At 65.4% G+C, this 57,671-nt stretch carries 48 protein-coding genes and 1 pseudogene (2 of these 49 cut by a window edge); 11 read left to right on the top strand and 38 right to left on the bottom strand.

Annotated features, from left to right (window positions below):
- The 5 genes in view from C667_RS00680 to C667_RS26300 are tightly spaced (at most 29 nt apart) and all read right to left on the bottom strand, a layout consistent with a single transcriptional unit that may run on beyond the window.
- Positions 1-1,180, bottom strand: partial view of an SMC family protein gene (locus C667_RS00680; protein ID WP_004355075.1) — the 5' portion only. Its footprint begins 935 nt before the window's first position; only the first 1,180 of its 2,115 coding nucleotides appear in the window; it begins with the start codon at positions 1,178-1,180; its stop codon lies off the left edge, out of view.
- A 29-nt stretch (positions 1,181-1,209) separates the two neighbouring features.
- Positions 1,210-2,829, bottom strand: coding sequence for an IS66 family transposase (gene tnpC, locus C667_RS00675; protein ID WP_004355071.1), 1,620 nt, complete (start codon positions 2,827-2,829; stop codon positions 1,210-1,212).
- 29 nt (positions 2,830-2,858) lie between these two features.
- Complete coding sequence (gene tnpB / locus C667_RS00670) at positions 2,859-3,218, bottom strand: IS66 family insertion sequence element accessory protein TnpB (protein ID WP_004355068.1); 360 nt, start codon at positions 3,216-3,218, stop codon at positions 2,859-2,861.
- Positions 3,218-3,526 carry an IS66 family insertion sequence element accessory protein TnpA gene (gene tnpA, locus C667_RS00665; RefSeq protein ID WP_004355067.1) on the bottom strand — a complete coding sequence of 103 codons (309 nt, stop codon included), beginning with the start codon at positions 3,524-3,526 and terminating at the stop codon, positions 3,218-3,220. Before tnpA ends, tnpB begins: the two co-directional genes overlap by 1 nt.
- Positions 3,483-3,992: an AAA family ATPase gene (locus C667_RS26300; RefSeq protein WP_004355066.1), complete on the bottom strand. Its 510-nt coding sequence runs from the start codon at positions 3,990-3,992 to the stop codon at positions 3,483-3,485. Before C667_RS26300 ends, tnpA begins: the two co-directional genes overlap by 44 nt.
- A gap of 365 nt (positions 3,993-4,357) precedes the next feature.
- On the opposite strand from C667_RS26300, the gene C667_RS00655 reads away from it, so the two are divergent.
- The gene (locus tag C667_RS00655) at positions 4,358-4,831 is read left to right on the top strand and encodes a hypothetical protein (RefSeq protein ID WP_004355051.1); all 474 of its coding nucleotides are present in this window, start codon (positions 4,358-4,360) and stop codon (positions 4,829-4,831) included.
- Positions 4,832-4,905: 74 nt separating this feature from the next.
- Here the strand turns inward: C667_RS00655 and C667_RS26785 are convergent, their stop codons facing one another.
- On the bottom strand, positions 4,906-5,079 hold the full coding sequence (locus C667_RS26785) for a DUF6616 family protein (RefSeq protein WP_370701702.1): 174 nt from the start codon (positions 5,077-5,079) through the stop codon (positions 4,906-4,908).
- Between the two features lie 50 nt (positions 5,080-5,129).
- Between C667_RS26785 and C667_RS00650 the strand changes: the two genes are divergently transcribed.
- Entirely contained in the window at positions 5,130-6,167 is a 1,038-nt protein-coding gene (locus C667_RS00650; protein ID WP_004355049.1) for an IS630 family transposase, read from the top strand.
- A gap of 4 nt (positions 6,168-6,171) precedes the next feature.
- Here C667_RS00650 and C667_RS00645 read toward each other — a convergent pair whose 3' ends face one another.
- The 12 genes from C667_RS00645 to C667_RS00600 form a co-directional block, all read right to left on the bottom strand.
- Positions 6,172-6,360, bottom strand: a complete 189-nt coding sequence (locus C667_RS00645) for a DUF6616 family protein (RefSeq protein WP_004355048.1) — start codon at positions 6,358-6,360, stop codon at positions 6,172-6,174.
- 12 nt (positions 6,361-6,372) lie between these two features.
- Complete coding sequence (locus C667_RS24500; protein ID WP_245538399.1) at positions 6,373-7,068, bottom strand: DNA alkylation repair protein; 696 nt, start codon at positions 7,066-7,068, stop codon at positions 6,373-6,375.
- A 77-nt stretch (positions 7,069-7,145) separates the two neighbouring features.
- On the bottom strand, positions 7,146-7,652 hold the full coding sequence (locus C667_RS24495; RefSeq protein ID WP_083881235.1) for a MarR family winged helix-turn-helix transcriptional regulator: 507 nt from the start codon (positions 7,650-7,652) through the stop codon (positions 7,146-7,148).
- A gap of 55 nt (positions 7,653-7,707) precedes the next feature.
- A complete protein-coding gene (locus tag C667_RS00640; RefSeq protein WP_004355040.1) occupies positions 7,708-8,985 on the bottom strand; it encodes a metallophosphoesterase family protein in 1,278 nt (425 codons plus the stop codon).
- Positions 8,986-8,987: 2 nt separating this feature from the next.
- Positions 8,988-10,274: a recombination directionality factor gene (locus tag C667_RS00635; protein ID WP_004355039.1), complete on the bottom strand. Its 1,287-nt coding sequence runs from the start codon at positions 10,272-10,274 to the stop codon at positions 8,988-8,990.
- Between the two features lie 274 nt (positions 10,275-10,548).
- Positions 10,549-12,279 carry an ABC transporter ATP-binding protein gene (locus C667_RS00630; protein ID WP_245538398.1) on the bottom strand — a complete coding sequence of 577 codons (1,731 nt, stop codon included), beginning with the start codon at positions 12,277-12,279 and terminating at the stop codon, positions 10,549-10,551.
- Between the two features lie 92 nt (positions 12,280-12,371).
- Complete coding sequence (locus tag C667_RS00625; RefSeq protein WP_004355035.1) at positions 12,372-13,694, bottom strand: MFS transporter; 1,323 nt, start codon at positions 13,692-13,694, stop codon at positions 12,372-12,374.
- The gene (locus C667_RS00620; RefSeq protein ID WP_083881229.1) at positions 13,691-15,421 is read right to left on the bottom strand and encodes an ABC transporter ATP-binding protein; all 1,731 of its coding nucleotides are present in this window, start codon (positions 15,419-15,421) and stop codon (positions 13,691-13,693) included. Before C667_RS00620 ends, C667_RS00625 begins: the two co-directional genes overlap by 4 nt.
- A gap of 116 nt (positions 15,422-15,537) precedes the next feature.
- Positions 15,538-16,809, bottom strand: a complete 1,272-nt coding sequence (locus C667_RS00615) for an MFS transporter (RefSeq protein WP_004355017.1) — start codon at positions 16,807-16,809, stop codon at positions 15,538-15,540.
- Positions 16,806-17,807 (bottom strand): CDF family Co(II)/Ni(II) efflux transporter DmeF, encoded by a 1,002-nt coding sequence (gene dmeF, locus C667_RS00610; RefSeq protein ID WP_245538397.1) that lies wholly within the window; start codon positions 17,805-17,807, stop codon positions 16,806-16,808. The genes C667_RS00615 and dmeF overlap by 4 nt, the downstream gene beginning before the upstream one ends.
- Entirely contained in the window at positions 17,807-20,158 is a 2,352-nt protein-coding gene (locus C667_RS00605) for a TonB-dependent receptor (RefSeq protein ID WP_157302046.1), read from the bottom strand. Before C667_RS00605 ends, dmeF begins: the two co-directional genes overlap by 1 nt.
- A gap of 60 nt (positions 20,159-20,218) precedes the next feature.
- Positions 20,219-21,064: a class I SAM-dependent methyltransferase gene (locus tag C667_RS00600; RefSeq protein WP_051174590.1), complete on the bottom strand. Its 846-nt coding sequence runs from the start codon at positions 21,062-21,064 to the stop codon at positions 20,219-20,221.
- Positions 21,065-21,300: 236 nt separating this feature from the next.
- Between C667_RS00600 and C667_RS00595 the strand changes: the two genes are divergently transcribed.
- Entirely contained in the window at positions 21,301-22,230 is a 930-nt protein-coding gene (locus C667_RS00595; protein WP_157302044.1) for a helix-turn-helix transcriptional regulator, read from the top strand.
- A 19-nt stretch (positions 22,231-22,249) separates the two neighbouring features.
- On the opposite strand, the gene C667_RS00590 is transcribed toward C667_RS00595, so the two are convergent.
- The 4 genes from C667_RS00590 to C667_RS00580 all read right to left on the bottom strand — a co-directional run bounded on the left by C667_RS00590 (position 22,250) and on the right by C667_RS00580 (position 27,944).
- Positions 22,250-22,957: a hypothetical protein gene (locus C667_RS00590; protein WP_039920412.1), complete on the bottom strand. Its 708-nt coding sequence runs from the start codon at positions 22,955-22,957 to the stop codon at positions 22,250-22,252.
- Entirely contained in the window at positions 22,954-26,046 is a 3,093-nt protein-coding gene (locus tag C667_RS00585) for an HsdM family class I SAM-dependent methyltransferase (RefSeq protein ID WP_211207638.1), read from the bottom strand. The genes C667_RS00590 and C667_RS00585 overlap by 4 nt, the downstream gene beginning before the upstream one ends.
- Positions 26,047-26,127: 81 nt before the next feature.
- Entirely contained in the window at positions 26,128-26,613 is a 486-nt protein-coding gene (locus tag C667_RS24490; RefSeq protein WP_211207637.1) for a hypothetical protein, read from the bottom strand.
- Positions 26,614-26,738: 125 nt separating this feature from the next.
- Complete coding sequence (locus C667_RS00580) at positions 26,739-27,944, bottom strand: DUF1173 family protein (RefSeq protein ID WP_039920474.1); 1,206 nt, start codon at positions 27,942-27,944, stop codon at positions 26,739-26,741.
- 158 nt (positions 27,945-28,102) lie between these two features.
- Between C667_RS00580 and C667_RS00575 the strand changes: the two genes are divergently transcribed.
- Complete coding sequence (locus C667_RS00575; RefSeq protein WP_039920411.1) at positions 28,103-28,603, top strand: DUF3016 domain-containing protein; 501 nt, start codon at positions 28,103-28,105, stop codon at positions 28,601-28,603.
- A 76-nt stretch (positions 28,604-28,679) separates the two neighbouring features.
- On the opposite strand, the gene C667_RS24235 is transcribed toward C667_RS00575, so the two are convergent.
- Genes C667_RS24235 through C667_RS00555 form a run of 4 tightly spaced genes read right to left on the bottom strand, consistent with a single transcriptional unit; the run spans position 28,680 to position 34,201 of the window.
- The gene (locus tag C667_RS24235; RefSeq protein ID WP_157302042.1) at positions 28,680-29,780 is read right to left on the bottom strand and encodes a saccharopine dehydrogenase NADP-binding domain-containing protein; all 1,101 of its coding nucleotides are present in this window, start codon (positions 29,778-29,780) and stop codon (positions 28,680-28,682) included.
- Positions 29,777-31,057, bottom strand: coding sequence for an MFS transporter (locus C667_RS00565; protein ID WP_004355003.1), 1,281 nt, complete (start codon positions 31,055-31,057; stop codon positions 29,777-29,779). The genes C667_RS24235 and C667_RS00565 overlap by 4 nt, the downstream gene beginning before the upstream one ends.
- Positions 31,054-32,172, bottom strand: a complete 1,119-nt coding sequence (locus C667_RS00560; protein WP_004355000.1) for a methyltransferase — start codon at positions 32,170-32,172, stop codon at positions 31,054-31,056. Before C667_RS00560 ends, C667_RS00565 begins: the two co-directional genes overlap by 4 nt.
- 19 nt (positions 32,173-32,191) lie before the next feature.
- Positions 32,192-34,201 (bottom strand): TonB-dependent receptor, encoded by a 2,010-nt coding sequence (locus C667_RS00555; protein WP_039920409.1) that lies wholly within the window; start codon positions 34,199-34,201, stop codon positions 32,192-32,194.
- 93 nt (positions 34,202-34,294) lie between these two features.
- Here C667_RS00555 and C667_RS00550 point away from each other — a divergent pair, with 93 nt between their 5' ends.
- The gene (locus tag C667_RS00550; protein WP_157302040.1) at positions 34,295-35,224 is read left to right on the top strand and encodes a helix-turn-helix domain-containing protein; all 930 of its coding nucleotides are present in this window, start codon (positions 34,295-34,297) and stop codon (positions 35,222-35,224) included.
- 16 nt (positions 35,225-35,240) lie between these two features.
- On the opposite strand, the gene C667_RS00545 is transcribed toward C667_RS00550, so the two are convergent.
- Positions 35,241-35,672 carry a helix-turn-helix domain-containing protein gene (locus tag C667_RS00545; protein WP_004354992.1) on the bottom strand — a complete coding sequence of 144 codons (432 nt, stop codon included), beginning with the start codon at positions 35,670-35,672 and terminating at the stop codon, positions 35,241-35,243.
- A gap of 85 nt (positions 35,673-35,757) precedes the next feature.
- Here C667_RS00545 and C667_RS00540 point away from each other — a divergent pair, with 85 nt between their 5' ends.
- Complete coding sequence (locus C667_RS00540) at positions 35,758-36,621, top strand: class I SAM-dependent methyltransferase (RefSeq protein ID WP_004354989.1); 864 nt, start codon at positions 35,758-35,760, stop codon at positions 36,619-36,621.
- Positions 36,622-36,904: 283 nt separating this feature from the next.
- Here the strand turns inward: C667_RS00540 and C667_RS00535 are convergent, their stop codons facing one another.
- The 4 genes from C667_RS00535 to C667_RS00520 all read right to left on the bottom strand — a co-directional run bounded on the left by C667_RS00535 (position 36,905) and on the right by C667_RS00520 (position 40,712).
- On the bottom strand, positions 36,905-37,384 hold the full coding sequence (locus C667_RS00535; protein ID WP_004354987.1) for a pseudoazurin: 480 nt from the start codon (positions 37,382-37,384) through the stop codon (positions 36,905-36,907).
- A 40-nt stretch (positions 37,385-37,424) separates the two neighbouring features.
- Positions 37,425-37,871, bottom strand: a complete 447-nt coding sequence (gene fur / locus C667_RS00530; protein WP_004354986.1) for a ferric iron uptake transcriptional regulator — start codon at positions 37,869-37,871, stop codon at positions 37,425-37,427.
- A gap of 211 nt (positions 37,872-38,082) precedes the next feature.
- Positions 38,083-40,287: a carbohydrate binding family 9 domain-containing protein gene (locus C667_RS00525; protein ID WP_245538396.1), complete on the bottom strand. Its 2,205-nt coding sequence runs from the start codon at positions 40,285-40,287 to the stop codon at positions 38,083-38,085.
- 131 nt (positions 40,288-40,418) lie between these two features.
- Positions 40,419-40,712 carry a hypothetical protein gene (locus C667_RS00520; protein ID WP_004354978.1) on the bottom strand — a complete coding sequence of 98 codons (294 nt, stop codon included), beginning with the start codon at positions 40,710-40,712 and terminating at the stop codon, positions 40,419-40,421.
- Between the two features lie 230 nt (positions 40,713-40,942).
- Here C667_RS00520 and fhuF point away from each other — a divergent pair, with 230 nt between their 5' ends.
- Positions 40,943-41,752, top strand: coding sequence for a siderophore-iron reductase FhuF (gene fhuF / locus C667_RS00515; RefSeq protein ID WP_004354977.1), 810 nt, complete (start codon positions 40,943-40,945; stop codon positions 41,750-41,752).
- 57 nt (positions 41,753-41,809) lie between these two features.
- Here the strand turns inward: fhuF and C667_RS00510 are convergent, their stop codons facing one another.
- The 5 genes from C667_RS00510 to C667_RS00490 form a co-directional block, all read right to left on the bottom strand.
- Entirely contained in the window at positions 41,810-42,043 is a 234-nt protein-coding gene (locus C667_RS00510) for a helix-turn-helix domain-containing protein (RefSeq protein WP_004354973.1), read from the bottom strand.
- Between the two features lie 159 nt (positions 42,044-42,202).
- Positions 42,203-43,261, bottom strand: coding sequence for a histone deacetylase family protein (locus tag C667_RS00505; protein WP_004354969.1), 1,059 nt, complete (start codon positions 43,259-43,261; stop codon positions 42,203-42,205).
- Positions 43,262-43,289: 28 nt separating this feature from the next.
- Positions 43,290-44,996, bottom strand: coding sequence for a cyclic peptide export ABC transporter (locus C667_RS00500; RefSeq protein WP_211207636.1), 1,707 nt, complete (start codon positions 44,994-44,996; stop codon positions 43,290-43,292).
- Positions 44,997-45,033: 37 nt separating this feature from the next.
- Positions 45,034-47,469 (bottom strand): penicillin acylase family protein, encoded by a 2,436-nt coding sequence (locus tag C667_RS00495; protein WP_211207635.1) that lies wholly within the window; start codon positions 47,467-47,469, stop codon positions 45,034-45,036.
- Positions 47,459-48,307 carry a formyl transferase gene (locus C667_RS00490; protein WP_004354957.1) on the bottom strand — a complete coding sequence of 283 codons (849 nt, stop codon included), beginning with the start codon at positions 48,305-48,307 and terminating at the stop codon, positions 47,459-47,461. Before C667_RS00490 ends, C667_RS00495 begins: the two co-directional genes overlap by 11 nt.
- A gap of 406 nt (positions 48,308-48,713) precedes the next feature.
- Here C667_RS00490 and C667_RS00485 point away from each other — a divergent pair, with 406 nt between their 5' ends.
- From C667_RS00485 to C667_RS00470, 4 genes are all read left to right on the top strand, one after another.
- On the top strand, positions 48,714-50,015 hold the full coding sequence (locus tag C667_RS00485) for a lysine N(6)-hydroxylase/L-ornithine N(5)-oxygenase family protein (protein WP_004354954.1): 1,302 nt from the start codon (positions 48,714-48,716) through the stop codon (positions 50,013-50,015).
- Between the two features lie 375 nt (positions 50,016-50,390).
- A complete protein-coding gene (locus C667_RS00480; protein ID WP_004354952.1) occupies positions 50,391-50,897 on the top strand; it encodes an RNA polymerase sigma factor in 507 nt (168 codons plus the stop codon).
- A gap of 140 nt (positions 50,898-51,037) precedes the next feature.
- Positions 51,038-52,177, top strand: coding sequence for a FecR family protein (locus tag C667_RS00475; protein ID WP_051174588.1), 1,140 nt, complete (start codon positions 51,038-51,040; stop codon positions 52,175-52,177).
- 124 nt (positions 52,178-52,301) lie between these two features.
- Positions 52,302-54,683 carry a TonB-dependent siderophore receptor gene (locus C667_RS00470; protein WP_004354946.1) on the top strand — a complete coding sequence of 794 codons (2,382 nt, stop codon included), beginning with the start codon at positions 52,302-52,304 and terminating at the stop codon, positions 54,681-54,683.
- 178 nt (positions 54,684-54,861) lie between these two features.
- Here the strand turns inward: C667_RS00470 and C667_RS26295 are convergent.
- Both C667_RS26295 and C667_RS00460 read right to left on the bottom strand, forming a co-directional pair.
- Positions 54,862-55,180 (bottom strand): annotated as a pseudogene (locus C667_RS26295) (integrase core domain-containing protein); the annotation flags it as partial.
- 129 nt (positions 55,181-55,309) lie between these two features.
- Positions 55,310-57,671: the final stretch of a non-ribosomal peptide synthetase gene (locus C667_RS00460; protein ID WP_157302038.1), read on the bottom strand. The gene runs 6,800 nt beyond the window's last position; only the last 2,362 of its 9,162 coding nucleotides appear in the window; its start codon lies off the right edge, out of view — the gene reads right to left on this strand; the stop codon is at positions 55,310-55,312.

The raw sequence follows: 57,671 nt of genomic DNA, 5'->3' as shown, positions 1-57,671 counted from the left end.
GCTCGATGTCGTTGCGTCGGGTCAGTGTCTGCTGAATCTCGCCCATCCGGGCGGCCAACCTGCCGTACCGGGTTGCCCGATCGCGGGCGATGGCTTCCCGCCGCTCGGCATGCGCCAACACCTGGGGCGCCTGCGTCAGGGCCCGACGCTGCGTCTCGTGCTCGCTCAGTTGCCGCTGGACATCCGCCTTGTCGGCGGACAAGCGCCGGATCGCCCCCTGGGCGCTGGGCATCAACCCCTGCGCCTCGCGGGCGTCGCCCAGGAGCTTGCACCGCCCCTGCAGGTCGGTCCCGGCGCAAGGCACCTCCCGTGCGAGCCCGAACCGGCGCGCCAGATCCTCCGCCCTCAGAGCGGCCTGCCCCGCCTCACGCTCGATCGCCTTCAGGCGCTGCCTGGCCGACTCCCATGCGGCCGTGCATCGGCTGAGTTCCTGCACCTGATGGCGTGCAGACTGCAACCGCTCGGCGCGGCGGGCCGCCACGGATTCTGCCAGCGACAGCCGACGGCCTGCGCGCCGCACTGCCGCCTCGCCCAGAAGCACCGTGTCGCATTGCCGACGCTGGCGGTCGAGGGTCTGGAGTTGTGCCGACCGTTGCGCCTTGCGGTGGGCGATGCGCTGTTCGAGGCGCACCAAGCGTTGTCGCTGAGCTTGCGCCTGGTCGGCGATGACCTCGATCACCTGTTTGCCCGTGCCGATCAAGGCACTGCGCTCGCCATTCAACTGGGTGCGCCGGGCTTCGAGGCCCCGCGCCTGATCGAAGACCGCTTGCTGGCGGGCCAGATGCGTGTGGGCAGCTTCCTGCACACGCAGGGCCTCCACCCGGGCACGCGCCTGTGTGGCGATGCGCGTGCCGGTGTCTCCCAAGGACTGGTACTCATCCTGCAGGCGCAGGAGCTGTTCGTCCAGGCTCGCCTGTTGCTGGCGCATGGCGACCAGACCAGCCTTCAGCAGGTCGACCACCTGCGCAGCCTTCTTCCCTTCGTTCCGGATGTGCTCCTGCCCCAGCAGGTCGGCGAGCAGGGTTTTGATCTCGCTGTTCTGGTAGGCGCTCAGCTGGCGCTTGCCCTGGGCACTGAAGGCAGAGGTGAAGAAGGTCTCGGCGCTACCCAGCAAGTGTTCGACACAGCGGTTGTAGGTGCCGGTCTTGCCATCGGACAGGGTGCCATCCGGCAGCACCACCGTAAGCGGTAACCGAGCGGCGTTCTTGCCTACTTCGAGCGCGGGTGGAGATCGGATCGAAGCGGATTGGCCGCGAAGTGTTGCTTCCACAGCCTTGGGGTGAGTTGCGCGACATCGGCGGCAGGGTGCTGGCCGACGCGCTGGAGCACATCGACCAGATAGGCATAGGGGTCGATGTCGTGCAGGCGACAGGTGGCGATCAGGCTCTGCGCGATCCCCACGTATTTCGCGCCGACCTCGGTCCAGCAGAAGAGCCAGTTGCGGCGGCCCATCGGCACTACGCGTAGCGCCCGCTCGAGGTGGTTGGTGTCGATCGGCACCTCGGGGTCGGCGAGGTAGACCTCGAGGGCGGCCCGGCGCTCACGCACGTAGGCCAGGGCAGTGGTTAGCGGTGAGCTCGGCAGCAGACCGTGGGATTCGAATTGGGTGTCGACCCAGTCGAAGAACCGGTCGACCATCGGCTTGGCCTGGGCGAGCCGGTATGCGCGGCGTGCCTCGCCGACGAGCTGTGCCTCACGGATGTGCTGCTCTACCGCGTAGAGCTGGCCGATCATCTCCAGTGCCTGCGCCGCCCGTTCGGGCTCGATCGACTGGGCCTCGAAGAACTTTCTTCTCGAGTGCGCCCAGCATTGCGCGCGCGTGAGCCCGCATTTTTGTGCGTAACGTTCGTAGGCCGCGTAGCCGTCGGTGAGCAGCACCGCCCCCTCGGGCGGTGGGTCGGTCCCCAGGGTCTGCGCGATGTGCTTGCCACTACGCCCCTCGTGATAGGCGAAGCAGATTTCGTCGCGCTCGCCATACACCGGCCAGAAGTAGCCGCCCTTCATCTTCCCCGGGCTGGCGCGCCCGGCCTTGATCGGGGTCTCGTCCATCGCCTTGATGCGACTTGCGCGGATCGAGTCGAGCTGGGCCGTAAAGACCGGCTCGAGCAGCGCGAGCGCCGCGTGGGTGAGCTGCGTGAGCCACGGGCGCGAGACCCGGATGCCGTTGTCCCCGAGCCGCTGATGCTGGCGGTACAGCGGCTGGTGGTAGCAGAACTTGTCTGTGATGAGCCCGGCGACGAAGCTCACGTCGGCGCGGCTGCCGTCGATCACCCCGGCGGGGGCCGCCGGGCAGTGGATCGTCTGCGTGTCGCGGCGCTTGATGACCGGGCGCACGTACTTGAGGATCACGTAGCTGCCCGGGCGCTGCGCCAGGCGATGGCTCACCTTCTCGCCGATCACCTCGAACTGTTCGGCGGTGAGGCCCTCGGTCTCGGGGTTGGCGAGCGTGATCGTCTCGACCGGGACGCGCGTCTCGTCAAAGAACAGCGCCGATTCGTCCTTGCTCTGGGCGAAGTCGGTGCGCGACGCACGACGGGTGTGTCCCGCCACGGTCTTGGCGGGGGTGTCGGGCGGCGTGTCGGGGATCGGCAACTCGCCCAGATACATCTGCGTGGTGTCGGGTGACACCACGCGCTTCTCGCTCTTCTGGCCAAAGAGCTGGCGGCGGAACCACTCGAGCTGATGCTTGAGTGCCGCAAACTCGAGCCGCATCGCATCCATGTCGCGCTGCAAGGCGACGTTCGCCTGTGCCAGTCCGACGATCTGCTCGGGCGCCCACTGGGCGGCCTCGGCAAGGGTCGGAACGGGGGTGCAGTGCGGTGCGGACATGGCGCATATTTTACCGTAGAGCCCAGCATTCATGCGGGTTTCACGGCGTTCTGGGGCAATCTGAAACGGCGCTTGGTGCGGGCCGGCTCGATGCCTTCGAGCAAGAGCTTGAGCCCGGTCCAGTCCATCTGGCGCGTGCGGACCTGCGCCCAGTTCGACACGAAGCGCCCCTGCTCGAGACGCTTGGCCCACACGCAGAATCCGGTGCGGTCCCAGTACAGCACCTTCATCTGCGTGCCACGCCGGTTGATGAACACGAACAGCTCGCCCGACAGCGGATCGCAGCCGAGCGCCTGGCGCGTGAGCGCGTACAGGCCGTCGAAGGATTTGCGCATGTCGACCGGGCGGCCATAGACATGGACGCGGACGGCGCCTTCGGGGAAGAACATCAGCCGCGCGACAGGTGAAGGATCACGCCGTCGCCCAGGTCGAGCCGCAGTTCGAGGCGGCCCGTGCCGCCGAGTTTGAGCGTGCCGGCGTCGACGAAGCCAGTGGCCTCCATCGCCGGCGCGGCAGGCTGCGTACTCGGCTCGCCCAGCAGGCTACGCCAGCGCCGGAAGCTCGACTCGCTGAGCCCCTCGCGGGCGCAGAACGGCTCGATCCCCAGGCCGCTCGCGGCAAACCGCGCAAAGACGGTTTCCCACTCCTGGCGGCTACGCCGCCGCCACTTGTTGTTGGTCGCTGTCGCCCTGGTCACTGCCGGCTCCTCCCTGATGAATGTGGGAGGGATTGTTCCGCGTGGGCGCGGGCGGGCAAAGAACGCCGCTCAGTGACCGGTTACGCACCACCGGACGCCAACGCCCCTCTGCATCGGCCTCGAAGAGGAAGGCATCGGTCGCCCGCCGGCCGTTGTTGCGGATCACGATCTGCGAGCGAAAGCGCCGCCCCTCGTGCAGCCATACCAGGTCCTTCTCGCTTTCCGGCAGCACCACGTGATCGTAGTAGGAGAAGCCGCCCGGCCCCGCCAGGCTCGCGCGGGACGGCAGGGTCTGGAAAGGCTGCAGGTTGTCGAGGATGGTGCTCTTGCCGCGGCCGTTAGCCCCGGAAAGCGCCACCAGTTCGGCATCGCCCGCCAGCCGCTCCAGGTCGAGGGTCAGTACGTCGAGTCCAAGGCCATCGCGGATGCCGCGAAAGCCCTTCAAGGTGAGCGAGAGGGGATACATCGCATCGGGCTCCAAAGGTCAGAGCCTTCAGCTTCCCACCGGCGCGCACCGCTTCAAGGGGCGAGCGAGTGGCGCCTTGTCGAGAAACGTCCACACGGCACCCGGAAATCGCGCGCCTTCGAACCTGTGCGCGTCGCCTTGCCGCGCACCCCGTTGCCCGATTCACCCAGCCCCAGCAGACTTCCCTCATCCTTTGCGATCGGATGATCGCCCCCCCTTCCAGCCCCGGACGGGGAACCCGGCCGCGTGCCGGGCGGCGCAGCCGTTACCTGCCTTTGATTTCCGCACCTCGCGGACCCCGCAATCCCGGGAACACGTTCCCGGCGCGGGGAGGTGTTTCCGTTCTTCTTGGAGACACCGCCTCGATGCCCAGCCAGATCATGAACATCGGCCCCGTGCCATGCGAAGAAAACGCGGCCCAGGTGGGCCGCCCCGACTACGAAGAACGCTCCCGGCGCGAATGCCAGGTGTTCAAGCGCATGCTGGAACGCCTGCATCCCGTCCCTGCCGACTGCCAGGCCGGCCTGGTCATCAAGTCCTTCCCGCACGACTTCGGCAGTTACCGCGAGGTGTGCGTGCGCTATGAGGACACCGACCCGATCGCCACCGGTTACGCCTTCGACCTGGAGAGCAATACGCCGGCCGAATGGGACGCCATCGCGCGCTACGAGCTGATCTGGCTCGAGCGCCTGGAGGTGCTGAACCGTGCCGTGCGCAAGGGCGAGATGAGCCAGGACGACATTCCGGCGGCATTCCACACCGAGCAATTGCCCGCACTGACTGCCGAGCACACGTTCAGCCAGCTCCTCGCGGCCTTCCCGCTTTGGTTTTCCGCGTAGGCCGAGTCTGCCGTTCCAGGTCAAGCCTCGTCAGGTTAATTCCCGTCTGGAGACAACCCCATGAACCGCAAAGCTCAGTCCCTCGCCAAGGCAACCAAGTGACCCTCGAAGCCGCCCGCATCACTGGCGGCATTCACATGGTCAAAGTAGTTGTACCAGCCGCTAGCCAAAATTCCCCCCAAAAGTACATTTCGCGCCTGCTGATCTGGAAAGCGCCAGATTCCCACGAAGCGGTGCTCGCTATAGATTCGGCCCAGTAAAGTATTGATATTTTGATCGCTGCCCCCATGTACTGGTCATGGAAAAAGAAGACGCAAGATATCAAACACTGGATCAACTGCACGAGAGGCGCAAGCAGGTGATTCGGCTGTACAAGAAGGGCATCAAAGTCATGCAAATCGTGGCGATGAGCGGGCTGAGTTACCCGACAGTGCGCACGACGATTGATCTGTTCGAGGCCGGTGGGTGGGCAAGCATTCGCCCAGCACTTCGTGGCCGCAACAAGGGTGATGGACGGGTGCTCAGCCAAGCCCAAGAAGATGCCATCCAACGCATGATCATCGACAAGCGACCTGAGCAGCTGAAGATGGACTTCCATCTTTGGAGCCGGGCTGCAGTGGGACAACTCATTGAGCAGGAATTTGGCATCAAACTGCAGGTACGCAGCATAGGAAAATACCTCACACGATGGGGCTTCACCCCACAGAAACCCATCAAACGTGCCTACGAGCAAAGCCCCGCAGCGGTGCAAGCCTGGCTCGAAGGTGAATACCCTGCCATAGAGCAGCGCGCCAGAGCGGAGGGAGGGGAAATCCACTGGGGTGATGAGACCGCACTGGTCAACACTGACGTGCGCGGCAGGAGCTATGCCCCAGCGGGAAAAACACCTGTGACCATGTCGGTAGGAGGCACGCGCCAAAAGCTCTCGATGATTGCCACGGTGACCAACCAGGGCAAGACCCGGTGGATGATCATTGACGAAGCATTTGATGCTGAAAAGCTCATTGAATTCCTGGCCTCCTTGATCAAAGACGCGGGCAAAAAAGTCTTCCTGATACTGGACAACTTGCGTGTGCATCACAGCAAATTGGTCAAGGCGTGGGTGGGCGAGCGTAAGGATCAGATTGAGCTGTTTTACCTTCCCAGCTACAGTCCGCAACTCAACCCAGAGGAGCGACTCAACGCGGACTTGAAGCAGGAAATGGGCAAGCGCGTTCCAGTGCGAACCAAAGCCAAATTACGCGAGGCCGCCAACGAGCATATGACGATGCTGGAGAAAACTCCTGAGCGCGTTATGAGCTACTTCCAGGATCGTCGGGTTCGGTACGCCGCTTAAAACTTCACAGGGCCGGAGCAATAGCCTGCGCAATGCTGCGATCGTTTTCGCCCAGTGCCAGCACTTCAATTCCCAGCTTAGACAGCTCGCTCATGGCAGATTGAATACCATTCAAGAACTTTTTGCGCTGATCGGCTGACAATACCTGCCACGCGGCATTGGGAGTGTAGAGTTCGATGAGATAGTGCGACATAAGTTGTTCCTTTCATTTCAAATTACGCAGAGCCCGCTGGCATATTCGGCGTGTGGCATCGGCGGGCTTGCCTTGAAGCCACTGTGCGCAAAGGCTGCGCACCCAGTCGGGTTGATCCTTGGCGACATCGTTAAGCCAGTTGGCTACGGAGTCCTGCACATACGCAGACGGATCGGCACGCAACGGCGACAGAATGGGCAAGCCACGGTTCGGTTCGTCCTTGAACAAAGAGATGTGCGCGCACCACACGCCACGCGGCCGCAAAGCTTCGCTGGCGAAGCGTCGCAGACGGCAGGAAGGAGAGGCTGTCCAGACCGCCAGTTGCTGGACAGACACTTCCAACTGCTCTGTCAGGTGTGGTCGTAGTGCCATCCAGGCCCACTCGCGAACACCAAAATGCGCGTCGTCAGCAAGCGGTTGGATGGCGGCGAGACGCGCCAATAGATCCTGCTGAACCTGCGCACCAATCATGAAACAAGCCCAGCCACGCACTGTGTCCGATTCGCTAGTACGGCAGCGATCGATACCTGCCGTCCCCAGAGCATTCAGCAGCACAGCGCCGATCCCCGCCATCCGCTTCAGGATGCCAAGTCGGCACACCTCGTCTGCCTCAGCCAGTAACCGCTGAGGCAGTTCAGGAAAGGTTGCACGCAGCAGGCGAGCCTGATCTACTGCGAGGCACTCTACGAGCGTCGCGCTCTGCAACACGCCGCGCGACAATCCGTCAAGGATGTCAGGAGGGATGTCGGTCCCACGCGTAGCCCCCTTGCGAGCGGCAGACCGACTCACCTGCATGTCTTTACGCCACCAACGCAAAGGTTGCCAGCAGCCTTATCGAGCAGCAGCGCAAGGTGGCCACGCTCATGGATAGTCAGGTTGCTGAACAAGCCTGCAATCCAACGCCCATGCGAATCAAAAACCCTCACTGCCACCTGTTTGCCTTTACGGGTCAAATAGATGCGCAAAGCCCGGCGATCATGGCTATCGACCCGACGCTCGATCAACGCCTCACGTTCCAGGCCATCAAGGAGTCCCGTGACCGTAGCACGTGTTACGCCTGCCTGTTTGGCGAGTTCATTGGGAGCCAATCCATCGCTGGCGGCTTCTAGAAGGAACATCAGCACAAAGCGGCCCTCGGAGAGGCCGTGGGGCGCCAGCAAGCGCGCACAGTCACGATCAATAGAAGACGCGAGCGACAGCACTTGAAAGCACAGCCGGATTCCCTCTACATCAGGGAGCCCCCGCCGCTGCGCCTCTTGAAGTAGGGCTTGGTATTTTTGATCGAACTTCACATTAGCCACCATATCATATGGTACCTAATTATATAGACATTCAGCCTTCCACGATTCAAACAAACACGCGCGCACATGTCGAGGCATATTCCTTCACCAGCGCCCTCGTCCCAATCGATTGGAGCAGACGCTCCACGATCTCAGTCGGCCCCTCTTCGCTCAGTGCTTTCAGGCAACCCAACACACAAGTCGGCTCCACGCCAGTAAGCTCCGCCCAGCGCCGCACCTTGTCGGCCAGGGAGCCAAGCTGGCTGATGCCCGGCGCCCGGGTCCGCATGATCGGAACGATCCGCCCTTCCAGCTTGGCCTGTGCGGCGCCTGCCAGCAATCGGCAGATTGCGGTGCGGTCGACCGCGTGGCGATCCTCGTCCGCGACTGTCCAGCGCACGCGCACATGCGCCCCCTCGACCCCATGGCTGGCGATGGCCTCGCGCAGTGTCTCCAGATCCGGCCGACCTTCGAACACGATATCGATGGTGCGCCGCGCCGGCGTCGGCACCAGCATGCACGCCCCCGCATCGGCGCCCACCTCCCACAGCAGAAAGCCCTTCTCGCCCTCCTCCCCGAAGTGGAAGCGCCCGATGGAGCCGGCATAGGCGATGCACTGGCGGCCGGCCGGCCCGTCCTGTTCCCAGGACTGATGGCGGTGGATGTGGCCCAGCATCACGGCCTGGGTTTCGGCGCTGAACAGCACGCCGGTGCTGAACTCGTGGTCGAAACCCGCCATCGGCACGCCATGCTCGGAGAGGCTGCCGAACACCGTTCCATGTGAGACAGCGACCGTCGGAATGCTCTGTGCCTGCGCCCGCCGGTTGGTCGGCGCAAAGCCCGCGAGCAACAGCGCCAGGTGCTCGCCCACCGCCTGGGGCGCATCGGCAGCGCCGACGGTGGCCGCAACCACGGCCTTGTTGATGGTCGGCACGCAGGACACCAGCAGCCGCGCGCCCGCCGGCACGTCCTCGAAGCGCCAACTGCCCGAGGCCTGCCACTGGCCCTCCCGCGTCAGCGCGACCTGCTCGATGCGGTCGGCGACATGCACCGGATGGCGTGCCCCCAACAACCGGAACACCGACAGCGTCCCCGGTGGCTCGTGCGAAAACGTCCCCTGCAGCATCAGCACCGGGCAATGGTCGGCCAGCCGGCGCACCTGCGCCAGAAGCTTGAGGGTGGCCGGCTCATGCAGGTCCAGGCCGTGGTCGGTGGCATCCCCCGAGAGGATCGCCACCTCGACGTTCTCGGCGATCGCCCGGTCGACCGCCGCGCCGAAGCACCGGTCCGCTTCCTCCAGCGTCGCCGCGCCGTAGTGCAGATCGGAAAAGTGAGCGATGCGCATGCTCAAACCCTCCCGGCCACCGCGCCCAGGGCGCAGTCGATCTTGTCGGCATAGCCTTCCGGATCGGCGGCGTAGCGCTCCATCTCGTCCCAGGCACGGCCGCGGCCATGGGGATTGATCTTCCAGCCCCGGCCCCAGCGCCTATCGGCGTATTGCTGGAATCGTCCTGTATCCAAACCCATCGCCTCGGCGCGCCCCAGCAGCTGTTCAAGCGTGGGATGCCCCGGGCGCATGGGCGCGGACTCTTCCACCGACTTCACATCGCCCTCGACCGGCTTGTCGACTGCCGCTGAATGCCCCGCTGGCACGCCTTCGAGCACCTGCTCGGCCAGGCTCGCCTGCATGATGGCCGTTTCCGTATCCTCGCCGTCGCGCAAGAGCGCGGTCACGTCGATCGGCGCCTCCAGCTCGATGATCCACTGCGGCACGCGCACGGCGCGCCCGTTCTCGTCGATGTGCGGCACCTCGCGCAGCACCTTGGTGAGATAGAAGGTCTCGCGCGCCCGGCCAAGGAAGCCCGAGATCCGGCCGCCCCGCATGTGGCCGATGGCCTGGAAACGCTGGATCGCGTTGCTCATCGCATAGAAGCTCGTCGTCGGCAGCTCCAGCGCGCTGATGGTGCGGATGCCCGGGATGAAGAAAAGAAAGCGGCCGGTGAGGTTGCACTGGCGCGCCTGGTATTCCGGGCAAGACTCGGGATCGCAGACCCCGCCGTTGTCCTCGCGCAGCATGGTCTTGCGTCCGCCGAAGATGCGGATCGTGCGCCGGCCGGTGTGATCCATCGGAACCGGCGCGTGGCACATGCAATGGCGCGTCACGCCATCGGCCGAATACTGAGACCAGAAGCGCTTCTCGTGCGTACCCCAGGCAGCCAGCTCGTGGGGCATGACGCTCTGCCAGTGATCGGCCGGAAACACCACGGGGAAGCGGTAGAGGCGGCGCCCCTGGCCCCGCTCCTCGCCGTAAGCGTCGAGGATCTGTTGCGCGACCTCCGGGTTGGAGAAATCCTGAGCCCGTACCGTGAACCAGGGCACATTGCGCGGCACCAGCGGCGACTTGAGTTGGGGCAGCGCCTCCTTCAAGGTACGCTCGATCTGCTCGAACGAATGGCCATCGGCCACGCCCTGCCTGTAGATCTCCTTCGCCTTCGGCATCTCAGCCGCGCGCTTGGTGAGCACCATGATGCCCGGACGAATCTTGCCGCCGGTCGGGATGCGTGCAGGCCCCTGGCCCAGCAGTGTCGGCTGCGCGACGGAACCGCCCTGAACGGTGACGATGGTGTTCGCCATGTTTCGTTCCTTCATGAACCTCGGCAGATGCCGACGATTCATGCTCTCAGCGCGCTACCACCTTTCAAGCCCGCGAACGCCCTCTCCTCCCGACCGGAACAAGCGTCGGCCCGTCCCTGCCCTCGCGATTTCCGCTTGCGTGAAATGCAAGGTCAACCGAACGCCGAGGCTGAAGCGCCGCTCATGGCACCTCTGCACGATCGTGCGTGTCGTCTGACCTCGCTGGCGCTGATGAACGCTGGCGGGATGGAAGGGGTCCCGGTGGACCGGATAGTCACTGTTCGGCCAAAGCAGCCTGCCGAACATGCCAGGCCTTGGCGCGCTGCTGAGCTGCCCACATCGCGCGGTACCGCCCTTCCCTGGCAAGGAGTTCGTCGTGCCGGCCTTGCTGCACGAGCCGACCGCCATCGATGACCAGAATCCGGTCGGCCGCCGCAATGGTGGAAAGCCGGTGGGCGATGACGATGACCGTACGGCTCTCCACCAGCGCGTCGATGGCCCGCTGCACGGCCAGCTCGCTCTCGGTGTCGAGCGCCGCGGTCGGCTCGTCGAGGATGACGATGGGTGCGTCCTTGAGCAGGGCGCGGGCGATGGAGATGCGCTGGCGTTCGCCGCCGGACAGGCGCGCGCCGATGTCGCCCAGGCGCGTATCCCAGCCTTGCGGCAGGCGTTCGATGAAGTCGAGGCATTGCGCGGCGCGGGCGGCTTCGCGCACTGCCTCGTCGCCCGCATCGGGGCGGGCCATCCGGATGTTGGCGATGACCGTGTCGTCGAACAGGTAGACGTCCTGGAACACGGTGGAGACGAGGCCATTGAGTACATCGGGCGTCATCTCGCGCAGGTCGATGCCGCCGATCAGGATGCGGCCCGCCTGCGGATCGGCGTGGCGCATCAGCAGGCGGGTGATGGTGGTCTTGCCCGAGCCCGAGGGGCCGACCAGCGCCGTCATGCCGCGCTCGGGCAGATCAACGCTGAAGTCGGCGAGCACCGGCGCGTCGCGCGCCGCGTCCTGACCCGCGTAATGGAAGCACACGTCTTCGAAGCGTACGCTAAACGCCGCGGGCATGTGCGCCGGCTCGCGCTGCGGCAACGGCGGCACGGCCAGCAGTGCCTCGATACGGTCCAGGGCCGCCTCGACCAGCTCGACGATGTTGGTGTAGCTGAGGAAGTTGGCCAGCGGCTCGGAGAACCGCACCAGTACGACCAGCCACGCGGCCAGCAGGGCCGGCTCCAGCGTGCCCGCCGCCACCCAACCGGCGCCCGCTGCGGCCGTGGCGAGCAGTCCGAGCTCGACCACGCTGGCGAAGATCATCTTCGGCCCGGCGGCTTTGCGCTGGCCGATGGTCTGCACGCGCTCGACCTGCGCGAACGAGGCTTGCAGCGCGACGGCCTTCTCGCCCTCGCAGCGCGCGGCGCGCAGCACCGGTAGGCCCTGCGCATATTCGACGATGTCGGCGTTGGCGCGCCGGTGGGCGTCTTCCAGTGCGCGCATGCCGCGCGCCTGGTACGGGCGGCGCCAGCGGTACAGCACGACGATGGGTGGGTAGATCAGCAGCAGTGCGAGACCGAGGCGCCAGTCCACGGTCAAGAGCGCCAATGCCAGCACCGGCGGCATGACCAGCACCTGCGCGATCAGGTTGACCACCGTCAGTGTGTAGTTGAAGTTCTCGTCCACATTGCCCAGCAGGGCGGCGTTCAGTTCGCCCGCACGCTTGTCCTGGATGGTCTCCAGCGGCATGCGGCGCAACTGCGCGCCCAACCGCGTGCGCAGGGCATGGGTGGCGCGCGCCATGTGTCCGTGAAAATCGAAGCCCTGGGCGCGCCAGCGCAGCGCGGAGGCGATCAGCGCCAGCGCCACGAAGGCGAGCAGCCAGCGCGATGCGGCGGCGCCATCGGGTTCGCGGTTCGCCGTGCCCGCCAGCGCGGCAAGCATTGGAAACACGCAGGCCAACGCCAAGCCCTGTACGGCAGCAGCGGCCGCCAGCCCGGCGAGGCTGGCGCGCAACGCCTGCGCCTCGCCGCCGGTGCTGCGCAGCAGGCGTTGCAGCAGTTGGCGCCAGGTGGCGAGAGGAGTGGCGTGGACAATGGTTGCGGTACTCATGGCAGGGCTCGGGTCGGTGTGGCGGTGAAGGGTTGGCTGGCGGGCTCGTTCACCGCAGCGTGGACATCCACGCGCGGCAGCGCCCGCCAAGCCCAGGCGATGTAGGCGGCGTAGGCTGCACCGGCCAGAGCGAAATGCACTCCGTACCCCAGCCGCGCCGCCGAGACGCCGGCCAGCGCGCCGAGCACGAGGCCGCCCAGACTCTCCGCACACATCACCAGCGTGAGGTCGGTACCCGGCTGCCGGCCGACGACGGCACGGGTGAAGACAGTGAAGAAGCCCATCGATGCCACGCCGTCGGCCACCGCCTGCAGCGCTGGCAGCAGCACGTAGACCCAATCCCACTCGATGTCCGATGTCGGCCGCCAGGTGATGCCAAGGCCGCCGTGGATGCAAGCGGCCAGCAGACCCAGCAGCAGCGCCACACACAGACCCGCCCCGGCCGCCACACCGCGCGCGGACAGCCCCTTGCGGCCAAGCAGCCAGGCGCCCAGCGGAGCGCCCACCAGTCCCCACAACCCCAGGTTCACCGCGGTCATGATGCCCACCTGCTCCAGCGTGACGCCGTGGTCCACCCAGAAGCTCTTGACCATGGATTCGCTGGCGGCGCTGGCGCTCTTGAACAATAGGGCCAGCGCGAGCAGCGTCCAGGGGTGGGCACGCCCGAAGAAGCCGCGCAGGCGCACCCGCGCCGCATCGTCCCGGGCTCGAAGTTCGAGTGCACCGCCAGGTGTTCGCGCCGCCGGCATCATCCGAATCGCCATGGCGGCCGCGACGATCATGGCCGAGGCGCACGCGAGCATGAAGGCGGCCCAGCCCGCCGTGGCGCCGGCCAGCAGTAGGCCGGCTCCGCCAGCCAGCATGCCGCCCGTGAAACCGGCGAAACGCAGGGTGTTGATGCGTGCAGCGCCGATGGCCCCTCGGCGGACGATGGCATGGCGATCGGTGGCGACATCCTGCGTCGCGCAGGCGGCGGCCAACAGGGTCAGCAGCGCCAATCCGGGCAGGAAATGCGTGCGCAAATCCACCGCCGCCAGGGCGGCGTAGGCCAGGGCCGCGGCAAATTGCGTGGCGGCGATGACGCGACCGCAACCCAGCCGTACCGCCAGGCGCTCGACCGGCGCGGCCCACAGAAATTTCAGCGCCCAGGGCAGGAAAGTCAGGCTCACCAGGCCGATGGTGTCCAGCGCGGCGCCGTGGCTGCGCAGCCACGCCGGCAAGCCGAGCCAGGCCAGCCCGGTGGGCAGCCCTTGGGCGAAGAACAGGACGGCCAGCAGTGCGTCGTCGCGAAGATTCGTTCGGGGGGCAGGGATCGTCATGCGAGGGCTTTCGTGTGCAAGGTCCAGTGCTGGGCGCGCTCGTAGCCGGCCCACAGGCGTTCGTAGACGCCCTGGCCTGCCAGCAGCGCCTCGTGGGTTCCGGACTCGGCCAAGCGGCCACGCTCGAACACCAGGATCTGATCGGCGTCGCGGATGGTGGCCAGGCGGTGCGCAACCATGAGCACCGTCTTGCCTCGCATCAGGGCCGACAGCGCCTGCACCAGTGCGGCCTCGTTCTCCGGGTCGGCGAAGGCGGTGGCCTCGTCGAGCACGAGGATGGGCCGGTTCTGCAGGATGGCGCGCGCGATGGTGATGCGCTGGCGCTGCCCGCCCGAGAGGAACACGCCGCGCTCGCCGGCCGGGGTGTCATAGCCTCGCGGCAGCGCGCTGATGAACTCGTGCGCCTGCGCCGCGGTGGCCGCGGCGACCACCTCGTCCATCGTCGTCTCGGGCAGGCCCAGGCGGATGTTGTCGGCAATGCTGCTGGCAAAGAGGAAGGTGTCTTGGAAGACGAAGGCCACGTGCCGCATCAAGGTATCGGCGCTCATATCCCGCACGTCCACACCGCCGACGAGCACGCGGCCGGCGTTCACGTCCCAGAAGCGTGGGATCAGGCGCGCCACGGTCGTCTTGCCCGCGCCCGAGGGGCCGACCAGCGCGGTGACGGTGCCCTGCGCCGCACAGAAGCTGACGTCGGCGAGGGCGGGCTCGGCGGCATCGGCACCGTAGCTGAAGCTGACGTGTTCGAAGCGCACGCTGGCGTCTGCAGGCGCGCGCTCTTGCGCCGCCGTGGGCTGCGGCAGCACGGGCAACTCCAGCACCTGCTGGATGCGACGCACCGACAACATGGTCTTGTCCACCAGATGCATCAGCGTCATCAACGGCAGCATGGCCTCGGCCACGCCGGCGCCCAGCAGCAGCACGGCCAGCCAGGTGCCGAAGTCGAGCCGGCCGGCCTGGAACTGCCAGCCGCCCATCGCCAGCAGCACGGCCAGCGTGGGCAGCGCACTCATGGCCGCCATGCCGAAACGCGCGCTGAACGCCGCGCCCGCGTACCAGCGCAGGAGCACGTCCAGGTAACTGTCGAGTGCGCGCTGGTAGCGGCCGAAGGTGGACTGACCGGTGTCGAAGGTGCGGACCACCGGCATGGCCTGGACGAACTCCACCACAGCGGCGCTGACCTGTTCGCGCGCCTCGTTGTACCGACGCACCATCTCGGTCCGGTCGCGCATGGCCAGGCTCAGCACGGCCAGGCCTGCCAGCACCACGCCCAGCGCGGCCAGCGCCAGACGCCAGTCGAGCGCGAACATCAGCGCCAGGCTTGCGAGAGGCGCCACGGCGGCGCGAGCAAACAGCGGTGTGCTGTCGGCCACGAAGACATGCAGCGCATTCACGTCGTCCTGCATGACCTTGGCCAGCGCCCCCGAGCCCAGGCGCTGGACCTCACCCATGGACACGCGGGCCGCATACTCGGCCACCCGCGTGCGCAGGATCGTCTCCAGCCGGAAGGCAGCGTAGTGGGACTGGTTGAAGGCCGTGATGCGCAGCACGAGGAACAGCACCGTGCCGAGCGCGGCCAGCGCCAGCCAAGGCCATGGATCTGGGGCGGTCTCTGTGAGCAGCGCGCGCACCATCCAGGCCAGCGCCCCGAGCACGACGAATTGGCACAGTGTGGCCAGCGCAGACAGGGCCATGGCGAACTGGATGCGCCTGCGCACCGGTTGCATGATCCGCCACGGGGAGGCATGCACCGATCGAGGCGTTAGTGCTGCGGTATCACCCGCCTGCGGATCGGCTGGGGGAGGCAGTGCCGAGCGATCGGCTGTCGCGGTGTTGGACGTGTTCATGACGGACGGGCCGGTGTGGGGGGCGTTGCGGGAGCCGGCGGGGTCGACAGGCGGGGGCGCCAGGCCAGCACCACCGACGCGAGGGCGGCGAGCGCGCCGACGAGCAGCGTGTCGCGCATGCCCAGCGCGTCGATCAGCAGCGGCGCCAGCGTGGCCGAGCCCATGCTGGACAGCATGAACACGCTGAACTGCAGGCTGTAGTCGGTGCCTGCGCTGGCGGGGTGGACACGGTCCATCATCAGCGTGGCGAGCACCACGTGCAGCGGCGTGTAGCACAGGAAGTACAGGCACACGGCCAGCGTCAAGGCAGCGTCGCTCCCGCCAGCGCCGCCCCAGCCGGCCCAGGGGGCCAGCAGCGCCGCACTGCCGAAGAGATTGATGGCCGCGGCCATGATCAGTGCGCGCCGCCGCCCCCAGCGCGGCAGCAGCCAGCCGACCGCCAGCGCCGAGGCCGCCGAGAGCAGCGAACCAGCGACGTTGGTCACCAGGCCGATGCGCTCCATGCTCCAGCCCGCCGTCACCAGCAGCGGCGTCACCAGGCCGTAGGCCAGTCCGGCCGCGAAGGGAAACAGGAGCAGCACGAACAGCCAGCCGACGCCCCCGGCATCGGGCCAGAAGGTGCGCAGGCGCCCGTACAGGGTGCGCGCGGACAGGGGCGTCAGGCGCTGTCCGGGCTCGCGCAGCCAGACAAGCTGTACGAGCGACACGGCCGTGCCTGCGGCGAGCCACCCCATGCAGGCGCCCCAGCCGATGCTCGGATAGGCCATCACCAGCACGCCGCCGCCGAGCAGATTCCCCAGCAGGCCGCCCGCCGTCTGGATGCCGTTGCCCAGGCCCCGTTCGGCCTCGGGCAGCGTGCGGCAGGCAATGGCGTCGGTGGCCACGTCCTGCGTCGCCGACAGCACGGCGACGAGCACGGCCAGCGCATAGACGGCGGCAAAGTCCGCGACCGGATCGAACGCCATCATGGCCAGCGGCGCAAGCACCAGCCCGGCCTGCGTGAGCAGCAGCCAGCCGCGGTAATGTCCCAGCCGGGCCCAGCTGAAATGGTCGAGCAGCGGCGCCCACAGCAGCTTGAGGGCCCAGACCGTGCCGAGCAGATAGATCAGGCTCAGGCGCGACATGGAGGCGCCCTGCTCCTGCAACAGGGCGACCAGCGCCACCGACAGGAAGCCGAGGGCGAGGAACTGGGTGGTGTAGAGGCTCCCCAGCAGCCACCAGGTGCCGGCCGGAGTGCGCAGGCGTGTCGTCGTCGCAACTTCGGTCATGGCGACTCCGCCCCATGGGGACTCGGGCAATGGCGGCAGGCATGGATCTCGACCAGCGGGTGATGGATGCCGGGCAGGCCGGCGAGCACGGCCTTGTACGCATCGGGTGCGGCGGGGCCGTGACTGACCACCGAGGCTGCGAGCGTCCAGGCGCCCTGGCCCACAGACCACAGGTGCAGATCGGTCACGCGGCTGTCGGCCACCGCTTCGAGCCGGGTACGCACCTGGCGCCGCTGTTCGTCGGGGCCTTCGGCATCGAGCAGCACGGCACCGGTCTGGCGCAGCAGCCCGACGGCCCAGCGCGCCACCACGCCCAGCGCCAGCAATGCGATCAGCGGGTCCAGCCAGGTCCAGCCCCAGGCCCCGGCCGCGAGCAGACCGGCGATGGCCGCCACCGACGTGGCGGCATCGGAAAGCACATGAGCTAGTGCGGCACCGAGGTTGTGGTCGTGCACATGGATAGGGTGATCGTGGTGATGGTCGTGTTCATGGCCATGATCGTGCGCACCGCCCAGGAGCCAGGCGGACAGCAGGTTCACCGCCAACCCAAGCACGGCCACGACCAGGGCTTCCGTCGGGCGCAGCGGTTCGGGACTCAGCAGGCGCTGCGCTGACTCGATGGCAGTCCACGCCGTGGATGCCGCCAGGATCAGGGCGCTGGTGTAGGCCGCCAGATCGTTGATCTTGCCGCTTCCCAGGCTCAGGCGCCGGTCACGGGCGTAGCGCCGCGACATGGCATAGGCGCCAGCCGCAAGGCCCAGCGCAACGGCGTGTCCCCCCATGTGCACTCCGTCGGCCAACAGTGCCATGGAGCCCGTCCACCATCCGGCGGCGACCTCCAGGCCCATCACCGCGACGGTCAGCATGGCCACCATGCCGACCCGGCGCTCGGCCGGGCGTATCCCCTCCTGGCCGAAGTCATGGGCGTGCGCCGAGGCATCGGCTTGCGGGCAGGTTCGGGACGCGACAGACAGAGTACTCATGATGGCGTCGCACATCAGAAGAACTGCCAGGTGAAGCCCAGCCCCACGGTCCGCCCGCGCGTCGGCATGCCCACATTGGCATTCGGGGTGAAGTAGTAGACGTACTGGTCGTAACGCTTGTCCTGCAGGTTGTCCACCCACAGATAGAGTTCGCCGGCGCCCGAGGCGATGCCGATGCGCGCGTCGATCTTCTGGAAACGCGGCAGGAAGATGTGGTTCTGCGGATCGTTGGCACGCGTGCTCATGACCCGGTAGGCCAGCAGCGTTGTGAGCTGCGGCGAGGCCAGCCCCATGAAACCGGGCAGCGGCCGGGTGTAATTCACGGAGAGCTTGCCGCTCCAGCGCGGCACGTCCGGCACGCGGTTGCCGGCAGCCACGTCGCCGCCCGATACGCCCGTCACCGACTGGGTGATGGTGGCGTCCGTGTAGACGGCGCCGCCCTTGAGGGTGAGGCCGGGCGCCGCGCGCCACTGGCCTTCGACTTCCAGGCCCCGGGCTCGCGTGTCGGCGTTGATCGCCTTGGTCGCGAAGGTGGTGTAGTCGTAGCCCAGCATGTGATCGTCGCGCACTCGATTGAGGAAGGCCGCGGTGGTCCATGCGAGACGGCGGTCGGCGCTCTCGAACTTGAGGCCCAGTTCCAGGCTGTCGACCTTGGCGGCCTTGAAGGGATCGCCGTCGGCGACCTGCGAGGTCTCGTCCTGGAAGCCCTTGGCCTTGTGCCCGTGGGCGAGCACGCCGTACAGGTTGGTCTGGGTGTCCAGCGCCCAGGACAGGGCCACCCGCCCGGTCGCATACCGGTCGTCGAGCGAGCGGCTGTCCTGAGTAGCCGGATAGCCGGTGGTGACGAAGCTGGCGTCGTATTTCTTGCGCTCTTGCGTGTAGCGCAGGCCGCCGGTGAGCTTGAGCGCGGCCGCGAGCGGCACCGTGACTTCGCCGTAGGCCGCCTCGCTGCGCGTCTCGAAGTCGCGCAGGTTGTCGGTCATCCCGCCGACGGTGGTGTCGTACTCGCGCTTGGAGCCGTACAGATTGACGCCCGCCACCCAGAACGTCGCGGCACCGGGCAGCGAGGACAGGCGCAGATCCTGGTTCCACGCGGATTCGTCGCGGTGATATTGCTTGAGGTACTCGGTGGGCATCCCGAACACGGTGGCCGCCACGATGCGATCGGCCCCCGAGGTCTGGTCTTCGCGGCGCTGCTGGAATGAAGTGTGAGACGTGAGGCGTGCATTGGCCAGGTCGTGATTGACTTCCAGCGCGTGCCGATGGCTCTTCACGTCGGCACCGAAAAGGCCGGGCGTGGCATCCAGGCTGGGCGGGTCGCCGTAGGGCCGCAGCAGCATCAGGCCGACCTTGTCTTTCTGGTCCTGATGCTCGGTGGTCAGCAGCACCGACGTCGCCGCCTGCGGCTGCCACAGCACGCTGGCGCGCAAGCCGAGTTCCTTGGCTTTCATGATCGGCTCGCCGGTCTGGATGTTGTGGACCACGTCATCCGACTGCTGGCTGCGCAGCGCGATGCGCGCAGTCCAGTCCTCGGCGAGGGCGCCGCCCACGGCGCCCTCGACCAGCCGCTGCCCCTCCTGCCCGGCCTCGACGCGCGCATAGCCATCGGGTTCGCGGGTTGGCTTGCGCGTGACGATGTTGATGGCGCCGGCCTCGCTGTTGCGCCCGAATAGCGTGCCCTGCGGTCCCTTGAGCACCTCGACACGTTCCACGTCCAACATGGGCAGCGAAGCGTTGCGCGCCGACAGCGGTGTACCGTCCAGATTGACGACCACCGAGCTGTCCTCGCTGCTGACCTGGTACAGGGAACCCACGCCACGCATGCGCACGTTGGCGTCGCCGAAGCCGCCCCAGGCGTTGACCTCGACGCCTGGGGTGTCGCGCAGGGCTTCTTCGAGCGTGGTGAGGCGCCGCTGCTCCAGCTCAAACCCCTGAACCGTGCTGACGCTGAACGGCACGTCCTTGGCGCGCTCGGCACCGCGCCGGGCAGTGACCGTCACCGCGGGCAAGGTCTTGTCTGGCTCGGTGGCGGGCTGGGCTTGCTCGACCACCGCGATCACGAAGCGTCCATCGCGTTCCGCGATCTGGAGCGGATGTCCCGCAAGCAGGCGATGCAGCGCCCGCATTGGCTCGAAGCGGCCGCTCAGTGCAGAGGCCGGGGTTTCAGCCAGCCCTTGGGGCCACTGCAGCGGACGCTGAACCGCAACGCCGGCCTGTGCTTCGAACAGCCTCAGCGCGGCCTCGAGCGGCTGGGTTGGGATGTCGAAAGGCAGCTCGGCGGCCAGGCAGGTCCAATGAAACGATGCGAGTGCGACAAGTGCTGCGATGCGGTGGGCTTTGTTCGGGCGGGCTTGAAAGGATGTCATGAGGAAAGATGGGAGGCGGGCATGGATGAACAGGAGCTTGTGGCGGACGCCGGAGGGCGGTCATTCACGGGCGAAGCGCACGCGCACGATCGCGGGGAGGAATTTGGCAAGTGGCGGTATGTGCGCCATCCAGAGCCCCAGCCGCGCAGGGAAGGTTCTGAAACGGCGGTAGGGCTCGTGCTGCACCGAGGCGATGTGTGGACTCCACGCCCGCAACGCGGCCTCGATTTCGTCGCGATTGATGCCCCAGGGCATGGGCGGGGCGCGGTAGTGGCGCGTGACATCGAAGCCGTCCATGGTCTTGCGCGAGAACCAGCGCGGGATGGTGTCGAACATGAGTTCCCCCCCTTCGAAGCGCTTCGCCATCGCCGAGACCAGACGCCCAACCTCGTCTTCGGGGAAATACATGAACAGGCCCTGGGCGGTGACGAAGACACCCTTGCTCGCCTCGACCTCGTCCATCCAGCTCAAGTCGAGCGCGGAGCGCACAATATGGCGGCATCGCTCGCTGGGTGCCAGGTAGCGCTCGCGCACGGCAATTGCGTCTGGCACATCCACGCACAACCAGCGCACACGTCCATCGTCGCAGCGCTGGAACTGCGTCTCCAGCCCGCAGCCGAGTTCGACCACCATGCCGCCGGGATGCGCAGCAAGCCACGGACGCAGTGCCTCATCAAACATCTGCGAGCGGGTGGCATGCGAACTGTCGGGACGGCCGAAGTGGGCCCGGTAGTTAAATTCGATGGACTGGAAGATGCGCTCGGCCTCCGGATCACGAAACCAAGCATCGGGCCGCAGGGATTCGGTGGCGCGGTTGTGCAGCGTCCACAGCATGGTCTGCGGTACGCCGCACAGCACCGGCGTGGCGTCAACTGCGGAAACGGGATTGAGCGGCGCTGGGGACATGAATCGATCAAGGAAATTCGATGGATCCGTGGTGGTGCGAAGGCAAACGCCCAGCCCCTAGGACCCACGCAAGGAACAGTTACAAGCCCTGTTCGATAATAATGATTCGTATTACGATTGCTACCCGGAACGGGCTCATTGCTGCCCGCATCGGATCAACAAAGGCAAGAGGAAGCGATGCATTGATGCCCAGGTCGGACGCAGCCACATCGGTACCCCATCTCCTGGCTACGGAGATGATCAGAGACCCCAGCGAAGCCTTGGGGCTGGACCTTGTCTCGTCCAGTCATCGGCGGGTGGCGACGCGAGAGGGTGTGCAGCTGATGCACTGGTCCACGCGTCTGGCCAACCCAATCGAGCTCAGCGTGCTCGATGACAGCGGGTTCATCCATTTCAGCTACGTATTGCTGGGCGAATCCCTCGCGGTGCTGAACGGCAGGAAAGGACACGGTGTCGGTCGGAAGATCGACGAGCGCCAAGTGCACGCAGCCAGCGGCAACATCGCGTTTGGCCCCGGTCAGTGCTGGCGATTTCACCAGCACGGCGTTTACGAGAGCGTTGGCGTCATGCTGCGACATGACGCATTCGAGCAGTTGGTGGGCGACGCCGAGCCGACGCTGCGCCGTGCGCTGTCAAATGGACTGTGTTTTGAGACCGGGCACCGCGGCACGGAATTGCATGCCACGGCCCAAGCATTGGCGCATGCGATGCGACACCGTCCGGGCGACAGCGAAGCTTCAGGAGAGCGGCACCCTTTATGGCTGCAGGCGCAAGGACTGACGCTGGTGAGCCTGCTTCTGGAGGCGCGGGCCGATACGGGTGGCGCAGGCGGATTGGACCGAGCAGATCAAATGCGTCTGGCCCGTGCGCGCGCGCATCTCCTGTCCGATCTGTCGCAGCCTCCGCTGATCCTGGATGTGGCGCGCGAGAACGGGCTGAGCCCGGCGAAACTGAAGCGCGGGTTTCGCGCGCTGTACGGCTTCAGTGTGTACGGCCTGTTCCAGCATGAGCGCATGAACGAGGCCCGGCGCCGCCTGCTGCGGGACGACACCAGTGTGTCGGCAGTGGCGTGCGATCTGGGCTACTCGAACATGAGCCACTTCTCAGCGGCATTTCGCAAGCAGTTCGGCGTCAATCCGGGAGAGGCCAGACGGCGCGGCCGATGATCCGGCTGGCAATGAGCTCCTATGCGGATTTCTGCTTCCGAGTGGTAGTCGGATAGCCGAATGCGAAGAAGAAATGAGATACGCGAATCGTCCCGTGCGTGGGAGCAAGCGCGGCATCCCGCTCGTGTTCCGTATCAAAATCCGCCCCCGTGAACATCGCAGAAGGCCGGGCATAAGGGAGGCCCGAAGGCAAGCGCCGCAAACGCAGAAACGTGGCAAGCACAGCGTCCTGGAGTGCCTCCCTGATGGGTGGCACCACCTCAGGCTCCGGATCCAGCAGAACTCCCACCATGGCCGCAACAGCCTCCTTTCGGCTATAGATGCCCGTGACGAATCGCCCCAATCCCTGGTCTTGTAGATAGTGGTCACGGTGTTTCTTCTGGCGACCCAGGCGTTTGAACTCGAAGACCAGCTTCATGCCGCGGACGTCATCGTTCCAGCCGTAGACAATATCGGTCCGCCGCTCCTCAAGCATCGCGCCAGTGTTCGGATCAACGTCCCCGATGATGTCTTCGGCAGCCCACATACCGAGTAAGCCGCGTTCCCGTGCGACGTGGTTCTCAACGTACACCTTCAGCCGTTTGGTCAGCCCATCTTCCTTCGTCTTGGGATTGAAATCCGGGCGCGGCCGTCCCGCCAATTCTGTCCAGCCCTGACGCAGCGCCTCCACGGCCTCCGTGGCCGGCTGGATCGGAAAGGCGGCAAACCAGTCGACTGGAGACATCATGCTGTCGCCTCCCCCTTCTCGACGGATTGGCGCACTTGCACACCACGGACGATATGCTCGGCATCTCGAAGAGCCTTTCGCACTGTCCAGTTGCGCTTGGTAAGCGGCCGCACAAGGTACAGCGCACCATCAACCCAGAGGTGCACATCCGGCACCAGGCACAGGAAGTCTCCCGATGGAATCGCGCAAAGCCCCGCATTTCTCAACTCGGCGAGTGTCGCAAGCACCAACTCGTCATTCATCGACGCGCTGACCTCGGGCCTGTCGGTGGAATCTCCCAGATACGAAATCCGCACGATGCCTGACGGCCCGGCGCGACTCGGATCGTTCGCAACCACATCGACACGGAATCGGCCTTGGCCGCGTGCCTTCGTTCTCCACGCGGTCAAGGCATTGGCGAGTGCCTGCGCATAGATGCCGCAGTCCTCGGAGCTGGCCCTATGCTGAGCTGGGGTGTCCAGACTTTTGAAACTGCGCGGCCGCACAGAGGGCATGAGGACGCGAACCGATTCACGGATCAACGTCTGCTCTTCACCGGAGAGTCCGAAATAGGAAAAAACCGCCTCGTCAAACTCGTCACGCAACTCATCGTAGCGGGATGCTTGCTCAAGTTCGGGCAAGGCCATCAATTCCGCCATGCGAGCCTGAACCGCCAAGAGCGCGTCCCGTGCCGCCGCCGGATCCGGCGCATCCTCTGGCACAAAGAACGGGAAGGTTTCGACGTCAGCCAGATGCACGCCGTTGCGCTCGCACAGCATCTTCCAGCCACGCATCATGAGAAAGTAGCGGGCGAGCGTCGAGCGCAGATACGCCGCAGTGAACTGAAGCAGGGCAGCGTCCTCCTCGCGGCCAGCGATCACGCCGATGCTGTGGGTGAAGGAGGCCTGCCCATCGTAGTAGACCGCGCGAATGTTCTGCTCACCCTTGGAGAAACCATCCGGGAAAAGCACTCGCGGTCCATCGAAAACGGCACGCACCCCTTCGTTCAAACCCACGACCGTGTCCTGAGCCTCAGGCCAATTGGCCAGCAGTTCGGGATGAAGAACAGGCGAGCCCGCACGCAGCGCCGCAATGGGCACGAATGGCATCTGGCGCAGCTCGCCGGGATCGACCGCCTCACGGCTCTTGTCATGGAGATGGATCCCCTTGCGATATACCCAGCGCCGAAACTCGCGGGGCCCACGCCAGAAATCGGCAAACGTACCGCGCAAGGTCAACCGCGTCCAGATGGACAGGTCACTGGCATCTCCCCACATCATGGCGACAAGCAGTTGCGGATCCTCGGCAACCGAGCGGGTCTGCAGCGTGTGGCGATCGGCGGACTGCATGGTCAGCCGACCGAGGGCAAGACTAAGGTCGGCTTTCGGCACCAAATAGTCGAACGTCTCCCCAAACGGAATGTGACTCAACAAGCCATCCGGACGCCTCTCCCCCAGGAAGACATGGCACGTGTTTTCAGCCGTAGGAAACAGCAGCCCCTGCAGATCGCCAAAGTTGATCAGGCGTGACGGTCGGTATCCCTTGAGAAGGTGAGCGACAAAGTCCGCGCTGGAAGCGCCGAGAAATTGGCCGATGGGAAGGATCAGGCAAGCTCGACCGCCCTCCGAGAGAAATTCAAGCGCGCGCAGCGCGTAGGCACCGGCGATCTGCCGCCGTGCGAAAGGAACACCAGCGCGATCCGCCCAGTCATCCGCCGACGTTCGGCTCTCACCCTCAGGTTCTGCCCAGGGAGGATTGGAGATGACCAATGAAAATCGGCGGGTGTGGAACGTGTGGGAAGTCCGGAAGAAGTCGGCCCGTTGGCTGCCATGGGCAAGGTTGCTCCCGTTGAGGGAGGGCAGCTTCGTTCCATCGCGCTCCTGTGCCGCCAAGATGTCCGCTGGGGCCAGCCCCTCAAGGAGTGACAGGTACAGGCTGAAGGCCGTCACGCGGCACGCCATGAAATTGATGTCGCCGCCAAAGATGCTGCGCTTGAGGAGCTCGCCCCGCTCGGCGAATCCGAGTTGTCTCCCCTGCCGCGCCTCGCACAGTGCAATCAGGCGACGATAGGCTGTGGTCAGCAGGATGCCTGAACCGCAGGCCCCATCAAAAATCGTCTCCGCCAACGGATCGGGCGAGGCCATGAGCGCCTGTTCAACCGCCAGCATTGCCAGGTTGCGGGGCGTGTAGTAGGCGCCATCTTTGGCCTGCTGCTCTGGCGTCAGAAACTTCTCATACAGACCGGAGAGCAGTTCGACGGGTATGTAGCTGAAATCGTAATTCCAGAAATCGCCCTGCCCCGTCTCCATGTCGGTTCGACGCAGAAACTGGTTCAGGAAGTCGAATCCGTCATCTGTGAGGGCAGTCCAGGGATCGTGCCGGTCGTCACCCAGGAAATCGCCATTGAAATCTCCCCGCAGACGATCGACCAGCACGCGCACGCCCTCGCGGTCCATTCGCGCAACGAGGTCATGAAGCTCACCGACGTCGCGACGCCCGCGATAGGTCACTCCAACAATCTCCCGATGCTCCAGATAGGAGATGAAGAGCACCTGCCCCATGAGCAGCTCTGCCCATCGCTTGCGGTCACTGGTCTTTGCTGCGCCACGAAAACCAGTACCCGCAAGTTTCGACACTGTCACCGACAAGTTCGCAAGCAGCTTGCTGTCCACCCGAGCCTTGACGTCGAACCAAGCCGGCAGCCTTCGCGACAGATTCGCAGTGGCGACATCGAGGGCGGAAAACGGACCATCCGGCCTGGCTTCTTGCAGACTGAAACGCTGCTCAGCCTTCTGGAGCTTTCGGACCGGTAGCGCAACCGCTTCGCGGTCGCGCAGCTCGATCACCACCGTTGCCAGGTTCTGATTCCAAATGCGTTTGCGGACATCGTCGAGCGCAGAAGCCGACAAAGGCTGGTCATCCGCCATGAAGACAACGGTTGGCACGCCTTCCACCACGAAAACCGCCTGAGCCCGAACGGCCCCGTCCGGCTTGAGCAGCGACTTGATCTCCAACGCATAAGGGTGCGCTTCGGAGATCGCCGCACCGCGGACGTGAAGCGCCGCAGGCTCGGCGGCATAGCCGAGCCTGTCCAGCCACTGCTTCAGCACTGCGTCCGCCACGCTACGCCCCTCTCCCTCTGCGCATCAAACCGTGCCGACCACGCACTGCGACGCTCCAAGCTTGGCGGCTCATGCTGAGCTCCTCTGGCGGGGGCGACTCACCGCCTTGACCGTCGGGGTATCGCGCGTGGCAGGCAAGGAGAAAAGATCAAGTTGACCAGCAGCCACATCAGGCAAGGCAAAGCCGTCCCGCAGGACAGCAAGGTGCGGATCGAGACGAACAACGATGGCATCGGCTTCGGACGGCAGCGACCCATCATCCAGAAAGAACCATGTGCCTCCGGGAGCCAACGCCAAGCGCCGGCCCCAAAGCGCAATGAAAGAGGTTGATCGCAGCGCCTTGCGCAACTGGGCGAACGCGCTTTGATGCGTCTGCAGCTCAACAGCAAACTGGTCGCGAAGAAGCACGGCCAGCCGAAGGACGAGGATGGTTTGCCAACTGAACTGTGCTGGCGATCCTTTCGTCTTCGGACGCACGTCCGCCGGCACCAGCGCACGTCGACTGGTCCACTCGCGAAGCTTCTCTATCGAAAGGCCCGTCAGCTTCGATGCCACCGGGGTCGGGACCAGTCGCATAGCCATCCTTTCAACAGAGTTCGCCAACGTCGGGTATGGTACCCGATTTCCTCCAAAGGTAGGGTACCGTACCCGAACTCTTCCTCCCTCGGAGGACGCCGTGTTCAGCACACCGCACAAGCCGGCAATGTCGGCATCGGCTGATCGGTCCACCAGGTCCAGGGCGGAGGCGCTATCCGCGCAATCACCTGCACTTTGGCCGCACGTTCCTTTGCCTCGGCGAACGCGCTGACCACGTGAAGGGCGACTGGCTCGGCGCCGGTGTCAGCCAGCAGTGCGTTCGGAAACCCCGCCGTGATCCTCGCGTCGTAACGCAAGGGCTTGATGAAACGCCGCTGCTGCTCCACCAGGGCGTGGATGAATTCAATTTCGTGCGCGCCCTCCACGGGAATCCAGTGTTCGGTCGTCAACATCAAGCTCAACGCGTCCACTTCATAGACGTGCTCACGCTTGGCGCGAATCAAGGCCGTCAACACCAGCCGTGGCCGGTAGCCCGCATCGGCGTCCTGCACTTCGAAGTACGCCGAATAGGCCCGCCGAGCGCGCTCCCAGGTCTTGTCGGCGATGAGCAGCGGCGCGTCAGGCATGTGCTTGATCCACACACGACGCCCAAACGCTGTCGCCTCGCAGGTCTTGAACTCGCCCAGAACCACCGCCAGCGGCGACTGACCCTCACGTGGTTGCAGGATCGCGAGCTTGTCGCGGCGGCGCTGGGCGGCCGCGGCTTTCGAAGCCTCGCTGAAGGGCTCGGGGACATGGAGGCGTTGAGCCAGTGGCTGTCCCTTGACGATCATCTCCGCCGCGGCCTCCAGCAAGTGCTTGCAGATGACACCCTGGTTGCGCTTGCCCGCCATGGCGGGCAACCAGCGATTGAAGCCCGCCCGTTCGAAAAGGAAGTGCGTCAAGGCGCGCAGGCTCATCCGGCGACGCGGGACGTTGATCTCACCCGGATCATGGGGCTCACCCGGCGCGACACCCCGGCCGAGGACGCGCACCCACGGAAAATCCACGCGCAACTCGACGCTGCCCGCCAGGGTCTCGATGATGGCCTCCCCCATCAGTTCGCCGAGCCCGGACTGCTGGGCATCCGGCTCATAGGACGGGCACTGCGGATGATGCTGCCCACCAGTGCCCGGCATGCGCTTGACGACGTACTGCCGGTGGCGCGCCACGTACATCTCGACACCGTCAGGCACGCACAGGCAACGCGGCCGATCCACCCCCTCGCGCACGCGCGCCAGAACCTCCTGCAAGCGAGGATCCAGAGCGTCATACACCTGTCCGGCGATGGAATAGCGCTGAGCGTCCATGGAGGTCTCGAAAAGCCCATCGTGCTGGCGGCAAGACCGGAACGCCATCCAAAATCACTGCCCTATCGGCCCGATTTCGATGTCGGCCTCCATGTGCTCGGTGCAACCAGATGAAGGTCGACGGAGTCGAATACCATGTAGCAAGTCGAGGGTTCACCATGACCATCAGAACGTTCCGTGCGCTGTGCTGTGTCGCAGCCATGTCGGCGCCCGTGCTGCATGCTGCAGCCGACGTCGCGGTGCAATTCATCCATCCCGAGCACTATGCCGACGCGGGCGACTACGGCGTGCGCTCCCAGCGCAACCTCGAGTCCATCAAGCGGCACCTGCAGGCCCTGGGAGATCGCTGCCTGCCGGCGGGCCATACGCTGGACATCAGAATCATCGACCTCGACCTGGCGGGCCGACACGAGTGGTGGCGCCCTGGCACGTACGATGTGCGCATCATGCGCGGTGTCACGTGGCCGCGGGCGGACCTCGAGTACCTCTGGAAGGACGCACAGGGCAAGGTACTCGCCGAACGGCAGGAGCGTGTTTCGGACATGGACTACCTGTCTCGCAGTGCGTTTGTCCGCTCCGACGGCGATCCGCTGGTGTACGACAAGGCCATGCTCACCGAGTGGTTCGAGCGGCGATTCTGTCCGCAACACCGTGGCTGAGCACCCGCGAAAAGGCACGGTCAGACGCCCCGCCCATCCAGGCGAACCCGAGCCTTGTTGAGCCGGCGAGAAGCGCCTACATCGGGTTGAACTCCACGCGCCGAAGGACTGGCGCACAGCCCGCCAACGCCTCGTCCAACGTCAGCACCTCCTCGATGTGATGGGCGCCCGGTGCCAGACGGCCAACCAGCAACGTGCGCGCCACCCAGACTGCCACCGCAGCCGTGCATGCCGCCTCCCCATCCCCGGCAACGACCCAACTCGCGCGATCGCCAGACTGGCTGAGGGCATCGACCTGGACCATGAATCCATTTCCGCCGATCGGCGCATGGGCCGCTGTCCATGCCAGCGACTTCGCCAAACCGTCCGGCGGCAGCCACTGCCGGACGCGCCAGCGCGCCATCCAGGCAAATGCCTGCGTCACCAGCCGCGAATCGAAACACAGCCAGGTGGCCGCCGACTGCATCGCCAGGGTACGCGGCAACGTGTGCTGCTCCGAGAAGTCGAAGCGGTAGGCGGTTCTTCGGCCGTAGGGCGCCGCGAGCCGCACCGGCCGCGACTCGCCAAAGGCGCGAACCTCCCTTGCCCCGGCAGGGGTCTGCAGCGTGAACGTGGCACCCAAACGGTCCAGCGTCCAGCGGATGGCAGCCAGTCCATGGACCTCACCTGCGCCCAGCAGCACCGTGATGTCGGCATGCTGCAGCGGCCCCAGTTGATCGCAGGCCTGGCGCACCAGCAAATTGGTGAGCCCCGGCGCGACGCCGACGCTCAGGACCGCGCTGGAACGCTGACTTTCACCTGACGCCCATCGGGTCCGCACAGCGTCCAACACCGAGGCCGTGGCCGAGACGTCGACGTAGTGAATGCCCGCGGCCTGGCACTGCAGGGCAATCCACAGGCTCGCTTCCTCGACGCAGTTGACCACCACGGTGATCCGGTGCGGCAACACCTCGATCACCGGGAGATACCCGTCACCCAAGGCAACCGCCGTCACCCGGGGGCCCTGGACCTGGCAGAACGCGCGAGCCCGCTCCAGGCTGCGCCCGGCAACCAGCACATGACAGGGACTGTCGCGCAAAAGGGCGCGGACGATGCCGCCTCCCACCGCACCATAGCCGCCGACAACCAGCACCGCCTGGTCGGCACTCACCATCGCCTCAGGTCTCGCGTTCGTCATGGCGTGGGCTCCCCCCGCCGCAGACAGCGCCCGCCCAGCACCGTGCACAGGGCGAACGCCGCCAGTGTTCCCAACATCGCCGCGTCCCCAAAGCGGTCAAGCAGCAGGCCCGCCACAGGCGGCACCAGCACACGGCTCAGCGCGAACAGCCCGGCCTGCAGGCCGTAGTCGGCGGCCCGGCAGGCATCGCGGGAGAACTCCATCATCAAGGCGAAGGCGAGCGAAGACGCCAGCCCCATCGCCAGGGCCAGCGCGGCGCTGCCCGCCAACAGCCCCCAACGCGCCTCCACCCCAAGCTGAAAACCCAGGACAGCGGCAAACACCCCGAGGGCCAGCACATTGGCCCACGCCGACCGCCACGCCACCGCCATCAGGCGCTCGCGCCGCACCCAGCCTGCAGCCAGGCTGGCGCCTGCCCCCAGGGCCCCGCCCCCCACACCGGCGACCAGCGCCACCTGCGCGGCGGGCAGTCCGTGGTCCAGCAGCAGCGGCTTGAGGAACACCCAGGCGGCCGCAACAAAGGGAAACTGCCCGATCAGCAGCAGAGTCCAGGCCGGCGCCCCCGGCTGCTGAAAGAAGCCTCTCCAGACACGCCAGGGCGCCAGCCGCGACACGACGGCCCCTGAAAACATCGCCTGTTGCAATGGAGCGGATCCGCGGCCCAGCACGGCGACGATCACCAAGGTGCTCAACACACCCATGGCCAGAATCAGGAAAGGAAGCGTCCAACCCCTGGCCTGCTGGACCAACAGCATGAGGCCCCCGCCCACGACCGCGCCCGCAAACGTGGCCGCCGCGCGGATGCCGCCGGCCAGCGGCCTGGCCTGCGGTGGCAGCAGCCCGATGGCCAGTGCCTGCACCGGGATGTCGGCCCAGGTGGACAGCAGGGCCGCCAGCAAGGCCAGCGCAAAGAGCGTGCCCTTGCCGGCACCTTCACCCACTGCCGCCAGAGCCAGCAGGCACAGCGCAAAGCCGCCGCCCGTCAGCCACGCCCAGCGCTGCCAGGCCAAGACCCTGGACGACGGGCTGAACGCCGGATCCGGCAACACGGCAGAGCGCCGCTGCAACGGCCAGCGTTCCACCGGAATCGCCAGCAGCGCCTTGAAGACCGCAGGCAGGCCGGCAAGTTGAAAGACGCCGATCTCCGTGCCCGACCACCCTTGTTGCCGCATGACCAGCGGCAGCCCCAGCCAGAGGTAGATGGCCGGGGCCGTCAACGCGAAGTTCACCCAGCCGAACAGCAGCTGCTGGACGCCGGGACGCAGCGCGCCGTTCATGGCACGTCCCGCCGCGCCACGACGACCTGCTGCACCGCCATCGGGAACTGGCCGGATGCGAACTGCTCGATGCGCACGAAGCCGGCACGCGCCATGGCCGCAGCCAGTTCCCCCTCATGGGTCACGTGCCGCCCAAGCATGCGCAGCGGCAGGTACCACGGCACCACGCTGCATGCCTCACCCTGCTCCCTGGGCAGTTCCGCGTGCACCGCCACCAGCACACCACCCGGCCGCAGGGCGGCGAGGATCTTGTGCAGGGCCGCTTCGATGTCCGGCACGAAGTGCAGCACCGATGAACACCAGACCAGGTCGTGGTCCGACCCGATGTCGTCCGTGGCCAGGCTGCCGCCCCGCGTGGACAGGCGGGGGCCGAGCCCCCGCGCCAGGATGTTCTCGGCCGCCACGGCGACCGTCTCGGGGAAGTCGAACACGACGCCCTGAAGCTGGGAGCGCTGCTGGGCCAGCGCGATGGCCACCAGGCCCGGGCCGCCCCCCAGGTCCAGCAGCCGCTGCGCCTGCTGGAACTCCGGCAGGCGCCTCATCACCTCGACGGCGGCCGGCGCGGTCACCGCACGCTGCTCCTGCGCGATCTGCACCCGCGCCGCGGCCGCCCACTGCGCTGCGCCACCGGAGGGGCCGTGGTCAGCCGAAAGCGGGGGCTTCGGCACGCCCGGACCATGGCGGACATGCTCCCCCAGGCTGTCGACGAACCCGCGCATGGACCGCAGCCGGAACAACCAGGCCTTGGCGCAGGACAGCTCGGCCCCCTGCGTGAGGTAGGCGCGCGCACCTGCGTCGAGACGATAGATCCCGTCGGCGTCGGCCGCACCGCCGCCCTGGGCATCCTTGCCGACCGGGCCCGCGGCGTCGGCATCGCCGTCATGGCGGCCATGGCCCTGGCGCTCCAGCACACCCATGCTCCACAGCAGCTCCAGCAGATGGGCGGTGCCGACGGGGTGCAGTTGCAGGCGCTGCGCCAGCGCCGCGGCGCCGGCCGGCTCGACGAGCGCATCCAGCACGCCGAGTTCGATAGCGAGCCGCAGGCCCTCGGCCTGCACGGGCGCGACCGCCAGATCCCACCAGCGGCGCAACTCATGTGTTTGTTCGAGATTCATGGCGTCGGCCTCCTGTCGATCAAAGACGGAAGCTCAGGCGCAGCCCGGCTTCGCGAGGCGGGCTGTAGATCGTGATCGTGCTGGCGGGAAAGCCGATCACGTCGTAGTGCTTGTTGGCAGCGTTGTTGACGTAGGCCGTCAGTTCGGTGCGGGCCCACGCATAACCAGCCGACAGGTTGATGACGGCATAGCCCGACCGCTTGTTCGCCGCCGTGTTGGCCGCGTCGACGTAGACCTTGCCGACACCGACCGTCTGGGCCTGAGCGAACCAGCCGGAGGGCGCGTCGTAGCGCACGCCGAGATGGCCGTTGATGTCGGGCGCAAAGGGGTTGCGCTTGCCGGTGTGGTCGTTGGCGCCGTCACGAAACTCGCGGAAACGCGTGTGGTTGAGCCCGAGCCCCGTCTGCACCTGCCAGCCGCTGCCCATCAGCCAACGCAATTCGGCCTCGGCGCCGGTCGAGCGGGCCGACGCCGCGTTGGTCATGAACACCTGCCCGGCCACCGAGCCCATCTGCTGCACCTGCATGTCGTCGATGTCCATGCGGTAGACGGCCGCGCTGTAGCGCAGGCGGCGGTTCAAGAGGTGGCCCTTGGCACCCAGCTCGAAGGCGCGCACCTTCTCGGGCTCGTAGCGGCGATGCGTTTCCGGCGCGAAGGTGTTGAATCCCCCCGCACGGAAGCCGTCGGACACGCTGGCGTAGAGCTGCGCCGCAGGCTGCCACTGGTATTGCAGTGCGAGCTTGGGGCTGGCATGGGTCCAGCTGCGCGACTGCTCGCTGCCGCCGGCCAGTGCAAAGCGCATCTCGTCGCGCTCGATGCGCAGGCCGGCCTGGATGGACCACAGCGCCGACCCCAGTGCCGTCAGCGGCACGTCCCAGTGGGTGAACGCTGCCGTGGAATTCCCTTGCTGCGTCGAGCGCGTGCGCGCCAGCGCGAACGGCGTCTTCTGCTCGAAGTTCAAGGCGTTGTCTTCGCGGTCGAGATAGACACCGGCGACCCAGCGCGCCTCGCCGGCCTTGCCCTCCAGGCGCAGCTCCTGCGACACGGTCTTGAAGTGGTAGTCGCGCCCCAGGTGCAGGAGGTCGGCCGGCTGGAAATCGGTGTCCTGAAGAATGCGGTCGAAGTACTCGTTGCGCGCCGTGATCGAGCGCAGGCGCAGGTCGTCGGCCAGTTCATGGGAGACATCCAGTGACGCCGAACGGGCCTTGGATCGGTTCCGGCTCTCGGTGCCCGAGCGCACGGTCTCGCGCGTGCCTCCCGTCGGCCCCCACAGGGAGCCGCCGTCGTCGTGCTCGCGCTGGTTCAGCCGCAGCGTGGCATCGGTGCGGGCACTCGGCGTCCAGCGCAGGGCCACACGGCCGCCCTTGCGCTCCCGGTCGTCCTCCTTGCGGCCGGTGGTGGTGTTGTCGATGAACCCGTCCTGCCGGGCGAATTCGCCGGCCACGCCCAGGAAGAGCGTGTTGTCCACCAGGGCCCGGCTCGCATCGAAGCGCAGGGCCTGCTTGTTGCGGCTGCCCAGGTCGAGCGAGACGGCGGCGTACGGTTCATTGCCCGGGCGGCGGGTGATGATGTTCACCACGCCGGCCTCGGCATTGCGCCCATACAGTGTGGACTGCGGGCCGCGCAGCACCTCCACGCGCTCCACCCCCAGCAAGGCGTCGTCGAAGCCCAGCCCGCGCAGCGTCGCCACGCCATCCACCACCAGCGCGGTCGATGACGAAAACGAGGTGACGTTGGCCGACAGCCCGCGCATCACCGGCGGCTGCGCACCCGATTGCCCCATAGTCTGGAACACGAAGCCGGGCGTCATCGCCGCCACGCCCTCCAGACCACGCTCACCATCAGCTTCGAGCTGTTCGCCATCAAAGACGGACACGCTGGTGGGCACGCGCTCGAGCACTTGAGACTGCTTGTTCGCCGTGACCGTGACGGCCGGCAGCATAGGCTCCTGGGTCTGCTGAGCCACCGCCGACAGGGCGGTTGCCAGCATCGGCAACACCCCGATTGCCCGCAAGGGAGGAATGGGCATGGATCGTTCTCCTTGAGTATCTGATGACTTCCATGCTAAGAAAGAATGAGAATTGTTCTCACAGTATTTCGGTAGCAATCGGGAGGGTTTCGTATGCAAACGGGAGCGAGGCTGGGCACGAAGGTTGAAGAGGTGCGCGCTGTGGGGAAGACAGGCCGCCTTCCTGTCTCGGGCAACGGCTGCTGGATTGAACGCGCCACGCTCGACGATGGGCTGACGGTGGTTCGCTCGCACTACCAACCGGCGCGGGACCTCGCCGAGGCATCCACCCAGAGCGACACGGGGCCGACGCTGGTGATCACCTACGGCCTGTCCGGCGAGTCCGGCTTCGTGGCCGAGGATGGCTCCAGCCTGCGCTTTGGCGCCGGACGCACCACCCTCGCGGCCTTTGCGCACACGCGCGGCGAGCGGCACTTCCGGGCACAGACGTCCGTTCGCCAGCTCAGGCTGGTGCTCAACGGCAACGCGCTGTCGCGCTATCTGGGTGAAGCGGCCGCTGCCCGCCTGGCCAGTCGCAGGGGAATCCGCCTGCTGGGTGAACACGCGACGACGGCCTGGTGCCGCACCCTGCTCCATCCTCTGCTGTCGCCCGAGGTGGCAACGCCCGTGGATCGGCACATCGCTGCGCTGACCCTGGCAGCCGAACACTTGCGCTTGCTCATGCCGGCTGCGGTGCCGGGCGCCTCATCCCTGCGCCTGAGCGCAGCCGACGTGGAAAAACTCGCCCGAGCCCGCGATCTGATGCACACCCAGATGGATCGCGCACTGACGATTCCGTACCTCAGCGCCACCGTCGGGCTCAACGAATGTAAATTCAAGCAGGGGTTTCGTGAGCTTTACGGCACCACGCCGCACCAGTTCCTGCTCGATCTGCGCATGCGGCGCGCACGTGCATTGCTGCAGTCCGGATGTCAGGTGGCTCAGGCGGCCTACGCGGTCGGGTACCGGCACCCGGCCAGCTTCAGCGCGGCCTTCAGCCGCTACTTCGGGCAGGTGCCAAAGTCGCTGAACACACCGGTCTGACGGCGCACGTCCGGCACTACGGGGAGCGCACCCTCGTCTTCCTTCTCGGGCCGAGCGCACCGGATGCAGCCGCCTGCAGGATGCGGCGGAAGGTGGGACATTCCATATGGGACGGGGCCGGACAGACGGCTGCGTGGCGCAGGCCGTCGCGCATGGCGCTCAGTTGGCGGATCGTCCGGTCCAGTTCATCCGCCTTGGCCGTGAGCATCTGCCGGTCGATGCTGGGCTGGCCGTCCGGCGAGAACATGCGCGCGATGTCATCGAGCGAAAAACCGGCGGCACGCCCCAAGGCGATCAACGCCAGCCGCTCCAGCACGCCCGCGCCGAAAAGACGATGCAATCCGCGTCGGCCGATCGAGGCGATCAACCCCTTTTCTTCGTAAAAGCGCAGCGTCGAAGCGGGGACACCTGCGCGCCGCGCCACCTCGGTGATGTCCAGGCTTTCCATCTCATTCCTTCGGGTTGACTTCAAGTTGACTTCAAGTTGCACAGTATGGCTCCCGCCTCATTCAGGCAAGCACAAGGAGATGGACATGGAAGTCACCCCACCTACCGATGACGGGCAAGCAGCCCTGTGGAACGGCGCGGCCGGCCGGGCCTGGGTCGAGGCGCAGGAGGTGCTCGACCGGATGTTCAAACCGTTCGAGGATCTCCTCGTCACGGCAGCGTCCACCACGTCCGGCGGCCGGGTGCTGGACGTCGGCTGCGGCACGGGTGGCACGACGCTCGCGATCGCCCGGCAACTTGGCGAAGGGGGCCGCTGCACCGGCATCGACATTTCGGAGCCTATGATCGCCGCAGCCCGGGTCCGCGCAGAAAGCGAACCTGCGCCAACAAGCTTCATCCTTGCGGACGCGCAGGTTCATGCTTTCGAGCCGGCGGTCTTCGACATGATCGTCTCGCGTTTCGGCGTCATGTTCTTCGACGATCCCGTGCGGGCCTTCGCCAATCTTCGACACGCCGTGAGGGACGATGGCGAACTCCGCGTCATCGCCTGGCGCAGTCCAGCAGAAAACCCCTTCATGACGACAGCCGAACGGGCCGCGGCCCCTCTCCTGCCGAACATCCCCGCCCGTCGGCCGGATGCACCAGGGCAGTTCGCCTTTGCCAACGCGCAGCGGGTTCTAAACATCCTGGAGAACAGCGGCTGGAGTGGGATCGATATCCAACCAATCGACGTCAGCTGCACCCTTCCCGAGAAAGAACTGGTCCCCTACCTGAGCCGGCTCGGACCTGTCGGCCGGGTGCTCCAAGAGGTGGACGAAGGCGGCCGCAAAGAGGTCATCGAAACCGTCCGTGCGGCCTTCGATTCCTACGTGACGGGCTCTGCAGTCCACTTCGTTGCCGCATGCTGGATGGTCAATGCACGAGCAACATCCACTCCGCAGCGCCGATAGAGGCCGTTCGCGCCTGAGACGGTGGAATGTCCGGTCGAACGTGCGGCCTATGCACTCGCCTTGGCGAAGCCGCTGCGCCGACTTCCTCCTGGGGATCGCTCCTGGCACCTTCGGCAACGCCCGTAGAGTGCCAGCACATGGCCCTTGACGGTAAACCCAGGAGGCGCAACTTCAGAGAAGTCGCAAGGGCACCATTCCATGTCGCACGCCCCCGGACCGGGATGGGGCCAGGGTGCGGATTGTGCAGAACTCACAGACTGGCTTCGGGGTCACCGAGCCAGGGTCACTTGACCTGGGCCAGTGCCTTGTCGAAGCGGTCCTTGCCCATGGCGAAGGCCGCCTGCTCCTTCACCGCCGCGGCCTTGGCATCGGCCAAGTTGACCGGCTTGCCGGCCTGGATCACACCGACCATGCCCATCATCTTGTGCGGCTGGCAGGCGTAGAGGTAGACACCTTCCTTCTCGACCTTGACCTTGAACTCCTTGTCCGGGTCGCTCTTCCAGCTGTTCGCGCCCGGCGGCACCAGCAGGGAGGCGCTGTTGTGGGCGGCTTTTTCGGTTGGCGTGAACACGACCGTGTCCCCCACCGCCACCTTCACGAAAGCGGGCTCGAACACCATGGCTCCGTCCTTGCCGGTGCTGAGCATCTTCACGGTGTGGTCCGCGGCTTGTGCCGATGACGCGACAGCCAGCAGCAGAAGCCCACCCAGGACGACATCCGGGCAAGGCATGGTGGAGAAGCGGCGGGAAACGGCAAACGACATGGCAAAACTCCTTCAAGAGTGAATCGAAATCGATGGGACGTCATCGGCCCGCTGGGTGCCCTGGGGTGCAGTCTGGGCAGTAGCCGTAGAGCGCCAGTCGGTGGCGCGAGAGTTGGTAGCGGTGGGCCGCCGCCACGTCCTGCCGCAATGCCTCGACCGCCTCGTTGCGGAACTCGTCCACCCGCCCGCACCCGAGACAGATCAGGTGGTCGTGATCGCCACCCTCATTGAGTTCGAACAGCGCCTTGCCCGCCTCGAAGACGTTGCGAGACAACAGGCCCGCCGATTCCAGTTGCGACAGCACCCGGTACACCGTAGCCAGCCCCACGTCATGCCCATGAGCGAGCAGACGCCGATAGACATCTTCGGCGGACAGGTGGCGCTCGCTGCTGGAGCGGATGATCTCCAGCACGAGACGACGCGGCAGCGTCGCCTTCAGCCCGGTCCGTTTCAGATCCTGGTCGTCCAACTCTTGGAGGGTTTTCATGCACAGATATTGATACGTTCAAGACCACACAGCCTTGGTCACCCGCCCAGCAGTCGTCGCCCCAATGCAGCGCGCCGCCACCGTCAACCAAGACGAGTTGCCCGTGCGTTTGTTTAGCAAAGCTGTCATCGGGCCCGCCACTCCGGTTGACCGAATGAGGGATCACACTGCATGTGGCGTGCACATCACAACAACGCAACCCGCTTCACCATCACCGCTCAAGATTCCACACCAGCTTGAGCATGGCGCGGGTCTGATTGGGCAGCAGGTCGCGCTGATCGCCCGTGTAGCCCAGGCGATCGAGCGAGAAAATCACTTCCCGGTCCGGCCTCCATAGCCATCGCAAGCGCGCGCTGACGCCCAGTTCCTTCGAGACGTTGTCCCACTGCAGCAGCAGGCTTTGAGCCAGACGTGTGCTGGGGGTGTGATCCAGGCGCAAGGAGGCGGTGCGGACGGTGAAACTGCCCGACGGCAGGCGAATGGCGTTACGCGCGAGGCCCACCCGCCAGCCCCAGTACGGGCTGGGCTTCCAGGCCAGCTGCAAGGTCTGGTCGTCGCGATGCCCGTCGTAGTACCCGCCGCTGCGCAACTCCGCAGTCGCCGAGACCGGCCGGGACGGCGCGGTCTCCAGGTACCCGAACAGGTAGTGCCAGCCATAGCGGCCCGGCTGAACAGTGACGCCAGGCACAGGGGTGTAGGCAGAGGCCAGGCGATCCCCTTCGAAGAACACCTCGACCATTACCGTATCGCCGGCCGCATTGGTGTAGCCGATCTCCGGGTTGAGCAACCAAGAGCGCTCGCTACCGTCCTGCTTGCGACGGAAATTCCAATCGACGCCCGGGATGATGTCCTCACCGATTCGGGTGCGATGCCACCAGCCCAGTTCTCCCTGCCCACGCGTCACGCCAGCCTCGGCGAGGTAGCCCAGGGCGGGATTGAAGTGCGCATCGATGCGCTGCACCTCGGCGTTGCCCATGAGGCCGACGTTGGGATACTTCACGCTCGCCCCCCAAGACCGGCCATCGCCCAACCCGGCGTTGCTCGATTCCAGCACCCAGGCATGCGTCTCCAGGGTCTTGCCACCCTCCCCGCCCGGTGGCACCCAGTTGGTGTCCCGGAACTGATAGTCCACGCCCCACAGGCTGCTGCCGGGCGTGCCTTCGGGATTGCCACGGGTGGCCGTCAGCCCGACGCGGCTGCGATGGCCCAGCGGACGCGCGACCCGCAGCACGGCCACATCGGCGGCGCGCTGATCAGGCGCGCCCGGCTCGGTCGGCCCGCCGGCCACGCGAGCGCCAAAAAGGCCGAAATCGGTGCCAGCGAGTTGTCCCGAGAACTTGAGGCCGGCATCCAGGCTGCGCCCACGCCCGGTCGCATCCAGCCCGATCCGTCGCGAGTAGTACGGAATGACGGCGCTCTCCACCAGGCCGCCGAACGTGAAGCGCCCCGCGTCCTGAAGGAAGAACTCGCGCTTCTCGGGGCGGAAGAGTTCAAAGCGCGTGAGGTTGACGGTGCGCTCATCGGCCTCCGCCTCGCCGAAGTCGATGTTCAGCGCGGCCGTGGTCCGCAGCCCGGTAGGGCTCTCGTGGAACACCTCCAGACCGGGCTCCAGGCGCTGCCGCGCCTGGCCGGTGCCCGAGGCGGCCGACGACTCGCTGGTGGCGCGCAGCGAGGCCTTGAGGCGCAGCCCCCAGCCGTCCTGATCGGCGACGATGGCCGGCATGGGCAGCGCATCGCCCAGGGAGTACACCTCCTTGTCGGGCTGGATGCCGGCCAGCCGCACACGCTCGCTGCCGCGCGGCATCCAACGTTCGGCGTTGACGCGCCAGGTGCGCGCCTCGTCCTCGCCGACCGGGCGCCCGCGCCCGAAGACCGACAGAGGAATGGTGATGTCGGCACGCCAGCCGTCGGCCTCGATGCGCGCCTCGCTGCGCCACAGCGCGTCCCAGTCGAAGCGCATCTGCCCACCGTCGAAAATCAGCGCGTCGAACTGGGCGCCGTTGGCATTGACCGCGAAAAGGTAACCGTTGCGGCCATCGCCATCGGGATCGATCACCAGCGTCACCTGATCCTCTTTGAGCATACCCTCCACGTCCCGACGCATCTGCTGCGCCACGATGGCCGACGGTTCGGGGTCGTAGGCGCGCACCTGGATGTGCAAGGCCCTGCCGTCGTGGGCCATGCGCAACTCAGTGCGGCGCGTGGGGGCCGATCCGGCCACGGGGGCCACCTGCACAAAACCGCCGATGGGTGCGGCATCGACCAGAGACGGCACAGCACCAGCGAAATCTGCCTTCGCGGGCAACCGCAAGGCGGCCATGAGGGGCGGCGATGCAGGCGCTGCATCCGGAGCGGCCATCGCGAAAGACGCCATCATTGCCACGGAGAGCGCCACCGCCTGGCGGACATGGCCCAAGCCCTTTCCATACAGGTATGCATAACGTCGAAAACTGCCGCGGCAACGCGCGCAGCCATACCCAAGGCCACACAGCCCTGTCATCCACATCAGCAAGCGCCAGCCGCCGGCGATTCCAGACCGCCCGACCGTCATGCCGCAGCGGTCAGTTTGCCGAACGGCGGTCTAAGCGCAGCAAACCCAAAAGAAGCCCCGATCCCTGTGATCCGAGCGCCCTGGACACGGATCAGGCGATCAGCGAACAAAAAATGGCGATGGCCGTCCGGGACGATCGACTCAGGCTTGTCCCCATCCACCTCGGCCACCGCCAGCGGCGCGTTGCCCTGGGTGACGAGCGACGCCAGGCGGCACGCGCCGCTCGCGATGTTGGTCAGCGCCTCAGCAAGGAACAGGCGGCATAGCTGCTGGTGAGGATAGGCAAGCATGGACGGTTCGAATTCGATGAAAACGGCAGAAAGTATCTCAATTCGATACCTTGCTACCAGGGTGGGCGCGCGACGCGGATGAAGCCGCTCCATTGAAGACGGGCGACCCGCCGATTTGTTTAAACACCGCGGGCGCCCATGCGTCTTGGGTGTGTGACCCTCGCGACCTCGACCTTGCCAGGCCCGCTCCCGCTCGGCGAATGCCATCGTCTTCTTGAAGAGAACCCACGGTGATTCCTCTGCTCACCCCCTTGTTCCAGGGCGAGTGGGCACCCTATGGAGAGTCGCTCGCCTGCTCCCCGCGCTGGCCGCCCGATGCCATCCAGGTCTCGTGCCTGATTCGGGACGATCGGCTGCTGGCCGGCGCGATCCGGCAACATGCACGCGGCCGTGGCGTCACGGGTGACGATCTGCGGGCTGCAGCCTCCGCCTGGAGCATGGACTATCTGTGGGCCCTGCTGCCGCCGGTCGCCGCCGCTGCTAGCGTGCTGCAGCACGGTTTTCCGATACGCGCTGAGCACGTCGCGGTCGAACTGGACGGCTCCGGCACACCGACGCGCTTCCACATCGCACTGGAAGGCAGTTCAATGGCGGGCGAACCGACGGCAGTTCGCTATGGTCCCCTGCTGTGGCACCACCTCGAACCGCTGTTCGCAGCCATCGCTCGGCAAACGCGCCTGCCGCAGAAAATCCTGTGGGCCAATGCCGCACGGTATCTGCAGACCATCCTAGAGCAAGCGGTGGCCTTGACCGGAAACGCCCCCCATGTCGCCGCAGACCAGCACGCCCTGCTGCACGAACCGCACTGGCCGGACCACCACCGCAACCCGCTGTATGCCCGACAACGCGAAGCCAGGCGGATCGAGGACGGTACCCCTGTCACCATCCGGCTGCACCGGCAGTGCTGCCTGTACTACCGGCTCCCGGGCCACGGATACTGCGGCGCTTGCCCACTCGACCCGCAGCACCGCACTCCCCTTCAACCGGGCGACGAAACGCTGCTGGAGGTGTGTGAGGGCGACCGTGACCCAGGTCAATAGCCGCATCAACGAGGTCGAGCGAGCCTGAATGGCGGCCGTCGGCCGGCCCCGATCTCGCTATGCACCGGTGGCCCGGAAGTCCAGCAATTCGGAGGGCTGCATGTCGAGGGCCTGCGCGAGGATGCAGATATTGACCAGGGCGATGTTGCGCAAGCCCCGCTCCACACCGCTCAGGTAGCTGCGAGCCAGCCCGCTCTCCAGCGCAAGGCGCTCCTGCGATATACCCCTCTTGCGCCGAACGGCGGCAAGATGGGCACCAAAGCGCTTGCGGGGATCGTAGTCGAGTTCCATAGCATTTCCAAAACAGAAGGAAAGCTATAGGGACACGCTCTATGAATCCACGCCCCATCAGTGCACGCGTTATAAGTCACATTTTGATTTCCCAGCCAGACGCATCGGGGGATGCATCACTTCGTTCATTGCCTACGGGCCGGTCCTATGCCGACATCCTCATCGGGCCAACCCGACTCCGTCGCTCAAGTAAGCCTGGAGCACGTTGGCGGTGTTGATGCCGATGTCGTCCACCGCGTAGCCGCCTTCGAACACCAGGACCGTCGGCATGGCCAACCGGCCCAACCGGCTGCCAACCCTCAGGAAGTCGTCGCGGGTCAGCCGAAAGCCCGAGATCGGATCGCCTTCGTAGGTGTCCACCCCAAGCGACACCACCAATGCGTCCGCCTTGAATGCCTGGATTCTCTGCAGGGCCATCTCAAGAGCCCGGCACCAGGCCGCCCCATCGGTACCCCGCGGCAGCGGCAGGTTCACGTTGAACCCTTCGCCGAGACCGGCACCGGTTTCTTCGGCGTAGCCGATGTAGTACGGGTAATCGGTCCGCGGATCGGCGTGTATGCTCACGAACAACACGTCGGGACGGTCGTAGAAGATCGTCTGCGTCCCGTTGCCATGGTGGTAATCCACGTCGAGGATCGCCACGCGCTGCGCTCCGCCGTCACGCAAGGCCTGCGCCGCAAGCGCCGCATTGTTCAGAAAGCAATAGCCGCCGAAATAGTCCCATCCCGCATGGTGCCCGGGCGGCCGCGTCAGTGCGAAAGCCACCGGCTCGCCAGCGAGAACACGCCGGGCTGCCGTGATCGCGCAGTTGGCACCCTCGCAGGCCGCTTCCCAGCTGCCGGCGGTCAGCGGCGTGCCCGCATCGAAAGTGTATTGGCCCAGGCGCGCCACGAAAGTGTCGGGAACCACATCGGAGCGGAACGCGCGGATCGGCCAGTATGACGGCAGGGCATCCTTCCCGGCATTGGCCGGATCGAGCGCAACCCATTCCGCCCAGGCACCGCGCAGGAACGCCACGAAGGACGGCGCATGGACCTTGTTCAACAAGGCCAGATCCATTTCACCCGGCAGCTCGAAGCGCCCCATCCCGCGGCGCACCAGCTCCTGGCGCACACGTTCGACCCGCGCGGGCACCTCCACACTCTCGACCAGCGCGCCCCGAAACATCTCCACGCGCCCGTGATGGCGCGGATGAACACTGTTGTAGACGATCAGCACCGGCCAATTCCTTGCACCCACCGAGGATTCATGCGCCAGCCAATCCTGCTGCCAACACCGGCCCTGCCTCGTCCGCACCGGTCTTTCGGTCCTCGACGATGCGCCCGTTGGCCATTCGCACCACCCGATCGGCCACGTGGAAGTAACGATCATCGTGGGAGATGACGACGACGAGATGGCCCCGATCCCGCAGTTCCGGCAGCAGTTCGGTGTAGAACAGGTGCCGGAACGTCGGGTCCTGATCTGCAGCCCACTCGTCGAACACCAGAACCTGCCGGCCCTCCAGATAGGCATGCACCAAGGCCAGCCGCTTGCGCTGCCCGGTGGACAGATCCAGGGTGTTGAATGCCCCCTCCTTGACGCTCACCTTGTGGGCGATCTCGAGACGCTCCAGGTACTTCAGGGCTGCTTGCGTCACGCCCTGCTCGCGCCCGTCCACCTTGCCTCCGGCCAGCAAGTCCTCGAACAGGTAGAAGTCTGCGAACACGGTCGTGAACAGCTGCCGGTAGTCGTCCCGCGTTTCCACCGTCACCGGCTCCCCGTCCAGCAGGATCTCCCCGGCCTTTGGCGGGTACAGCCCCAGCAAGACCTTGATGAGGGTGGTCTTGCCCGACCCGTTGTCGCCAACGACGAAGACCAGTTCCCCGCTGTCTAACCGCAGGCTCAGCGGCCCCAGGACGAACCCTTCGGTCGCACCGTCTGGCGCCTGGAAGGCGTACTGCACGTTCCTCAGCTCGATGGACTGCTCCAGGGCCACCCGGCTCTCGGGTCGATCGAGATGCAGGTGCGGCTCCGGATTGGCGAAGTGGGCCGACAGGTCGGCGATTCGCTGAAACGCCACCTTGGCACGCCCGACCTCAGGCAACACCCCCAGGATCTGGTCCATCGGCCCTTTCAGGAACAGCAGCACCAGCACGAACCCGCTGAGCACTGCGGGCTCCGTGGACTGGAAAGCCGCCCAGCCCAGGATCCAGGCGATCAAGAGAAAGTAGAGCGCGGACCCGAACGCAGTCGCCAGCACATAGGTGTTGATTGCCTTGCTGTTGACGTCACGGATCGCCCCGATGATGCGTTCGATCTGCCCGTTGTACATCCGGCTGCGCCGCTCCCGGTGCATGCGAAGTTCCTTGGCCCCCGCACTGATGTCACGGTAGGTCTTGTGCAGTTGCTCCTCATGGTCCCGCGCCTTCCAGAAGCCCGACACCCCGCGCGCCTGCGCAAACAGTTGGGCCACCGTCCCCCCGACCAGCGCGACGATCAGAAAGCCGAACAACGGCAGCGACAGATAGGCCAGGTAGCCCAGGCAGCCCAGGACGGTGGCCACCGAGACCAAGGTCGTGGCGAGGGCGAAGATCACGTCGCTGATCATGTCCACGTCCTGAGACAGCACGGGCATCAGCCGGTGCGTTCGGTACCGCTCGAGCGCGTCGATCGGGGCCGACAGGATCTTGCGCGCCAGGCTCTTGCGCACTTCGGCCACCAGGCGCTGACCGACCCAGTTGGTGGACACGTGCGAGACAGCGCGCCCCAGCAAGGCCACCAGGCACAACGCCACGAAGGACAGCAGCACGTCGCCGGCCATGCCGCTGCCGCCGGCAAGCACCTGATTGACCACTCCCAGCAAGGCCACCGTGGCGGCACCCGCGCCGACGCCGGTGATGGCCGACAGCAGGATCCATGGGAAAAACGGCCGCAGCAGCTGCAACAGCTCGCGTGCCTGATTGCGTTCACTCATCGAATACGCCATGCGCAGACCTCGTCCTATCTGGGTTTCACGGCCGCAAGACCGCACGCGTCAACTGCGGATCGCGCTGGATGTCCGCCTCGTTGAACGGAAAACGCAGCCATGCCTTGCGCGAGTAGCGCGCAACCGGCGCGCTGCCGCGACCGTTGCTCACGGCGAGTTCGTCCTGGCCATGGGCCAGCAGCGTGTGCGCCTCGACCCCCTTCTCACCGAAACGCACCACCTGCAGGTAGCTGTTGGAGACCGCATTCGCGTCCAGAACGTCCTTCCCGTCCTCGGGGCAAGCCACGGTGAAGTAGCCTGCGCCACCGCAGCCACCGTAGATCGGCCAGCGCCGACCGCCGCTGCGCACATGGCGCCGATTTCCCGTCGCCGCGTCCAGCGGTATCCCTTTGGCGGTCAGCGCCGCGATGGCCGAGGTCAGCGCCTTGCCCACCCCACCGTCGCTCGGCATGGGCACCGCGGGCGTGGACAGCGGCGCCTCGATGGAAAAAGAGGTCCGGTAAAGTTTCCCTTCGGGGATCTTCTCCAATTCGTCCCAGAACGCATCCCACAGCAGTGCCCCACGGTCGTCCGCCTCTCCGGTGTTCCCCCAGGCGCGCAGAACGCCGCAGGCCTTCGTGTAGGCGTCACGCCCTGCGCTTGCCGGCACGCCCACCCGAGAGCAGGCCTGATCGAGCAAGGTCAGCTTGAACTGCTCTGCGGAATAGGCGCGTGAGCGCAGCGCTTCCTGCATCGCCCAGCGCCCGAGTTCCTCGGACGACCGCGCACCCCGTTGCAACAGGTCAATCGCAATCTGATGCCCCAGACGGCCGCGGTGATGCAACGCGGATTGAGCCGCCCCAAGCAAGGAAGGAAATCCGTCGAGCGGCTGATCGACGTTGGCCAGCCAGTAGCTGTTGTTCATGTTGGCCACATAGTCTTCGCGCAGGAGACTGGGAAGCCGCTCGGCCGGCATGGCGCCTGACTGCGCCACCTCTCGGTCGATCCGCCAAATGCAGGCCGATCGGCTGCCATCCAGGAACGGGGTGCGCGGATCGAACTTGGCGAAGGCGCCGGCAAGAGGCGCATTGCAGGACTGACGGTGATCATCGGGCACATCGGGTACCGCACCGATGTCCGCATACCAGACCCGCCCATCTCCCTTGCCGATGGCCACGGTATTCACCCATGGCATGGCCGCCTCCTTGCGCTGGATGGCGATGAACTCGTCGAGCGAGCCCGCCAGATTCCACCGCAGGAAATTCCGGTAGACGCGCCAGTTGTCCGCGTTGACATCGCGCACCGCCAGGGCACGTCGGGCAGACCAGCCCAGGGCGGGGTCCATCCGACTCAGATCCACCACGGGGCCGAACCTCGACGTGTACAGCGTCCTGCTCACCTGGCGAGCCTGCCCGCCCTCGTCCGCCACCTCCACGGTGACGGTGCGCGACTGCATGGGCTCGGGCACGCCATCGACCAGATAGCGCCGGGGATCCGACGGGTCGAGCTCCAGCTGGAACAAGCCAAAGCGACGCGCGCTGGAGACCGTGTGACTCCACGCTACATGCTCGTTGAAGCCAATCATCACCAGCGGCACACCCAGGAACCCCACCCCCGCCACGTTCAACTTCCCAGGAATGGTGAGGTGCATCTGGTAGAAGCGGTCCGGGCCACCCCAATACCAGTGCGGGTTGCCGAGCAGCACGGCCCCGTCGCCGCCGGTGGCACGTTGTCCCCAGGCGATCACGTTGCTGCCCAACTCGGCACGCGGGCCGAGGTTGTTGGCCAGACGCACCCGCAGCTCCCGCGAACCGACAGCATCGGTCGCACGCACCCTGTCAGGCGAGGCATTGACGATGTCAGGGAGAAACTGCAGATAGCCCGCCGTCAGATGCGAGGCGTACATCCGGCGGTGGATGTCCTGCTGCGAGATCTCGCGAACCCATTTCTCGCCCAGGCAGGCACGGTGGGCGTGGCGGCGCGGGTGGGCTTGGGCCTCTCGCAGCCAGCGGTTGTAGCCCTGCGCAAAACCCTCTGCGAGTTCGTTCAACTCACGGGGCTGCTCGGCCTGGAAACGCGCCACCGCAGCGTCATCGACAAAGGCCCGAAAGAAGAAGTCCGAGTCGATGTTCTTCGATCGCCCCACATTGGAATCAACCGAGGGACGCTGCTCCGCGCCAAAAAAAATGGATCGTCGACCTTCGTTGGTCACGAACGACTCCGCCAGCGTGCACAGCGCATCCTGCGCCTGCACATACCCGATGCCAACGCCCAGGTCGCGCCATCCGGTCGCTCGGATGTGCGGAATGTCATCGGTGGTGCGCCGGATCTCGATGGATCGCGCGACTGCGGCCATCGCTTCATCCGACGCCCCACGGGCGCGCGCCTGATGGGGCATCAGGAGCGAAAACGCGGCGATCAGCACCGCGCCCGAGGCACACCGCTGCCCCCACGCCCGCGCGATCCCGGGTTCAGCAGGCATGGGCCACTCCCAGCTCGACGCCCACGACCTTGGCGAGGCCCCGCTCCAGCGCCGGGAAAAGACTGCGATGGAAGTTGTTCCAGCGCAGCTCCAAAATCGTGTCCTCGGGGTCGATGTCGGTGGCCAGGACGTCGGCCACGACTTCTCCGGAGTCGATGCCGTTGTCAACGTAATGGAAAGACGCGCCGGTCTGACGAACCACGGGCACGTCGATGTCCTCCATCGTCTGCCAGTTCACCACCTTCCTGCCCCGCGCGCCATGCAGGGCGTCGAGCGTGGCGTAGGCGCCGCGCCGCTGGTGGGTCGAGCCATCCCGCGTGATTCCGGGATGGATGTTGTAGATGCGCCGGGCGAATGGCGCCCCCGGACGCACCAACTCATCCAGGATGACCAGCAAGCCATCCAGCACGACGACATCGGCCTGCACGTCGGTCAGCGCAGCCAGCAGGCGCTCCTCGAAATCATGCTTGCCACTGGCGCGCCGGGGATCGTTCAGCGGCAAACGCCGGTAGGTCGAGGGCACGGGCGTGAGCAAGTCGTTGAGCGCACGCCCCTGGACGGTCAGCCCCGGAGGGTAGAACCACGCCCCCCCGGGCCGAGGCGTGAAGCCGTAGTCGGCCAGCTTGGCCCGGTCTGCGGGAGAACCCTCGTCGTCATCGAAGATCACGCGGTCGAGCACCAAATGCTCGCCCAAGGGGCCTTCGTTGAGCAGGGTCACCAGATGCTCGAGTGGCGAGGGCATGTACCGCGCCTCGGCCTTGTAGTTGATGTGCTGGCCCGCCTTGTCCGCGGCGGCGTTCCTGAGGGACCAGATGTAAACAAGACGTTTCTGAGCCATGGTCGGTATGAAGAGGCATGTTCTGGCGAAGACGCCTGCCAACCGGCACGCATCCTGGTGTCCACGGCCTGATCCGATTCACGCAGCCAGCTACTTTGCGCTCGCGATCAGGTGTGTTGCCTCATAAGACGTACCAGCCGCGCATCTGTTTAGCCACGCTCGCGGAGCCCTGCGGACTAAACAAACAAAGCCCTCCCCCGTCTTGTTGGCATGGGACCGCCATCACGCCATGAGCTCCTCTGCGCCGGACATCCCCGGTGCGGTGCTATGGCGCAGCCCGTCCGGACCGAGATGGCCCCCTCACGACCGATCTGCGGCCGTGCGTCATCGGCGTCTTCATCGATGTCTTTTGTGTCGACGATCTCAGATGCCCCATCCATCAGCACCACCTCGTGAGGACCACCGCATGCACATCCATGATCTGATCGGAATCGGATTCGGGCCATCCAACATCGCCCTCGCCATTGCCCTCCAGGAAGAACGACAGGCAGGGCACCGCCCCATCGACGCGTTCTTCATCGAAAAGCAAGCCGGCTTCTCCTGGCACCCGGGCATGCTGCTCGACCATGCCCACATGCAGATCTCCTATCTGAAGGATCTGGCGACGCTGCGCAACCCGCGCAGCCGCTTCACCTTCGTGAACTACCTGCACGAGCAAGGCCGGCTGCCCGACTTCATCAACCTCAAGTCCTTCTTCCCGAGTCGCCACGAGTTCAGCGACTACCTCGGGTGGGCTGCTCGCCAGTTCGACGACATCTGCGCATATGCCGAAGAGGTCATCGAGGTGCTGCCTGAGCAAAAGGACGGTCACGTTCCCCTGCTGCGGGTGCGATCCCGTGACCAACGAGGCGCCGTGCGGGATCGCCTGGCACGCAACCTCGTGGTCAGCGTCGGCGGGTCGCCCAAGGTGCCGGACTGCTTCAAGAAGCTGGCAGGCGAGGCCCGCGTCTTCCATTCAAACGGCTACCTCACCGGCATTGCAGCCAACCGCAACGCGCGCAAGGTCGCCATCATCGGAGGCGGCCAGAGCGCGGCAGAGATCTTCGTCGACCTGCACAACCGAGCGGAGCCCACCGACGTCGACCTGATCATGCGCGGCCGGGCCCTGCACCCGTCCGACGACAGCCCGTTCGTCAACGGCATCTTCAACGCGGATTTCACCGATCACATGTTCCAGCAGGACGAAGCCACCCGCGCCAAACTGCTGCAGGAGTTCCACCGCACCAACTACGCGGCCCCGGATCTCGAACTCATTCAGCAGATCTACAAGATCTTGTACGAACAACGGGTCGTGCGCGGCGATCGCCATCACCTGCTGCGGCGGCACGAGGTACTGAGCGCAAATGCGCGCGCAGACGGAGTTGAACTCGTGCTGCGCGATCTGGACCAGAACATGGAACTCACGCGGCGCTACGACGCCGTGGTGCTGGCAACGGGGTACGAGCGCGAGAACCACAAGCCCCTGCTCACCCCGCTCGCCAAGCACCTGGGCGATCTCCAGGTGGACCGCAACTACCGTCTCAGGTCTGCCACCGAGTTCCAGCCGGCCATCTTTCTGCAAGGGGCATGCGAGGGCAGCCATGGGCTGAGCGACACCCTGCTCTCCGTGACGGCCCTGCGCGTGAAGGAGATCATCGATGCGCTGGAATCATCCACCGTGCGCAAGCCTGGCGCCAGCACGGAAAAACTCGCTGCTGCCACCACCTGAGCGTCACGCCACGCCCCAAGGAAGGATCGATGGGTCACTTCCTTGGAGTAACAAGCCCCACCGAACGCGGGACACAAGCGCAGGCACTCATAGTGGTCAGATCGCGGACATTCGAGTAGAATGGAATGATTGTCATTCCGAATGATGCTACAGAGGCCTCGCTGCCAGGGATTGGGTCCCCCCCGATCCCAGGGAGAGACCCGCCCCTGGTAAGCGCCGAGCCCTGCTTCGCTTGGCCTACGCTAGCCATATAGCCACGCCGTGCGTCCGGGAATGGCCTCGAGCCCTGGCGGCGCGGCGTCGGTGATCCACCACAGCCGGCTTGACGCATGCCCTTGCCAGGAAACGTCGTCACTTTGGGGCGCTGGCTGGACTGTGATCACTCGCTACTATCGGGAACTCCTGAACTTCTGCCTGCGCAAGGTCAAGGATCACGACACTGCGGCCGACCTGGCACAGGAGAGCTACGCGCGCGTCCTGGCCATGCAGCAGGCCGGGCAAGCGGTGCTCGAGCCTCGGGCCCTGCTGCGACAAGTGGCCCTGAACGCCAAGATCGACATGGATCGGCGCGCGGATATCCGGCGGCACGACAACATCGATGAACTCGACGAGGCCGTCCTGCCGACCCAGCCGCAACATCTTCAGCCCGAGGAGATCTACGCCTCCTCGCAGGCGGCCGAGGCCTATCTCAAGGCCATCGAGGGGTTGCCGACCCGATGCCGCGAAGCGTTCTGCCTCTACGCTTTCGATGAACTCCCGAACAAGGAGATCGCGCAGCGCATGGGCATCTCGCTCAGCATGGTCAACCAGTACATCAGCCGCGGCAAACTGGCCTGCGCCGCATGCAGGCAGACGCAGAAGGGCAGCCATGCCAAGGAATAGAGAACCCTTGCGCACCGAGTCGATACTGCGGGGTGTAGTTTTGCGTGGCCTCGTGCGTCTATACAAATAAGATGATCCGAACGACAGCCCCCACGGGCTCTTCTTGTTGCTCACCGTCCGCGGATGCCTCTCTCGATGAAGTGGCCTCGCGGGAACTCGAGGCATTCGTCCGCGACCAGGATCCGGTCGACGTCGCCGCGACGGACTGGCACACGCGCCGGGAGCAAGGGCTCAGCGCCATTGAGGAGGCCGAGTTCCAGTCCTGGCGCGCAGCCCATCCGGCCCACGCAAGCGCCTGGGCACAGGTGGACGAGAGCATTCGCCTGCTTCGCAGCGTGCCAGCAGAGCGGGTGGCGCATCTGTGCACGCCCCGTCGCGGGTCTCCCGTGAACCAGCCAGAGAGGCCAACCCAGCAGGGCACCGACACCCCACCCACCGAGCAAAAGCAGCGCCCGCACAATGGCCCGCGGCGCTCACCCGCGCCGAGCGCCCGCTCATGGTGGCCGCGCGGTTTCGGCGCCGGGGTTGCAGCGCTTTGTGGCGTTTGCACGATGGCCGCCGGCATTGCCTGGTACCAGTGGACGCAGCCGACCTTTGCCAGCACCTATGCGGCGAAGCAAGGACAGCGGCTGGACGTGCCGCTGCCCGATGGCAGCCATCTGACGCTCGACGCGGACACCCGCCTGGAGGTCTCGCTCTACCGCAGTCGCCGTGAAGTCCGCATGGCGCATGGTCAGGCCATGTTCACCGTGGCACCGGACACCGCCAAGCCCTTTGACGTTCTGGCCGGCCCCGCCCGTGTCACGGTGGTGGGCACACGCTTTGCGGTCCGCTATATGAAGGACGGTGCCGATGCCGGAACCGTGAACGTTGCGGTGGAGGACGGGCGCGTCAGGGTAGCCGACGTGACCATCGACGCCCGCGACCAGTCCAGTCCCCTCCATCCCCATTCCGTCGAACTGTCTGCAGGCCAGGGCGTCCAGGTCTCGCTTTCCGGTCAGATGAGCCAGGTCTCGTCCATCTCCCCTGCCAGCGTTGCCCCCTGGCGGCAAGGATTGGTGCGCTTCACGAACACCCCTCTGTCCGATGCGGTGCACGAACTGGAGCGATACCACGCTACCCGCCTGGTGATCCGGGATCCGGAAGTAGCGGCATTGCGCATCGGTGGCAGCTACCAGATCGGCCGCCCGGACATGTTCGCTGGTGTGCTGCCGCAGATTCTCCCGGTACGCCTGGTCGCGCTGGCCGACGGCAACACCGAGGTCGTCAAGGCGCACTGACCTCAAGACCACCCGGTCTGTGTAAGAAAAAGTTGCGAAAGGGGTGTACATCTGGATTGGTCGCGCGTCTTTAAGAGTAGTGAGACTTATTTTCATTCACGCCACTCTTAAGGAATAGACCTCGATGCGCCACCCGCACCTCCACTTCAACCTCGCTCCACTCACCCTCGCCATTGCCCTGGCCATCAGCGCTCCCGGGCTTGTTCATGCCCAGACCGCCACCACAGACAAGCCGGTGGCCATCTCCATCGCGGCGCAATCACTCGACGCCGCACTGAACGAACTGGCCGCGGCGACGGGCGTTCCCGTGGCCTTCTCCCCCGCCCTTGTCGCGGGCAAGAAGGCGCCAGCGGTCAAAGGCAACCTGACGCCGCGCGAGGCTGTCAATCAACTCCTCACCGGCAGCGGGCTTGTGGCCACGCAGGAAGGAGGCTCCATGGTGATCAAGGCCGCCCGTCCGCCCGCCGACCAAGGGGCGATGCTGCCAACCGTGACAGTGAAGGCGGGTGCGGAACCTGAAACGGCTACTGGGCCGGTTAGGGGCTACGCTGCCAAGCGCAGCGCCACCGCGACTAAGACCGATACGCCCATCACCGAAGTCCCGCAGTCCGTTTCCGTGATCGGGCGCGAGGAGATCGATACCAAGGGCATGCGGGAGGTCCTCGATACCCTCAACTACACGCCGGGAGTCTTCACGCGTACCTATGGACGTGACGACCGTGGCTACGAATTCCTGACCCTGAGAGGCTTTGACAGTTCGACCCACGACTACCTGGATGGGTTGGCGCAATTGGGTTTTGTCGATATCGGCCAGATGACCGAGGTCTACGGCATGGAGCGCATCGAAGTGTTGCGTGGTCCGTCCTCGGCCACCTTTGGGCAGGGTGATGTCGGCGGTATCGTCAACCGCGTCAGCAAGCGGCCATCATTGAACGAACCCATCCGAGAGGCCCAGGTGCAGCTTGGCAACTTCAAGCACCGGCAATTGGCCATAGACTATGGTGACCGGATTGGAGACGATCTCGCGTTCCGCCTGGTTGGGTTGACGCGAAGCAACGACGATCAGGCGAAGTATCCGGGGGGTGAGAGGGCCGAAACCAAGCGCCAGTACTTCGCCCCCTCTCTGTTGTGGCAACCCTCAGCAGCCACGTCGCTGACCTTGCTCGCATCCACGCTTCAACATGAGGCTGGCGACGATGTCGGTTATGTGGCTGACGCGAACAGGCAACCAACCAACGTTCGCGAAGGTGATCCGCGCTACAGCAACATTGTCCATAAGGCATGGACCTTGGGATACGAGTTCCGCCACGAGTTCAGCGACAACTGGGGCTTTCGGCAGAAATTCCGCTACGCGGACCGCGAGACAGACAAGCACCATATCTGGTCGTCGCTGCAAGCCGACGGGCGGACGTTCACGCGGACTGCGGTTCACGGATTTGGCGATCTCAAGCAAACTTCGCTTGACAGTTTTCTTGAGGGCCGGCTCCAGACCGGCGATGTAGCGCACAGGCTGATTGCCGGCGTGGACTGGACCCGTGTGCGCGCCAAAGAACAATATCTGACGGGAAGCGCCCCGGATCTGGACCTGCTAAACCCGGTATACCTGCCAATTCCCGCCCCCAACACCCCCGGCGGCGTCTATGGCCCCAACAAGCTCCGTAGCGTGGGCTTGTACGTACAGGATCAGGCCAAGTTCGCGGACCGATGGCTGCTCACACTATCAGGCAGGCACGACACGGCGAAGGGGGAGGACAGTTCGTCCTCTCGGGGCGGCACTCAAAGTAGCACGCACAAAGCCTGGACCGGTCGTGCAGCGTTGACTTGGCTTGCCCCGGGCGGCTGGGCACCTTATGTCAGCTACGGCACCTCGTTCCAGCCGGCGTTCGGGGCATTTGACGCGCTGGACGCGAAGCCCACCGAAGGCAAACAGTGGGAAGCAGGCGTCAAGTACCAGCCCAAGAGCGGTGACCTGTTGTTGACTGCTGCGGTATTCGAGCTGCAGAAAGAGAACATCTCGGTGACCCACCCTCTCAGTGGAGTGAGCGAGCAAGTCGGTGCCGTGCGCTCGCGCGGCCTTGAATTGGAAGCCAAGGGCAAGCTGATGCCCGGCCTCTTTGCTACAGCCTCTTTCACCTACAACGACATCAAAGGCCGCAAAGGCGACACCTGGTATGTGGAGCAAGGGAAGACGCCGATTCAGGCCCCCAAACAGATGGCATCGCTGTGGCTTGACTACACGTTTCGCGATAGCGGCCTGCACGGTCTGAACATTGGTGCAGGCGCACGGTACGTTGGCAAGCGGTGGGACGATGCCGCCAACACCAAATCACAGCCAGGCTTCACGCTGTTCGACGCAAGCCTGCGTTATGACCTGGACAGCCACTGGCGCCTTGCGCTGAACGCCACCAACCTATTCAACAAACGCTATTACACAAGCAATGCCTTCGACGGCTGGTATCGCGGCGAAGAACGCACTGTCACCGCAACCGCAACTTACCGGTGGTAAAGCGGCAACACTGGAGTTGGCCCCATCCGGTGGACGGTTTGTGGCTTGGAAATCAAGCCGTGTGATCGTACTCGATAGCAGGGTTACCCACGGGGCCGCCGCCGGCCCCATCCAGGCCAGGGGCGAGCGGCCCGGTCGGTAACCCGGGTTTGTCGAGATTCGCTTGAGTTGCGCGGTGTTTTTCCTCGTAGTTCATCGGTGAGAGGTAGCCCAGCGCGGAACGCCGCCTGCGCGGGTTGTACCAGCCCTCGATCCAGGTGTAGACGGCCAGACGCGCTTCGGTCTTCGTCCGGAAGGTCTTGCGGTCGATCAGTTCGCACTCAAGGCCGGCAAAGAAGCTCTCGGCCATTGCGTTGTCGTAGGCATCGCCAACCGTACCGATCGACGGGCGAACTCCCATTTCGTGACAGCGCTTGCCGAATGCGAGTGGAGCCGCCCTGGCTCCCCTGATCACCGTGATGGATGACGCTCTCGGGTGTTCTGCTGCCCAGCGCCAACGCGCTGCTGCTCTCGGCCTCCAGATCAACTAAATCGGTCGTAACTGCTACATGATGACCTCAATCATCACATCTGTTTCTCAAGAGGATACTGGGAGCTGCCCTCGCTTTCTACCCCCCGCCGCACGATCAGCCATTCCTCTGATCTGCCCGCCAGGCGACATCGCAAACACGCGCGTCCGCATCGCTCACGGCAAACGCCACAAGCGTCTCGGTCAAACAACGACCCAGTTCGGCAACCGCTTCTTGGCAAAATGCATGCTGTCGGTAATCGAAGTGGAACTCCAGACGTTCTTCCGCGTAGACGTACAAGGTGAGATCAATACTTGTTTGCTCCCGGGCTTGCAGGTGCTCGATCCGTGGGCCTGCGCTGGCATCCAGCGCCGTGACTCCCGTCAAGGGGTAGTTTTGAAAAACGATCACGTTATCGAACAGCGGTCGCTGTCCCGCCCAACACTCGATATCACTCAGCGCAGTCTGCCCGTGATGGCGAATTTCCACGTTGAGATCCTGAATCGAAGTTAACCATTGACCCAAGGGCCGCTCAGTTTCTATCGTCACGATCAGAGGAACATCGTTCACATAAAGACCAAGCTGCCGCTCGATGTCTGGCAGCTCTGCGGGTCGGATGGACAAGGTCATGCCGCAGCCAACCGTCGCGCAGCCACGCTCCTTCCAGATCATCAGCAGCCAGGCAGCTTGCACGAGCGTATTCAACGTGCACCGATTCCGCTGCGCGAACAACCGCAAGCATTGCGTTTCTTGCGCGTCACATGCGGCCATGTGATGCCCGTGGACGTTGGCTTCGGAGGTCGCGCAAGACCGCCCCAACAGGGTGGGGGCGTTCAGTCTGGATATCTGGTTCTTCCAGAATTTTTCGTCAGCCGTGTGATCCCTGCTCTCCAGCCAAGCGAGATACTCCCCGTAATTCCCGCGCGGTCGTGCCGGAGGGTTGCCGGCGTAAGCCTGCAACACTTCGCCCAGCAGGCGAGAACCGCTCCAGCCGTCGACAAGAATCATGTGGCTGGTATAGATCAAACGATGGGAATTTCCGGTGGTCTGCACGGCAAGCAGGCGGAACAAGGGTGCTTGGGCCATATCAAAGCCGGCAATGCGCTCGGCAGCGGCCAAAGCCTCTAGATCCGCTGCCGTCATGTTGCTGCCATCGCGCACTTCAAATGGCACCCTGGTGCTGCGGTAGACCACCTGAAGCGGCCTGCTGCCCACGACAAAGCCCGTCCGCAACACATCGTGCACAGCGGCGACTGCCTGCCAGGCGCCGTATAGCCTTTGCACATCCACATCCAGCAAGTCCACACACAGTTGGTAGATGTGGTCCCCATCTTCGCAGGCAGCGCTCGACAACATGGATCGCTGCATCGGCGAGAGCGGATAAGCCTGTTCGACATCCGCATGAGAGACCGGCAAGACATCGAACTCCGATGGGCTCATTCGCAGCAATGGAAAATCCGACACTGTGATGGTCGAATTTTTCACCTCGCAGCAATGCTCGGTGAGATCGTGCAGTTCCATCGCGTAATCGTCCGCCAATTGCTGCACCACTTCGGCATCGAACATCTCAGAACTGTAGATCCAGCCGAAGCTCAGTTGACCACCGACAACCTGCCCATTGATCGTCAGCCAGTTACCCAGAGGCGCGTCCAAGCTCTGCCCTCTTCCCGCACTTTCGTTTGCAAGTCTGAAAATACTGTCGTTCTGGAATCCGCTCTCGATCTGCCCGAGGTAGTTGAAGGTGACCCGCGGCTGGGGCAACGCACCCACAGCTTCGCGCGATGCGGAATCCGCGAGATAGCGCAGGATGCCGAAGCCGATGCCCTTGTTCGGAATGGTCCGTAACTGTTCCTTGATCGCCATGACGGAGTCTGCGAACGCCGGCGGCGGTGTAAGCCGCACCGGAAAGATCGTCGTGAACCACCCAACCGTGCGCGAGAGGTCCATCGAATCGAACAGTTCTTCCCGGCCATGGCCTTCGAGCTGAATCAGCACGGATGAATGGCCGATCCAACGGGTCAGGACGCGGGCCAATGCGGTCAGAAGCAGATCGTTGATCTGCGTGTGGTATGCCGCAGCTGCCGCATGCAGCAGCTTCTGCGTGGTCGCGGCATCGAGTCGCGAATACGCCGTTTGCGCATACCTACAAACAAGACCCTCGCGGGACCGAACGGGCAGATCGATGGGAGCCCCTTGCAACTGCGATTTCCAGTGATCGACCTCAAGTCTCATGTCCGAGCCTTCGGCATAGCGATGCAAATGCTCGGCCCAACGCTTGAAAGAACCCGTTTTGGCCGGAAGCGTCACCGGTTGTCCGGCACTCGCCTGACGATAAACGCGCTCCAGATCCTCAAGCAAGATCCGCCACGACACGCCATCGACGACCAGATGATGGGCGGTCAACAGAAGTCGCTGCTCACCCTGTGGCAAGGTCGCGAGAACGGCACGCAGCAAGGGGCCATTCTGCAAGTTCAAACTG

The sequence above is a fragment of the Thauera phenylacetica B4P genome (genome assembly GCF_000310225.1).
GTDB classification, from domain to species: Bacteria; Pseudomonadota; Gammaproteobacteria; order Burkholderiales; family Rhodocyclaceae; genus Thauera; species Thauera phenylacetica.
The sequence above is the reverse complement of the archived record's forward strand: the minus strand, read 5'-3'. Positions and strand labels throughout refer to the sequence as shown.

Bases quoted from the DNA above. Each gene is read 5' to 3' on its own strand.
- C667_RS26300 (WP_004355066.1), bottom strand. From the start codon at position 3,992: ATGTATCCCCTCTCGCTCACCTTGAAGGGCTTTCGCGGCATCCGCGAT.
- C667_RS00580 (WP_039920474.1), bottom strand. From the start codon at position 27,944: ATGGACGCTCAGCGCTATTCCATCGCCGGACAGGTGTATGACGCTCTG.
- C667_RS00575 (WP_039920411.1), top strand. From the start codon at position 28,103: ATGACCATCAGAACGTTCCGTGCGCTGTGCTGTGTCGCAGCCATGTCG.
- C667_RS00655 (WP_004355051.1), top strand. From the start codon at position 4,358: ATGCCCAGCCAGATCATGAACATCGGCCCCGTGCCATGCGAAGAAAAC.
- C667_RS00495 (WP_211207635.1), bottom strand. From the start codon at position 47,469: ATGCCTGCTGAACCCGGGATCGCGCGGGCGTGGGGGCAGCGGTGTGCC.
- C667_RS00545 (WP_004354992.1), bottom strand. From the start codon at position 35,672: ATGGAAAGCCTGGACATCACCGAGGTGGCGCGGCGCGCAGGTGTCCCC.
- C667_RS00560 (WP_004355000.1), bottom strand. From the start codon at position 32,172: ATGAATCTCGAACAAACACATGAGTTGCGCCGCTGGTGGGATCTGGCG.
- C667_RS00520 (WP_004354978.1), bottom strand. From the start codon at position 40,712: ATGCTTGCCTATCCTCACCAGCAGCTATGCCGCCTGTTCCTTGCTGAG.
- C667_RS00635 (WP_004355039.1), bottom strand. From the start codon at position 10,274: ATGGCGAACACCATCGTCACCGTTCAGGGCGGTTCCGTCGCGCAGCCG.
- C667_RS00540 (WP_004354989.1), top strand. From the start codon at position 35,758: ATGGAAGTCACCCCACCTACCGATGACGGGCAAGCAGCCCTGTGGAAC.
- C667_RS00620 (WP_083881229.1), bottom strand. From the start codon at position 15,421: ATGCAACCGGTGCGCAGGCGCATCCAGTTCGCCATGGCCCTGTCTGCG.
- tnpC (WP_004355071.1), bottom strand. From the start codon at position 2,829: ATGTCCGCACCGCACTGCACCCCCGTTCCGACCCTTGCCGAGGCCGCC.
- C667_RS00600 (WP_051174590.1), bottom strand. From the start codon at position 21,064: ATGTCCCCAGCGCCGCTCAATCCCGTTTCCGCAGTTGACGCCACGCCG.
- C667_RS00485 (WP_004354954.1), top strand. From the start codon at position 48,714: ATGCACATCCATGATCTGATCGGAATCGGATTCGGGCCATCCAACATC.
- C667_RS00535 (WP_004354987.1), bottom strand. From the start codon at position 37,384: ATGTCGTTTGCCGTTTCCCGCCGCTTCTCCACCATGCCTTGCCCGGAT.
- C667_RS00500 (WP_211207636.1), bottom strand. From the start codon at position 44,996: ATGAGTGAACGCAATCAGGCACGCGAGCTGTTGCAGCTGCTGCGGCCG.
- C667_RS00510 (WP_004354973.1), bottom strand. From the start codon at position 42,043: ATGGAACTCGACTACGATCCCCGCAAGCGCTTTGGTGCCCATCTTGCC.
- dmeF (WP_245538397.1), bottom strand. From the start codon at position 17,807: ATGTGCGACGCCATCATGAGTACTCTGTCTGTCGCGTCCCGAACCTGC.
- C667_RS00555 (WP_039920409.1), bottom strand. From the start codon at position 34,201: ATGCCCATTCCTCCCTTGCGGGCAATCGGGGTGTTGCCGATGCTGGCA.
- fur (WP_004354986.1), bottom strand. From the start codon at position 37,871: ATGAAAACCCTCCAAGAGTTGGACGACCAGGATCTGAAACGGACCGGG.
- C667_RS00625 (WP_004355035.1), bottom strand. From the start codon at position 13,694: ATGACGATCCCTGCCCCCCGAACGAATCTTCGCGACGACGCACTGCTG.
- C667_RS00470 (WP_004354946.1), top strand. From the start codon at position 52,302: ATGCGCCACCCGCACCTCCACTTCAACCTCGCTCCACTCACCCTCGCC.
- C667_RS00615 (WP_004355017.1), bottom strand. From the start codon at position 16,809: ATGACCGAAGTTGCGACGACGACACGCCTGCGCACTCCGGCCGGCACC.
- C667_RS00490 (WP_004354957.1), bottom strand. From the start codon at position 48,307: ATGGCTCAGAAACGTCTTGTTTACATCTGGTCCCTCAGGAACGCCGCC.
- C667_RS00650 (WP_004355049.1), top strand. From the start codon at position 5,130: ATGGAAAAAGAAGACGCAAGATATCAAACACTGGATCAACTGCACGAG.
- C667_RS00590 (WP_039920412.1), bottom strand. From the start codon at position 22,957: ATGATGTCTCCAGTCGACTGGTTTGCCGCCTTTCCGATCCAGCCGGCC.
- C667_RS24235 (WP_157302042.1), bottom strand. From the start codon at position 29,780: ATGACGAACGCGAGACCTGAGGCGATGGTGAGTGCCGACCAGGCGGTG.
- C667_RS00640 (WP_004355040.1), bottom strand. From the start codon at position 8,985: ATGCGCATCGCTCACTTTTCCGATCTGCACTACGGCGCGGCGACGCTG.
- C667_RS00605 (WP_157302046.1), bottom strand. From the start codon at position 20,158: ATGACATCCTTTCAAGCCCGCCCGAACAAAGCCCACCGCATCGCAGCA.
- C667_RS00645 (WP_004355048.1), bottom strand. From the start codon at position 6,360: ATGTCGCACTATCTCATCGAACTCTACACTCCCAATGCCGCGTGGCAG.
- tnpB (WP_004355068.1), bottom strand. From the start codon at position 3,218: ATGTTCTTCCCCGAAGGCGCCGTCCGCGTCCATGTCTATGGCCGCCCG.
- C667_RS00550 (WP_157302040.1), top strand. From the start codon at position 34,295: ATGCAAACGGGAGCGAGGCTGGGCACGAAGGTTGAAGAGGTGCGCGCT.
- C667_RS00565 (WP_004355003.1), bottom strand. From the start codon at position 31,057: ATGAACGGCGCGCTGCGTCCCGGCGTCCAGCAGCTGCTGTTCGGCTGG.
- C667_RS00595 (WP_157302044.1), top strand. From the start codon at position 21,301: ATGATCAGAGACCCCAGCGAAGCCTTGGGGCTGGACCTTGTCTCGTCC.